51 protein-coding genes (2 of these 51 only partly in view) are annotated in these 57121 nt (G+C 70.3%); 42 read left to right on the top strand and 9 right to left on the bottom strand.

All coding sequences use genetic code 11. The features are described 5' to 3' along the window. On the top strand, positions 1–523 hold the 3' portion of the coding sequence (locus tag ACFY9N_RS14030; protein WP_391479372.1) for a M81 family metallopeptidase. It extends 968 nt beyond the left edge of the window; 523 of the gene's 1491 nt are visible here — the last part of the coding sequence; the start codon falls outside the window, past its left edge; the stop codon is at positions 521–523. Beyond that, complete coding sequence (locus ACFY9N_RS14025) at positions 520–1440, top strand: ROK family protein (protein WP_391479371.1); 921 nt, start codon at positions 520–522, stop codon at positions 1438–1440. Before ACFY9N_RS14030 ends, ACFY9N_RS14025 begins: the two co-directional genes overlap by 4 nt. A gap of 158 nt (positions 1441–1598) precedes the next feature. Here ACFY9N_RS14025 and ACFY9N_RS14020 read toward each other — a convergent pair whose 3' ends face one another. Then, positions 1599–1898, bottom strand: a complete 300-nt coding sequence (locus ACFY9N_RS14020; protein WP_391479370.1) for a hypothetical protein — start codon at positions 1896–1898, stop codon at positions 1599–1601. Then, positions 1895–2209 carry a hypothetical protein gene (locus tag ACFY9N_RS14015; protein ID WP_391479368.1) on the bottom strand — a complete coding sequence of 105 codons (315 nt, stop codon included), beginning with the start codon at positions 2207–2209 and terminating at the stop codon, positions 1895–1897. The genes ACFY9N_RS14020 and ACFY9N_RS14015 overlap by 4 nt, the downstream gene beginning before the upstream one ends. A gap of 159 nt (positions 2210–2368) precedes the next feature. Here ACFY9N_RS14015 and ACFY9N_RS14010 point away from each other — a divergent pair, with 159 nt between their 5' ends. Continuing rightward, positions 2369–4105 carry a PQQ-binding-like beta-propeller repeat protein gene (locus tag ACFY9N_RS14010; protein WP_391479367.1) on the top strand — a complete coding sequence of 579 codons (1737 nt, stop codon included), beginning with the start codon at positions 2369–2371 and terminating at the stop codon, positions 4103–4105. Between the two features lie 340 nt (positions 4106–4445). Here the strand turns inward: ACFY9N_RS14010 and ACFY9N_RS14005 are convergent, their stop codons facing one another. After that, on the bottom strand, positions 4446–5357 hold the full coding sequence (locus ACFY9N_RS14005) for a LysR substrate-binding domain-containing protein (RefSeq protein ID WP_391479366.1): 912 nt from the start codon (positions 5355–5357) through the stop codon (positions 4446–4448). Positions 5358–5506: 149 nt separating this feature from the next. Between ACFY9N_RS14005 and ACFY9N_RS14000 the strand changes: the two genes are divergently transcribed. The 7 genes from ACFY9N_RS14000 to ACFY9N_RS13970 are packed head-to-tail and all read left to right on the top strand — an operon-like array spanning position 5507 to position 12030. Further along, the gene (locus ACFY9N_RS14000) at positions 5507–6658 is read left to right on the top strand and encodes a tyramine oxidase subunit B (protein ID WP_391479365.1); all 1152 of its coding nucleotides are present in this window, start codon (positions 5507–5509) and stop codon (positions 6656–6658) included. 3 nt (positions 6659–6661) lie between these two features. Beyond that, positions 6662–7840, top strand: coding sequence for an FAD-dependent oxidoreductase (locus ACFY9N_RS13995; RefSeq protein ID WP_391479363.1), 1179 nt, complete (start codon positions 6662–6664; stop codon positions 7838–7840). Next, positions 7837–9090 (top strand): allantoate amidohydrolase, encoded by a 1254-nt coding sequence (locus tag ACFY9N_RS13990; RefSeq protein WP_391479362.1) that lies wholly within the window; start codon positions 7837–7839, stop codon positions 9088–9090. The genes ACFY9N_RS13995 and ACFY9N_RS13990 overlap by 4 nt, the downstream gene beginning before the upstream one ends. 34 nt (positions 9091–9124) lie before the next feature. Continuing rightward, positions 9125–10396 carry an ammonium transporter gene (locus ACFY9N_RS13985; RefSeq protein WP_391479361.1) on the top strand — a complete coding sequence of 424 codons (1272 nt, stop codon included), beginning with the start codon at positions 9125–9127 and terminating at the stop codon, positions 10394–10396. A 24-nt stretch (positions 10397–10420) separates the two neighbouring features. Beyond that, on the top strand, positions 10421–10762 hold the full coding sequence (locus tag ACFY9N_RS13980; RefSeq protein ID WP_391479360.1) for a P-II family nitrogen regulator: 342 nt from the start codon (positions 10421–10423) through the stop codon (positions 10760–10762). A gap of 9 nt (positions 10763–10771) precedes the next feature. Then, positions 10772–11335 carry a HutD family protein gene (locus ACFY9N_RS13975; protein ID WP_391479359.1) on the top strand — a complete coding sequence of 188 codons (564 nt, stop codon included), beginning with the start codon at positions 10772–10774 and terminating at the stop codon, positions 11333–11335. After that, a complete protein-coding gene (locus ACFY9N_RS13970; protein WP_391479358.1) occupies positions 11332–12030 on the top strand; it encodes a gamma-glutamyl-gamma-aminobutyrate hydrolase family protein in 699 nt (232 codons plus the stop codon). Before ACFY9N_RS13975 ends, ACFY9N_RS13970 begins: the two co-directional genes overlap by 4 nt. Positions 12031–12183: 153 nt before the next feature. Here ACFY9N_RS13970 and ACFY9N_RS13965 read toward each other — a convergent pair whose 3' ends face one another. The 3 genes from ACFY9N_RS13965 to otnK are packed head-to-tail and all read right to left on the bottom strand — an operon-like array spanning position 12184 to position 14884. Further along, positions 12184–12984: a DeoR/GlpR family DNA-binding transcription regulator gene (locus tag ACFY9N_RS13965; protein ID WP_391479357.1), complete on the bottom strand. Its 801-nt coding sequence runs from the start codon at positions 12982–12984 to the stop codon at positions 12184–12186. 12 nt (positions 12985–12996) lie between these two features. Beyond that, positions 12997–13653, bottom strand: a complete 657-nt coding sequence (locus tag ACFY9N_RS13960) for a class II aldolase/adducin family protein (RefSeq protein ID WP_391479355.1) — start codon at positions 13651–13653, stop codon at positions 12997–12999. Then, entirely contained in the window at positions 13637–14884 is a 1248-nt protein-coding gene (otnK, locus tag ACFY9N_RS13955; protein ID WP_391479354.1) for a 3-oxo-tetronate kinase, read from the bottom strand. Before otnK ends, ACFY9N_RS13960 begins: the two co-directional genes overlap by 17 nt. 170 nt (positions 14885–15054) lie before the next feature. On the opposite strand from otnK, the gene ACFY9N_RS13950 reads away from it, so the two are divergent. The 13 genes from ACFY9N_RS13950 to ACFY9N_RS13890 all read left to right on the top strand — a co-directional run bounded on the left by ACFY9N_RS13950 (position 15055) and on the right by ACFY9N_RS13890 (position 28951). Beyond that, positions 15055–16353 (top strand): homoserine dehydrogenase, encoded by a 1299-nt coding sequence (locus ACFY9N_RS13950; protein WP_391479353.1) that lies wholly within the window; start codon positions 15055–15057, stop codon positions 16351–16353. Next, a complete protein-coding gene (locus tag ACFY9N_RS13945; protein ID WP_391479351.1) occupies positions 16350–17321 on the top strand; it encodes an amidohydrolase family protein in 972 nt (323 codons plus the stop codon). Before ACFY9N_RS13950 ends, ACFY9N_RS13945 begins: the two co-directional genes overlap by 4 nt. Positions 17322–17356: 35 nt before the next feature. Continuing rightward, the gene (locus ACFY9N_RS13940) at positions 17357–18652 is read left to right on the top strand and encodes an MFS transporter (RefSeq protein WP_391479350.1); all 1296 of its coding nucleotides are present in this window, start codon (positions 17357–17359) and stop codon (positions 18650–18652) included. Further along, positions 18645–19568: an amidohydrolase family protein gene (locus tag ACFY9N_RS13935; RefSeq protein ID WP_391479349.1), complete on the top strand. Its 924-nt coding sequence runs from the start codon at positions 18645–18647 to the stop codon at positions 19566–19568. Before ACFY9N_RS13940 ends, ACFY9N_RS13935 begins: the two co-directional genes overlap by 8 nt. 62 nt (positions 19569–19630) lie before the next feature. Next, on the top strand, positions 19631–20941 hold the full coding sequence (locus ACFY9N_RS13930) for an MFS transporter (RefSeq protein WP_391479348.1): 1311 nt from the start codon (positions 19631–19633) through the stop codon (positions 20939–20941). A gap of 324 nt (positions 20942–21265) precedes the next feature. Then, a complete protein-coding gene (locus ACFY9N_RS13925; protein ID WP_391479346.1) occupies positions 21266–21583 on the top strand; it encodes a GIY-YIG nuclease family protein in 318 nt (105 codons plus the stop codon). A gap of 329 nt (positions 21584–21912) precedes the next feature. Then, positions 21913–23040 (top strand): N-methyl-L-tryptophan oxidase, encoded by a 1128-nt coding sequence (gene solA / locus ACFY9N_RS13920; protein ID WP_391479345.1) that lies wholly within the window; start codon positions 21913–21915, stop codon positions 23038–23040. Between the two features lie 230 nt (positions 23041–23270). Beyond that, positions 23271–24221 carry an ABC transporter permease gene (locus ACFY9N_RS13915; RefSeq protein ID WP_391479344.1) on the top strand — a complete coding sequence of 317 codons (951 nt, stop codon included), beginning with the start codon at positions 23271–23273 and terminating at the stop codon, positions 24219–24221. Continuing rightward, positions 24218–25168, top strand: a complete 951-nt coding sequence (locus tag ACFY9N_RS13910) for an ABC transporter permease (RefSeq protein ID WP_391479342.1) — start codon at positions 24218–24220, stop codon at positions 25166–25168. Before ACFY9N_RS13915 ends, ACFY9N_RS13910 begins: the two co-directional genes overlap by 4 nt. A gap of 4 nt (positions 25169–25172) precedes the next feature. After that, positions 25173–26747 (top strand): ABC transporter substrate-binding protein, encoded by a 1575-nt coding sequence (locus tag ACFY9N_RS13905; protein WP_391479341.1) that lies wholly within the window; start codon positions 25173–25175, stop codon positions 26745–26747. Between the two features lie 82 nt (positions 26748–26829). Continuing rightward, complete coding sequence (locus tag ACFY9N_RS13900; protein WP_391479340.1) at positions 26830–27699, top strand: ABC transporter ATP-binding protein; 870 nt, start codon at positions 26830–26832, stop codon at positions 27697–27699. Next, a complete protein-coding gene (locus ACFY9N_RS13895) occupies positions 27696–28499 on the top strand; it encodes an ATP-binding cassette domain-containing protein (protein ID WP_391479338.1) in 804 nt (267 codons plus the stop codon). Before ACFY9N_RS13900 ends, ACFY9N_RS13895 begins: the two co-directional genes overlap by 4 nt. Before the next feature lie 26 nt (positions 28500–28525). After that, positions 28526–28951, top strand: coding sequence for a cupin domain-containing protein (locus tag ACFY9N_RS13890; RefSeq protein ID WP_391479336.1), 426 nt, complete (start codon positions 28526–28528; stop codon positions 28949–28951). 154 nt (positions 28952–29105) lie between these two features. Here the strand turns inward: ACFY9N_RS13890 and ACFY9N_RS13885 are convergent, their stop codons facing one another. Both ACFY9N_RS13885 and ACFY9N_RS13880 read right to left on the bottom strand, forming a co-directional pair. Then, positions 29106–31073, bottom strand: a complete 1968-nt coding sequence (locus ACFY9N_RS13885; RefSeq protein ID WP_391479335.1) for a helix-turn-helix domain-containing protein — start codon at positions 31071–31073, stop codon at positions 29106–29108. A 35-nt stretch (positions 31074–31108) separates the two neighbouring features. Further along, the gene (locus ACFY9N_RS13880; protein ID WP_391479333.1) at positions 31109–31966 is read right to left on the bottom strand and encodes an alpha/beta fold hydrolase; all 858 of its coding nucleotides are present in this window, start codon (positions 31964–31966) and stop codon (positions 31109–31111) included. A gap of 212 nt (positions 31967–32178) precedes the next feature. Here ACFY9N_RS13880 and ACFY9N_RS13875 point away from each other — a divergent pair, with 212 nt between their 5' ends. The 9 genes from ACFY9N_RS13875 (at position 32179) to ACFY9N_RS13835 (ending at position 42705) form a co-directional block, all read left to right on the top strand. Further along, entirely contained in the window at positions 32179–33459 is a 1281-nt protein-coding gene (locus ACFY9N_RS13875; RefSeq protein ID WP_391479332.1) for a hydroxymethylglutaryl-CoA reductase, degradative, read from the top strand. Next, positions 33456–34439 (top strand): hydroxymethylglutaryl-CoA lyase, encoded by a 984-nt coding sequence (locus tag ACFY9N_RS13870; protein ID WP_391479331.1) that lies wholly within the window; start codon positions 33456–33458, stop codon positions 34437–34439. Before ACFY9N_RS13875 ends, ACFY9N_RS13870 begins: the two co-directional genes overlap by 4 nt. Further along, on the top strand, positions 34436–35665 hold the full coding sequence (locus tag ACFY9N_RS13865) for a CaiB/BaiF CoA transferase family protein (protein WP_391479329.1): 1230 nt from the start codon (positions 34436–34438) through the stop codon (positions 35663–35665). The genes ACFY9N_RS13870 and ACFY9N_RS13865 overlap by 4 nt, the downstream gene beginning before the upstream one ends. Continuing rightward, positions 35662–36570: a MaoC family dehydratase N-terminal domain-containing protein gene (locus ACFY9N_RS13860; RefSeq protein ID WP_391479328.1), complete on the top strand. Its 909-nt coding sequence runs from the start codon at positions 35662–35664 to the stop codon at positions 36568–36570. Before ACFY9N_RS13865 ends, ACFY9N_RS13860 begins: the two co-directional genes overlap by 4 nt. A gap of 45 nt (positions 36571–36615) precedes the next feature. Next, positions 36616–37269: an FMN-binding negative transcriptional regulator gene (locus tag ACFY9N_RS13855; RefSeq protein WP_391479327.1), complete on the top strand. Its 654-nt coding sequence runs from the start codon at positions 36616–36618 to the stop codon at positions 37267–37269. After that, on the top strand, positions 37266–38294 hold the full coding sequence (locus ACFY9N_RS13850; RefSeq protein ID WP_391479325.1) for an ornithine cyclodeaminase: 1029 nt from the start codon (positions 37266–37268) through the stop codon (positions 38292–38294). The genes ACFY9N_RS13855 and ACFY9N_RS13850 overlap by 4 nt, the downstream gene beginning before the upstream one ends. A gap of 50 nt (positions 38295–38344) precedes the next feature. Then, positions 38345–39814 (top strand): amidohydrolase, encoded by a 1470-nt coding sequence (locus ACFY9N_RS13845; protein ID WP_391479324.1) that lies wholly within the window; start codon positions 38345–38347, stop codon positions 39812–39814. Next, positions 39814–41391: an amidohydrolase gene (locus ACFY9N_RS13840; RefSeq protein ID WP_391479323.1), complete on the top strand. Its 1578-nt coding sequence runs from the start codon at positions 39814–39816 to the stop codon at positions 41389–41391. Before ACFY9N_RS13845 ends, ACFY9N_RS13840 begins: the two co-directional genes overlap by 1 nt. Before the next feature lie 177 nt (positions 41392–41568). Next, positions 41569–42705: a CaiB/BaiF CoA transferase family protein gene (locus ACFY9N_RS13835; protein ID WP_391479322.1), complete on the top strand. Its 1137-nt coding sequence runs from the start codon at positions 41569–41571 to the stop codon at positions 42703–42705. Between the two features lie 157 nt (positions 42706–42862). Here ACFY9N_RS13835 and ACFY9N_RS13830 read toward each other — a convergent pair whose 3' ends face one another. Continuing rightward, the gene (locus ACFY9N_RS13830) at positions 42863–44341 is read right to left on the bottom strand and encodes a PucR family transcriptional regulator (protein ID WP_391479321.1); all 1479 of its coding nucleotides are present in this window, start codon (positions 44339–44341) and stop codon (positions 42863–42865) included. A gap of 73 nt (positions 44342–44414) precedes the next feature. On the opposite strand from ACFY9N_RS13830, the gene ACFY9N_RS13825 reads away from it, so the two are divergent. The 10 genes from ACFY9N_RS13825 to ACFY9N_RS13780 form a co-directional block, all read left to right on the top strand. Then, entirely contained in the window at positions 44415–45521 is a 1107-nt protein-coding gene (locus ACFY9N_RS13825; RefSeq protein WP_391479320.1) for a DUF917 domain-containing protein, read from the top strand. Further along, complete coding sequence (locus ACFY9N_RS13820) at positions 45518–47092, top strand: hydantoinase/oxoprolinase N-terminal domain-containing protein (RefSeq protein WP_391479318.1); 1575 nt, start codon at positions 45518–45520, stop codon at positions 47090–47092. The genes ACFY9N_RS13825 and ACFY9N_RS13820 overlap by 4 nt, the downstream gene beginning before the upstream one ends. Before the next feature lie 55 nt (positions 47093–47147). Further along, positions 47148–48737: an ABC transporter substrate-binding protein gene (locus tag ACFY9N_RS13815; protein WP_391479317.1), complete on the top strand. Its 1590-nt coding sequence runs from the start codon at positions 47148–47150 to the stop codon at positions 48735–48737. A gap of 1 nt (position 48738) precedes the next feature. Then, positions 48739–49782 carry an ABC transporter permease gene (locus ACFY9N_RS13810; RefSeq protein WP_391479315.1) on the top strand — a complete coding sequence of 348 codons (1044 nt, stop codon included), beginning with the start codon at positions 48739–48741 and terminating at the stop codon, positions 49780–49782. A 3-nt stretch (positions 49783–49785) separates the two neighbouring features. Continuing rightward, entirely contained in the window at positions 49786–51606 is a 1821-nt protein-coding gene (locus ACFY9N_RS13805; RefSeq protein ID WP_391479314.1) for a dipeptide/oligopeptide/nickel ABC transporter permease/ATP-binding protein, read from the top strand. Further along, positions 51603–52370, top strand: coding sequence for an ABC transporter ATP-binding protein (locus tag ACFY9N_RS13800; RefSeq protein ID WP_391479312.1), 768 nt, complete (start codon positions 51603–51605; stop codon positions 52368–52370). The genes ACFY9N_RS13805 and ACFY9N_RS13800 overlap by 4 nt, the downstream gene beginning before the upstream one ends. Next, positions 52370–53566 (top strand): M20 family metallopeptidase, encoded by a 1197-nt coding sequence (locus tag ACFY9N_RS13795; protein WP_391479311.1) that lies wholly within the window; start codon positions 52370–52372, stop codon positions 53564–53566. Before ACFY9N_RS13800 ends, ACFY9N_RS13795 begins: the two co-directional genes overlap by 1 nt. A gap of 277 nt (positions 53567–53843) precedes the next feature. After that, a complete protein-coding gene (locus ACFY9N_RS13790; RefSeq protein WP_391479310.1) occupies positions 53844–54425 on the top strand; it encodes a hypothetical protein in 582 nt (193 codons plus the stop codon). A gap of 216 nt (positions 54426–54641) precedes the next feature. Further along, positions 54642–55985 (top strand): MFS transporter, encoded by a 1344-nt coding sequence (locus ACFY9N_RS13785; protein ID WP_391479308.1) that lies wholly within the window; start codon positions 54642–54644, stop codon positions 55983–55985. Further along, positions 55982–57121, top strand: the 5' portion of a protein-coding gene (locus tag ACFY9N_RS13780) for a CaiB/BaiF CoA transferase family protein (RefSeq protein ID WP_391479306.1). The gene runs 126 nt beyond the window's last position; the window shows 1140 of its 1266 coding nt (coding positions 1–1140); the start codon lies at positions 55982–55984; its stop codon lies off the right edge, out of view. Before ACFY9N_RS13785 ends, ACFY9N_RS13780 begins: the two co-directional genes overlap by 4 nt.

The raw sequence follows: 57121 nt of genomic DNA, 5'->3' as shown, positions 1-57121 counted from the left end.
CACCCAGCTGCTGGGGATGCCGGCGCTCACGGCCGAGGACGCACCGCTCACCTATGTGGGGTCGATCTTCGACGCCGGGGCGATCGAGGAGCTGTTCGCGCTGTCGATCGGCGATGCGGTCGACGTGACCGCCGGCGCGCGCGTGGATTCCCGCGTCAGCGGTCCCGTGCGCATCCGCGGCGTGCTGCACAGCCTGCACACCGGCGATAAGGATGCCGGACGCATCGCCGTCGTGCGCGTCGGGGGCCTGCGGGTCATCGTCACCGAGTTCCGCAAGGCGTACCACGCGACCGGTGACTACGCCGCGGTCGGGCTCGACCCGCTGCTCGCCGACATCATCGTCACGAAGATCGGATACCTCGAACCGACCCTCTACGACGTCGCCCAGGGGTGGACGCTCGCGCTCACCCCCGGCCCCGTCGATCAGGACCTGCTGCGTCTCGGCCACGAGCGGATCGAGCGGCCCATGTTCCCGTTCGACTCCTTCGCCGAGCGGCCCGACCTCACGGCGCGAGTGCTGTGAGCGCGGTTCTCGGGATCGACTACGGCGGCACCCGCACGAAACTGCTGCTCGCCCGCCGCATCGGCGACGAGTGGGAACTCGTCGCGCAGCGCAGCATCGCGACGGCATCCGGATCGGTGACGGCGATCGTCGACGAGGTGCGCGCGTTCGTCGAGGGGGAGCACGTCTCGTCCTTCGGCATCACGGTGCCGGGGGTGCTCGACGAGGCATCCGGAACCGTGCTGCGCAGTACCAACCTGCCCTGGCTGGACGCCACCCGTCCGGCCGACGACGTGCGCGCCGCCGTGCCGACGCTCGGTCCCGGTGTCGCGGTGCAGGACGGGTCGGCGGCGGCGCTCGCCGAAGCGACACTCGGCGCCGGACGGGGGCATAGCGACGTGTTCGTCGTGACCCTCGGAACGGGTGTCGCGGGGGCGCACCTGATCGACGGAGAGATCCACGCGGGCGCGCACGGTGCGGCGGGGGAGATCGGGCACGTCGCGGTCGGCGGCGACCTGCGCTGCAGCTGCGGCGGCATCGGATGTCTCGAGACTTTCATCGGCGGGCGGAACCTCGGGGCGCGGTGGGACGCGCTGGGTTCTTCTGCGAACGTCGGCCCGTCGGGTGCGCGGGAGGTGGTCGACGCGGCGGATGCCGGAGACGTGCGTGCCGTCGATCTGCTGGACGAGGCGACCGGGAAGCTCGCCCAGGGATTGCTCGGTCTGATCGCGACCGTCGATCCCGGTGTGATCGTGCTCGGTGGTGGGGTCGCCCAGGCGCACGATCGGGTGGTCGCCCCGACGGTCGCGAAGGTCTCCGAGGGGGCGACCTTCCACACCGTTCCGCCGATCGCTTCAGCGCAGCTCGGGCCGTGGGCCGGGGCGTGGGGTGCCGTTCTGCGCGCCGACGCCGTGGTTCGTGCATCCGTCGTCGCCTAGGGGCGCTGGCTCGCTGAGCCTCCGCCGCTGGGTCGCTGAGCCTCTGCAACGGGTCGCGGAGCCTCCGCCGTTGGGTCGCTGAGCCTGTCGAAGCGTCCCCGCAAGTAGCTGTGTCTCGGGGTGGGACCCTTCGACAAGCTCAGGGACCCAGCGTGTCGTCACTCGCCGTGTCGTCGCAACAGGGCGCGGATGCCGTAACCGATCAGCGCCGGGACGATGCACAACGCGAGAATCTGCAGAACTGGGTCGAACAGCGGACGACTCCAGAGGAAGACGATGCCGCCGGGCATCGCGGCGCAGAAGAACATCAGGAGCCAGAACTCGCGCGGTCGGCCAAGTCCTTGGTTCTGACGTTTCCTCGCGCGGAGCCGACCGAAGTTCAGCCCGTACGCCAGCGAGACGCTCACGAGCGCGGTCGCGACGGCGATGCTGATGTGGGTGGCGGCCTGTTCGGTCATCGGACGCCCTCCTCGGTCGTCGGATGCTCTGTCGGCCGGTCGCTTCGGCGATAGCGGCAGTGCTGCGCGAGCAGAGCGGCGCCGAAACCCGCCAGCGCGGGAAGCAGCGCGAGCAGCAGGTACTGCAGCCACAGCGGCTCGATCACCGGCTCCTCCCACAGGCGTACCGCCGTGAAGACCAGCCAGATAGAGACGAGGATCGTGGCGATCCGGCGCCTGCGCGCGTTGCTTCGGGTGGAGGCGAGCGTCATTCCGAGGAAGAGTGCCCAGAGCGCCAGTGGCGCGGCGTGGAGAAATGTGCCGACGGTCATGTCGTGTCTTTCGCTCGTCGACCCTCCCCAGGATGGACAGCGAGTCGGCGACGATACGGGCCGATTCTGGACGGCGCCTGAGCGGAGTGATCCGATCTCGAGTCGGCGACAGATTCGGGCGGCGTGCACGTCTTCTCCGTGGAGACGGAGAGGGACACGATGACAGGCGCGGCCGAGCAGGAATCAGGGAACGAACCGGAGCACGATCACGCGCTCGCACCGGAGGAACAACGACGCCCCGGGCTGATCTCGGCGGCCGGGGTGTCGCTCCTCGTCGCCGGATGGGTGACGACGCTCGTCGCGACGTGGTGGGTGCCTCAGGGAAGAGTCGAGACCGATCAAGGTCCGGCCACGATCGCCGTGCATACCTGCGCGATCATCGCGGCCGTCTTTCTCGTGGTGACGATCGTGCTCTGGCTTCGAGGACGCTTCCCGAGGTGGACCGCGTTCCTCGCGGCCGTACCGCTGTGCGTGCTGATCCCGAGTGCACAGCGTGGCCTGAGCGACGAACTCGCCAACGGGTGGGTCTCACCGGACACTGTCGTCACCCTCATCGGTGCGATCGCTTCCGGCACCGGCGCCGTGCTGATGCTCACGGCATCCTTCCTTCCGGCTCGGCGCGCCGCTCGTCGTACTGCAGTTGCCGCGGTGATGAGCCTCTGCGCGCTTCTCGTGGCGGCGGCATGCGTGGTCTGCGCAGCGTGGTGGGCCCCGACGGCGAAGCTGACGGCGACGACAGCGCCCGAGGCCGCGGGGCCGGCGCCGGCCCTTCCCGATGACCTGTCCGCGGTCGTCTGGACGGCCGAGTTGCCCCGTCCGGCGAACGATGTGCAGCTCGCCGGAGACGGGATCGTCGCGCTCGTGGAAGACGGCGTCGTCGCGCTCGACAGCGAGACAGGTGAGCAGCGGTGGGAGTACCGACGCGACGGCGTGGTCACCCCATTGCTGCGGGTCAGCGGTGACGGGCGCACCGTGGCGTTCGTGTGGGAGCCGGCGTCGAGAGGGGTCCGCGAGTACGTCTTCCTCGATGCCGATACGGGGCGCGAACTGCACCGCGGGGCGAGCGATGATCCCGAATCACCGGCGCTCTCCGAGCGCATGCCGATCGTGGGAGCCGATGCGTACGTCGCCATCGACGACGAGCGGCGTGCGTTCATCGCGTTCTCGTTCCGTACGGGCGAGGAGCTGTGGCGGTATCCCGTGCCCGACGAGTGCGAGCCCTTCTCGACCTGGCGTGCCCTGCGGACGGCGGGGGCGGTGGTGCTTCCCCTCGACTGCGGGGCGTCGTCGGCGGCCGGCAGGGAGCTGCGCCTGCTCACGATGGCGACGGATGCCACGGTCGCCCGGGAGGACACCTTCGCGTTCGAGAGATACGGCGAGTTGTGGACCGCCGACGACGGATCCGCCCTGTATGTCGCGCTCGACAGCGGAGACGAGCCGACCGTGCGCGTGGACCTCGCGACGGGGGAGCAGCGCACCGTCGCCGAGGAGGAGCTCGGCTGGACGATCGAGGGGAACGACGACGTGATGCTGGCGGAAGAATCACGCGGACACCGCGCTCGGATGGTGTGGATCGGCGACGCGCGCAGGCTCCAGGTCGACTCGACCGACGGTCGTCTCCTCGGCATCGTGAAGTTCCCGTGCGCTTTCTTGTACGAGATCGTGGTGACCGATCTGCTCGCCGCGTGCATACAGTTCGACGAGAGCGGATTCACCGCGGGGGTCAGCCCGTTCGATGGCGACACGAGATCGATCGGGATCGATCTGCATATCGACGTCGACGAGTTCCACGGGGAGCGGGGCTACGGTCTGCTGCGCGCACCGGGTGCTTGGGTGGCATGGGCCGCCGATGATCCGGAGGGGGAGCAGACGCCGGTGCTCGTGGGGCTCCGCTGACCACGGCGTCCCTGAGCTCGTTGTGCGGTACCCAGTTTCGGGGTGGGGGCCTTCGACGAGCTCAGGGACCGAGGGGCGATGGGAAGAAATGGGAAGAAGAAGAGGGAGGGCGTGGGGCGCCCTCCCTCGGGATCCGGCCGTGGGGACCTGGATCTGATGCCGGCGGGGAGGCCGGCGAAGGCGAGAAGCCCTTCACCGGTTAAGACGTCGTAAGTTGGCTTTCGTGACGCGGCCACCGGGGTGAGTTTTCGGCGGTCCAAGGGAGAGAAGGCGATTCGAATTGCTCACTTCGTTGCCCCGGGTGCCGAGAAGCGACGAAGTGAGCGACTCGAAAGCCGGGCTACACCGAGACCGGGAGCGACCGGGCGGCGTCGTGCAGGCAGTCGATGAAGGCGCTGAGCACCGGACTCTCGGCGCGGGCCTGCCGCGCGGCGAGCAGCTTGGTCGTGGGGGATCCGGCGAGCGGCACGATGGCGATCGACGGCGGCACGAGCTGGCGCACCGACTCGGGGAGGATGCTCGTGCCCACTCCCGCGGCGACGAAGCCGAGCGCGGTCTCCTGGTGCACGACCTCTTCGATCACGTGCGGAGTGCCGCTGGCCGTGCCGAGCACCTCGGTGACGCGGTCGACGAACCCCGGCATGAGCGAACGAGGGTAGGTGATCATCGGAACACCGGTGATCTGCTCGGCCGTGACCTCGGTGAGTCCGGCGAGCGGGTGGTCGACCGGAAGGCAGGCGACGAGGCGCTCCTCGAAGACCACCTCGCAGGTGAGGGAAACGGATGCCGAACCCTGCGGCGGCACCTCGTCGCGCACGATGCCGACGTCGAGTGTGCCCTCCCGCAGCCGGGCGAACTGCTCGCCCGAGGTGAGGGGAACGAGGCTGAGCGTGACCTTCTCGCGGCGCGCGCGGAAGAGCTGCACGACCCCGGGGAGCACGGTGTAGTTCGCCGAGCTGACGAACCCGGCGGTGAGGTGCCCGGCGAGGCCGTCGACGTAGTCGCGCATATCGGAGCGCACGGCTTCGACCTCATCGAGGATGCGACGGGCGCGCTCCTGCAGATGCCGTCCGGCCGGGGTGAGAGAGACGCGCCGCGTGCTGCGCTCGAAGAGCGGGGTGCCGACCTCTTGCTCGAGGCGGCCGACCTGCACGCTCAGCGGGGGCTGCGACATGTGCAGACGCTGGGCCGCGCGGCCGAAGTGGAGCTCGTCGGCGACGGCCATGAAATAGCGCAGTTGACGGAGCTCCATGAGGGCACGATACGTGTCTCGTATTACCGCTCCGTTACGGGCGGATTGCGAGCAAAACGCTATTAATCAGCGCGAAAAATGGTATTTGACCTGGGGTTGTATGAACGGGTTCTCTGGTCGGGAAGCACCACGATCCGAAAGGCCCGGCCATGACCGCAGAGACTCCCAGCACCCGCATCGACATGCTCTACCTGAGCGAGCCCGAGGTCATCGCCGCCGGCGTGAAAGACATGGATCGCTGCATGGAGGTCATGGAGGAGGTTCTCGTACTGGTCGCGAAGGGCGACTACCGGATGGCCGGCAACTCCGCCAACTCCCACGGCGCGCAGATCAGCTTCCCGCAGTCCTCGCCCTTCCCGGGCATGCCGCTGGATGCGGCCGACCGACGCTTCATGGCGATGGCCGCGTACCTCGGCGGACGCTTCGACACCGCCGGAGTCAAGTGGTACGGCTCGAACATCGACAACCGAGAGCAGGGGCTGCCCCGCTCGATCCACCTCATCGTGCTGAACGACAAGCAGACCGGCGCCCCGTTCGCGATCATGTCGGGCAACCTCGAGAGCGCCTACCGCACGGCCGCCGTGCCGGGCGCCGCCGCCAGGAAGCTCGCCCCCGTGAACGCGAAGTCGCTCGGCATCATCGGCCCCGGTGCCATGAACAAGAGTGCGCTGCACGCCATGACCGCCGCGCGTCCGACGCTCGACACGATCCGTATCAACGGGCGACGCCGTTCGACATCGGATGCCTTCGCCGACTACGTGCGCGAGCACTACCCGCAGTTCACCACCATCGAGATCGCCGACACGGTCGAGGCCGCCGTCGTCGACTCGGACATCGTGTCGGAGGCGGTCACCGGCCTCGTCGGCTCGGAGAACTACCCCTACATCGACGGCGACTGGATCAAGCCCGGTGCCTTCCTCAGCCTCCCGGCGAACCTGCGCATGGACAAGGAGTACACGCTCTCGGGCAAGGCGCGGCTCATCGCCGATGCGAAGAAGATCTACGAGGCGTGGGCCGAGGAGTACCCCGGGCCGTCGCACGAGACCGCGTTCGGCATGATCGGCCTCTATTGGCAGGACCTGATCGACGCGGGCGAGCTCGACGAGTCCCGCGTCGTGAACATCGGCGACGTGTTCGACGGCAGCGCCGTGGGTCGCGAGTTCGACGAGCAGCCCGTGCTGTTCAGCGTCGGCGGCATGGGCGTCGAAGACGTCGCGTGGGCGAAGACCGTCTACGAGAACGCGGTGGAGCTGGGCATCGGCACGAAGCTCAACCTCTGGAACACCCCCGACCTGGCCTGACCGATGACGACCACCGAATCCGCGACATACGCGATCATCGGCGCGGGCCTCGCCGGAGCATCCGCCGCCTGGCGCCTCGCCCAGACCGGCGCCGACGTCATCGTGCTCGAACGCGACGTGCCGGCATCCGCCCTGGGCAGTTCCCACGGTTCGGCGCGCATCTTCCGTTACGCCTACCCCGACCCGTTCTACGTCGACCTCGTCGTGCAGGCGAAGCGGGGCTGGGACGAGCTCGAGGCGGCGAGCGGCGAGCGCCTGATCACGTCGAGCGGCTCGCTCGACTTCGGGGTCGTGCGCGACCCGCACGGCCTCGCCCGCGCGCTGGAATCCGAGGGTGTCGCGCACGAGCTGCTCACCGCCGCGGAGGCTCGGAGCCGCTGGCCGCAGCTCGACTTCGACAGCGACGTGCTGTGGCACCCCGGCGCGGGAGTGCTCGACGCCGAGGGCACCGTCGAGGCGATGCTGCACCTCGCTGAAGCCGCCGGTGCCCGGGTGCGCACGGGGTGGGCCGCGGCATCCGTCCGTCACGCCTCGACCGGCTACCTCGTCACCTCGGAGACCGGCGAGACCGTGCACGTCGCGCAGGTGATCGTCGCGGCGGGCGGATGGCTGCCCGCCCTGCTCTCGGGCCTCGACCTGCCGAGCGGATTCGTCGACGCGCTCCCGCAGTTCGAGGTGCGGCAGGAGAACGCCTTCCACTTCCCGTACCGGGATGCCGCCGACGCCGGAGAGGCCGCTGCGGATGCCGCGACCTCGTGGCCGACCTTCATCTACAAGGGCGAGGAGATCCAGACCTACAGCCTTCCGGGCGGCCGCGACGCCGGGTTCCGAGGCCAGAAGATCGCCGAGTACAACGGTGGGCGGGTGATCCCCTCGGCCTTCGCGCAGGACGGGCTCATCGACCCCGCCAACCGCACACGCGTCACGGGGTTCGTCGAGCGCTTCGCCCCGGGCATGGTGCCCGAGTCGTACGCGGAGACGACCTGCCTGTTCACGAACGTGCCCCGAGACGACATGATCATCGATCGCGGCGAGGGCATCACGATCGTCTCGCCGTGCTCGGGGCAGGGCGCGAAGTTCGCGCCGCTCCTCGGTGAACTCGTGCTCGATCTCGTCGCCGGATCGGAGCGGGCCACCGACCGGTTCCGCGCCGCCGGCCAGCGCTTCGCGGGGGTGTCGTGAACGCCCGCGGCCCTGTCGTGAGCGCCCGCGGCGACGCGAACGCGCTGCTCGCCGAGATCGCGGGCATCGGCACCGATCCCGTGCGCGGCGGCTACACGCGCCCCGTGTTCTCGGCACCCGAGCGCGACCTGCGCGTCTGGTTCATCGAGCGCGCGGTCGAGCGCGGACTGGAGGTCGAGACCGACGGCAACGGCATCCTCTGGGCCTGGTGGGATCCGGAGGGAACGGATGCCCCCGCCCGCCGCGACGCGATCGTCACCGGCTCGCACCTCGACTCGGTGCCGGGCGGCGGCAATTACGACGGCCCGCTCGGCGTTGCGAGCGCGCTCGCCGCGGTCGACGTGCTGCGTGAGCGCGGCATCCGTCCCGTGCGTCCGCTCGCGGTCGCGGTGTTCCCCGAGGAGGAGGGGTCGCGGTTCGGTGTCGCCTGCCTCGGCTCGCGCCTGCTCGCCGGGGTCGTCGCACCCGACCGGGTCCGGGCGCTCACCGACGACACCGGGCGCACGTATGCCGAGGTGTCGGCGGATGCCGGATTCGACCCGGCCCTGATCGGCGCCGACCCCGACCGCCTCGCCGCGATCTCGGCCTTCGTCGAGTTGCACGTCGAGCAGGGGCGCGGCCTCGTCGACCTCGACCGACCGGTCGCGCTCGCCGGCGCCATCATCGCCCACGGCCGCTGGCACGTGCGCATCGAGGGGCGCGGCGACCACGCCGGCGCCACCCGCATGGCCGACCGCCAGGACCCGGTGGTGATCGCCGCCGAGACCATCCGCAGCCTCCGCGCGCAGACCCTCGCGGTCGACGACGCCCGTGGCACCGTCGGACGGATCGTCGTGACCCCCGGCGGCACGAACGTCATCGCCTCGGCCGTCGACCTCTGGATGGACGTACGCCACCGATCGGAGGACGCGGTGCACACGATCGTCGCGGCCGTCACCGCCGAGACGCAGCGCGCCGCGGCATCCGAGGGGTGCACCGTCACCGTCTCCGAGCAGTCGTTCTCGCCGACCGTCGAGTTCGCCCCCGAAATGCGCGATGCGCTGCAGTCCGTGCTGCTCGACGCGCCCGTGCTCGACACCGGCGCCGGTCACGACGCCGGTGTGCTCGCCGACGTCATCCCCACCGCGATGCTCTTCGTGCGCAACCCCACCGGCGCATCGCACACTCCCGCCGAAACCGCTGGCGCCGACGACATCGCCGCCGGTGTCGACGCCCTCTCCGACGTGCTCGCCCACCTGCTCACCCGCTGACCCGCACGACCCCTACCCGAAAGGAGATCGACACATGGACATCACCTCCCAGGTCAACACGGGATGGATGCTGACCGCCACCGTCGCCGTCACACTCATGCTTCCCGGACTCGCGCTGTACTACGGCGGCCTGTCACGCACGAAGAACATCCTCAACACGATGATGATCGTGCTCGGCGGTTTCGCGGTCACCGCGATCCTCTGGGTGCTCTTCGGCTACGGCCTCACGCTCGGGAACTCCGTCGGGGGAGCGGGCCTGATCGGCGACCCCACCGGTCTCTTCGGCATCCAGTCGCTGCTCGGCGCCGAGACGCCCGAGGGGGCGGTGCCCGCGATCCTCATCGCGGTCTTCCAGCTGATCTTCGCCGGACTCACCGTCGGCATCATCGGCGGCGCGGTCGAAGGGCGCATGAAGTTCTCCAGCTGGCTGATCTTCTCGGGCCTCTGGGCCACGCTCGTGTACTTCCCGGTGGCGCACTGGGTGTTCGCGTTCGACTCCGCCGACGGTTCGACCGTGGGCGGGTGGATCGCCAACAACCTGCACGCCATCGACTTCGCCGGTGGCACCGCGGTGCACATGAACGCCGGTGTCGCGGCCCTCGTGCTCGCGTTCTTCCTCGGCAAGCGCCGCGACTTCCCGCACGTCGGACGCCCGGGCAACCTGCCCATCGCGATCGTCGGAGGCGGACTCCTGCTCGTCGGCTGGTACGGCTTCAACGGCGGCTCGTCGGGCGGCATCAACGACAGCGCCGGCGTCGCGGTGACCAACACGCTCATCGCCGCGTGCGCCGGTCTGCTGGGCTGGCTCGTGGTGGAGCGCATCCTCCGCAAGGCGGCGACCTCGCTCGGCGCGATCTCGGGTGTGCTCGGCGGACTCGTCGGCATCACCCCCGCCGCGAACTCCGTCTCGCCCATCGGCGCGATCATCATCGGCTTCCTCGCCGGCATCGTCGCCTTCGCCGCGCTCGGCCTCAAGGAGAAGCTCGGCTACGACGACGCCCTCGACGCGGTCGCGATCCACATGTTCCCGGGCATCTTCGGCACCCTCGCGATCGGCTTCCTCGCCGACCCGTCGTCGCCCGCCGGCGCCACCGGCATCCTGTTCGGCGGCGACTGGGGCCTGCTGGGAACGCAGGCCCTCGCGATCGCCTCGGTCTTCGTCTACACGTTCCTCGTGACCGCGCTCATCGCCTGGTTGCTGAAGATCACCGTCGGCCTGCGCGTCACCGACGGCGTCGAGGTCACCGGCCTCGACACCACCCTCCACGCCGAGACCGCCTACGACCTCGACGACGTGCGCTCCTGAGCGCCCCGCCAGAAAGGACACATCATGAAGCTCATCACCGCCGTCGTCCAGCCCAGTGCTCTCGAACCCGTCAAGACCGCGCTCGCCGAGGTCGGCGTCGCGGGCATGACGATCCTCGACGCCAAGGGGCACGGCACCCAGACCGGCAAGGTCGAGGTCTACCGTTCGCAGCGCGTGAAGGTCGACTTCCTCCCCAAGATCTACATCGAGGCCGTCGTGACCGACGAGGTGCTCGACGCCGCCCTCGACGCCATCCAGGAAGCGGCCCGCACCGGTGCCATCGGCGACGGCAAGATCTGGGTCACCGACGTGCTGCAGGTCATCCGCGTGCGCACGGGTGAGACCGGCCCGACCGCGATCAAGTAGAGGCATCCGATGTACTCCCGCATCCGCGTGGCCCCCGGGATCGTGCGCCCGTCCGAGGTCGTGCCCGAGCCGTGGGCGAACGGTCTCGGGGTCACGCGGGTGCTGGTGTCGCAGCCCCGGGTGCGCATCAGCATCGCGGAGATGGAAGGACGGATGCCGTTCTCGCCGCTGCCCGCCGTGGACCGCACCCTCATCCCGCTGAACGCGTGGGGGGTCGCCCTCGAGATCGGCGGGGCGCGGCACCGCGTGCGCGCCCACGAACCGGTGAGGTTCCGCGGCGAGGACGAGGTGTTCGCCGAGACGGGCCTGCGGCGCACGACCGTCGTCAACGTCATGACCCCGCGGGAGTCATCGGTCGCCGACTGCGAGATCCGACGAGGGACGGATGCTCCGATCGACGGGGTCGACGCGATCATCGTGCTCGGAGGGCAGGTCTCCCTGCCCACCGGCGACGGGTGGTTGTCGCCCGGCACGGTGGTTCTGCCCGACGGGCGCGAAGGCGTCGTGTCGTCGGAGGCCGGGATCGTGGCGCTCGTGCGTCTGCGGAACGCCGGGGCGGAGGCATCCGCATGACCGCCCCGCACGTCGCCCTCTTCCATGTGCGCACCCAACGACCGCGCGCCGCCGCCGGGTACCAGGCTTTGCTCGACACCCTCAACGACGCGGCCGTCGCCGCCGTTGAAGGGCTCGGCTGGACCGCCTCGCTGCACGCCGCCGCCGAAGACCCCGAACCCGAGCTGCGCCAGGCGTCGCACGACGCCGACGTGGTCGTGATCCTCGGCGGCGACGACATCGAGCCGGGGTTGTACGGCCAGAGCGACCGGCGGCCGCGGAGATCGCCGTACGAGCGCCGGGCGGATCGGCTGCAGATCGCCGTGATCATGGATGCCGTCGGCGCCGGGCGACCGCTACTCGGACTGTGCCGCGGGCATCAGTTGCTCAATGTCGCGCTCGGCGGGAGCCTGCTGCAGCACGTGCCCGGGCATCGGGGGCCGGGAGCGGAGCCGTTCATCGCGACGCCTCTCGACATGTCCCCGGTGGCGCCGGGTCTGCGCGGCTCGGCCCTGTGCACGCACCACCAGGCGATCGACGAACTCGGTGAGGGGCTGGTGGCGCTCACCCGCTCGCCCGACGGGGTCATCGAGGCGATCGCCCACGAGAGCCTTCCCCTGTTGGGGGTGCAGTGGCATCCCGAGCATCCGCTCACCGCGTCGTCGCAGTTGGGGGCGCTGCTGCGGGCCGTGCATGCGGGGGAGTTGGTGGCGTAGGCGCTGCTTCTCGTGGGGACGCTTCGACAGGCTCAGCGACCCAGTAGGGGCTCAGCGACCCGGTCTTGGAGACCGGGGCCCTGAGCCTGTCGAAGGGCCCGCTACAGCGCAAGAGGCTGGGGCCCTGAGCCTGTCGAAGGGCCCCGCCGCGCGTTAGGCGCCGGTGCGGACGACCGTGACGCCGCGCTCCTCGATGCCGGCGGCGGTGGCGTCGCTCAGGCCCGTATCGGTGACGATCACGTCGAGATCCTCGAGATCGAACACGCGGTAGCGGCCGAACGAGCCGTATTTCGAGCTGCCCGCGACGAGCACCGTCTCACTGGCGCTCTCGATCGCGGCGGTCTTCGGCGCGATCTTCGACTCGGTCGGGGTGGTGACGCCGCGGCGCAGATCCCACGACGACGACGAGAGGAAGGCGATGTCGATCGACAGCTCGTGCAGCGTGAGGGCGGCGAGGCGGCCGGTGGTCGACTGGTTCGCCTTCTCGACGCGTCCGCCGATCGCGATGATGTCGGCGGTCGGGTGGTCGAGGAACGCCGCGATGATCGCGAGGTCGTTCGTGACGACCGTGAGGTCCTGCACCGTCTCGAGGTGCGGGCGCATGGCCTGGATGGTGGTGCCGGCGTCGAGGTAGATCGTCATCGACTCGGTGACGAGGGATGCCGCGTGGCGGGCCATCGCGTCCTTCTCGGCGACGTCCTGACGGGCCTTCTCGAAACGCGTGGGCTCGGCGACCAGGCGCGAGGCGATCTTCGCCCCGCCGGGAGTCGCGAGTACGCGACCGGCTTCTTCGAGCACGGCGATGTCGCGCCGAATGGTCATGTGGCTGACGCCGAGGATGCCGGTGAGCTGGCGGTAGCTGAGCACGCCCTCGCGGCGCAGGTGCTTGACGATCAGCTCGCGCCGCTGCTCGGGGATGAGCGGCGTGGCGGTGGTGTCGTCGGCGGGGGTCATGTCGTCGTCAGCCTAGCGAACGAGCGCGGTTTCCTCGGTCCAGGGAGTGCCCCAGCGGTCGGCGAGGGCGCGCACGTCCTCCGGGGGCAGGAGGCGGCGCGGCTTGCCGTCGGTGAGCAGGGCGATGCGGCACGCCTCTTCGAGTTCGATCGCCGCTTCGACCCCGGCGTCGAGACCCGGTGCCGACACGATCTGGCCGTGGTTCGCGAGCAGCGCGCCGCGGAACTCCCCGGGCAGCGCGAGCAGCTGCACGGCCAGGTCGGGGTCGCCGGGCACGCGGAACGGCACGAGCGGCGTCTGGCCGACCCGCATCACGAAGTACGGCGTGAGTGGTGGGATCGCGCTGTGCTCGGACCATGGCTCGAGACAGCTCGCGGCGACCGCGAAGGGGGAGTGCAGGTGCACGACCGCGGTGTGCTCGGGGTTCTTCGCGTAGAACGCGAGATGCAGGCTGAGCTCCTTCGACGGCTTGGCGCCGCGCAGCACCTCGCCCTCCCACGTCACGACCGCGATGTCGGCCTCGGTGAGACGGCTGAGATCCGTGCCGGTGCCCGTCATGTACACGACGTCGTCGACGCGGATGCTCACGTTGCCGCTGCTGCCCGGGCTGATGCCCGCGGCGGCGACGCGCGCTCCGGCGGCGATGAGAGCGTCAGTGGGAGTGGTCATCGAGCGCCCTCCAGGCGGTGGTGAACATGTCGTCGGCGCCGAAGTTGCCCGACTTGAGAGCGATGGTGACGGGGCCGTGCGTGGTCTCGGCGGCGCTCCAGCACACGCCGGGCGCGATGCGCGGTCCGATGCGCAGGCGCTGGATGCCGAGGCGCTGCACGACTGCGCCCGAGGTCTCTCCGCCCGCGACGATCACCTGGGTGACGCCGAGGGCGGACGCGGCGCGGTCGACGATCTCGGAGAGCACCTCTTCGATGCGCCCGGAGACGGTGTTGCCCTCGGGGCCGCGGCGGATGTCGTCGAGCGACCCGACCGTGTAGACGAGAGGCATGCTGTCGGCGTCGAGCGTCTCGAGCCACGAGATCGTGTCGGCCACGACCTGCGCGGGGTCGGCGGCGATCGCCTCGATGTCGAGCTTGCGGCTCGGGAGCGTCTGGGCTGCGTGGGCGATCTGCGCGCGGGTCTTGGCTGAGGCGCTGCCGCACACGATCAGTCGGCGGCCGGGGGCGACGTCGATCTCGGAGAGCGTGCCGGGGCGCGGTCCGGTCATGCCGAGCGCGAGGCCCGCGCCGCCGGTGACGACGCGCCAGTCGGAGACGGCGGTGGCGATGGTCTCGAGGTCGGCGTCGGTCATCGCGTCGACGACGGTGTAACCGTCGGGCTCGGCGGCGAGGGTGCTGCGCAGGGCCGCGGGGCCCGCCCACACGGCATCCGCTCCCACCTCGTGGATCGCCCGCGTGGTCTGTGGGGCGAGGATGTCGCGCAGGCGCGACTGGGTCATCGGGGTGAGCGGATGCTGTCGCATGGGGGAGTGCTCGAGGAGCTCGTCGTGCACGAACAGGTGCCCGCGGTAGACGGTGCGGCCGTTGTCGGGGAACGAGGGGACGACGATCGTGCGGGTCTCGCCGAGCTCGTCGAGCACGGCGTCGAGGATCGGCCCGATGTTGCCGTCGGGTGTGGAGTCGAAGGTCGAGCAGTACTTGACGTAGTAGCGGCGGGAACCGAGGGCCTCGAGGGCGCGGACGGCGCGGAGAGACTGGTCGACCGCATCGGTGACGGGGGCGGTGCGGGTCTTGAGGGCGACGACCACGGCATCCGCATCGCCGAGCTCGGCGGGGTCGAGCGGGGCATCCTCGATCGAGACGACCGCGCGGAAGCCGCGCTGGCGCAGCGCGATGGCGAGGTCGGTCGCGCCGGTGAAGTCGTCTGCGACGGCGCCGATGTCGATCACGGTTCCTCCTCGGGAGTGGGTGCCCCCATTTCACCACGTGTGAACTGTTGTGAACAAATTTGAGAAATGTTTACGACTGTGACACAGTGATCGAGGCCTGCCGCGAGACCCGCTCCGGTCGGCACACGTACGAACGCACGGAACGCCCCGTGCAGAGGGGACCACCGACGATGACCCGCGCTCCTATCCGCATCGCACTCACCGGCGCACGCGGAGGTTTCGGCCGCACGTTCCTCTCGCAGCTGCGCTCGATCGACCGCATGACGGCCACGCAGCTCATCGACCCCGACGTCGACGGCGTGCGCACGCTCATCGCCGACCTCGGCGGCCTCCCCGACGCCGAGCCGATCCCCGGCCACGACGACGTCCGCTGGGACGAGATCGACGTGCTCGTCGAAGCATCCGGCCGTGTCGAAGCGGGCTACCGCTACGCCGCCGAGGCGATCGACCGCGGCATCCACGTCGTCATGGTCAGCAAGGAGATCGAGAGCGTCGCCGGTGTCTCGCTCTCCCGCGCCGCCCGTGCGAAGGGCGTCGGCTACCTGCCCGGCGACGGCGACCAGCCCGCCAACCTGCTGCGCCTGCTCGACTGGGTCGAGCGCGTCGGCCTCGAGGTCGTCGCCCTCGGCAAGTCCGGCGAGTACGACCTCGTCTTCGACCCCGCCACCGGCGAGCTCGAGCAGCAGGGCGAGCGGATCGAGGCATCCGCCCTCACCGACCACCTCTTCCTCGGTGACGACATCGCGGCGACGCTCGCCGCCCGGGCATCCGTCGTCGCACCCCTCAAGCGCGCCGCCGCCGCCGACTCGTGCGAGATGGCCGTCGTCTCGCTCTACGCCGGCGCCACCGCCGACACCGAGCGCATGCACTACCCCGTCGCCCGCCCCAGCGAGCTCGCCGACATCTACGCCCGACGCGCCGACGGCGGCATCATCGGCACCGACCGCACCGTCGACGTGTTCTCGGCGCTGCGCCTGCCCGGTGAGACCAGCTTCGCCGGCGGCGTCTTCGCGATCGTCACCACCGGCGACCCCGAGACCTGGGACCTGCTGGCCGGCAAGGGCCACGTCGTCTCGCGCTCGGGCCGCTACGCGTGCATCTACTGGCCGTACCACTTCATGGGCGTCGAGACCCCGCTCACGATCGACGCACTCGTCGACGGCACCTCGACGTTCGCCGAACCGCGCCACCACACGGTGCTCGCCGCGCGTGCCGCCGGCGCGCTCGCCGCGGGCACGACCTTCGAGGTGCGCGGTCACCACCACGAGATCGACGGCGTCGCCCCCGTCATCATCGATCGAGCGGATGCCGTCACCGACGCCGACGACACCCTCGCGGCCGCCTACTACCTGCTCTCGGGTGCGCGCCTCGCGCGCGATGTCGCCGAGGGCGAACTCATCCGCCTCGCCGACCTCGACGGCGTCTCCGACGACGTGCGCGCCGCCTTCGTGGAGGGCGTGCGGCTGTGACCGTCGAGACCGCCCGCCGCATCCAGGACGCACGCCTGCCCGAGGGGTACGACCTGCGCATCGTCGACGCGCACCACCATTTCTGGGACCTCGACGGCGACGGCCACTGGCCCTGGATCCAGGACGAGTACAACGAGCAGTTCTTCCTCGGCGACTACAACGCCATGCGCCGCACCTTCCTGCCGCGCGAGTACCTCGTCGAGACCGCGGGCTGGAACATCCTCGGCACCGTCCACTGCGAGGCCGAGCGGAGCCGATCCGAGCAGGTCGCGGAGGACGACTTCCTGCAGGGACTCAGTGACGCCACCGGCGGACGGTTCCCGATCGCCGCCGTTGCTCACGTCGGGTTCCTGCAGTCCGACCGCGACGAGGTGCTCGCAGGTCACGCGCAGCGCTCGATCGTGCGCGGCATCCGCTCGAAGCCCGTGATCGCCCCGCGCGCCGGCGAGACCGCCACTGGACCCGGCACCCTCCACGACCCCGCATGGGTCGAGGGGATCGCCGCCCTGCAGCGCCACGGGTTCTCGTGGGATCTGCGCGTGCCGTACTACCACCTCGCTGAAGCCGCCGACGTGCTGGCCGACTTCCCCGAGCTGACCGTCGTGATCAACCACTGCGGCCTTCCGCTCGACCGCGACGCCGACAGCCTGCGCGTCTGGCGCGAGGGCATGGAGCGCCTCGCCGAGTTGCCGGGAACCGCTGTGAAGGTGTCGGAGCTCGGTCTGTACCGCAACCGCTGGGACCGGCCCTCGAACGAAGAGGTCGTGCGCGACACCCTCGCGATCTTCGGCGCCGAGCGCGCGCTGTTCGCCTCCAACATGCCGGTCGCGACCCTGACCGCTCCCGACTTCGACGAGGTGATGGACACGATCCTCACCGGCGCCGCCGGCCTCGACTCCGCGGGCCTCGACTCCCTCTTCCACGGCACCGCCGAGCGAGTCTACCGACTCGACGTGCCCACCGCCTGACCCGAACCGCTCACCCGACACTCCGAGGATCATCGATGACCACCGCCGAACAGGGCACCGCCGCCCGTACCGCTCGCCCGACGAGGATCCGCTGGTGGGTCATCGTCGTGCTGTTCGTCTTCTACACGATCAACTGCATCGACCGCGCGTCGCTCTCGGTCGCCCTCCCTACGATCAGCGCCGAGTTCCTGCTCGAGCCCGCCGTGCAGGGCGTCATCCTCTCGGCGTTCTTCTGGACGTACTGCCTGTTCCAGATCCCGGGCGGCGCGGCCGCCGATCGCTTCGGCCCGCGCCGCGTGATCGGCGTCGCCGCCGTGATCTGGGGCTCCTTCACCGCGCTCGCCGGTCTCGCCGTCAACGCCGTGATGCTCGTGCTCAGCCGCCTCGGGCTCGGCGCGTTCGAGGCGCCGTACATGCCCTCCGCCAACAAGCTCGTCACCCGGTGGCTCCCGGCGAAGAACCGCTCGACCGGTGTGACCCTCATCGACTCCGGTGCGCCGCTCGGATCCGCCCTCGGCGCGCTCGTCGTGACCGGCCTCATCACCGCCACCGGCTCGTGGCGCTGGTCGTTCATCATCATCGGCCTCGCGACCGTCGTCATCGGAATCGGTGTCGCGCTGTTCATCCGCAACCACCCGTCCGAGCACCCCCTCGTCAACCGCGCCGAGGAGAAGCTCATCGACGCCGGCGAGGTCGAGGAGCGCCCGAAGGCCGAAGCGCCGGGCATGAGTCGCGCGACCGTGTTCTGGATGGTCGTCGGCCGCATCGGCTGGGCCATGGTGTTCTGGGGACTCGTCACCTGGGGCCCGACGTACCTCTCACAGGCCCGTGGCCTCGACCTCTCGGCCATGGGCTTCGCGACCTTCCTCATCTTCCTGTGCGGTGCGGCGGGTGAGATCCTCAGCGGCATCCTCGCCGACGCGCTGCAGAAGCGCATGAACCCGAACCGCGCGTTCAAGCTGCTGTTCGGCGGATCGGGTGCGCTCAGCCTCCTCGCGCTCGCGGCACTGCCGTTCGTCAGCGACGCCGGCACCGCCGTGGCTCTGCTCTGCGTCGGAGTGTTCTTCAACCTCTTCGGCGGTCTGTACTGGACGATCCCCGGTCGTCTCGCCAAGCCCGAGCGCGTGGGCGTCGTCGGCGGTGTGATGAACTTCGCCGGCACCTCGGCCGGCATCGTCGTGCCGATCGTCGCCGGACTCCTCGTGCAGTTCACCGGCGGCTACACCGCCGTGCTGATCTACCTCGCGGTGTGCGCCGCGATCTATCTGATCGGTTCGCTGTCGATCGACTTCGAGGGTCGGGGAGTGCGCAAGGCGGCGGTTCATGCCTGACGACCTCTACGACGGCCCTATCGTCGACGCCCACCATCACGTGTGGGACCTCTCGCTCGGGCAGCACCCCTGGCTCGCCCCCGAGGGACGCGTCGCCCACCGCTACGGCGACTACGAAGCGATCAAGCACGATTACCTGCCCGCCGACTACCTCCGGGACATCGCCGGCACCGGCATCGTCGCCTCGGTCTACATGGAGGCGGAGTGGACGCCCGGCGGCGGCCTCGCCGAGGTCGCGCTCGTCGAGCGCTACCGCGAGACCTCGGGCGTGCCCGGATCGATGGTGGCCCAGGCCCGGCTCGACGATGCGGATGCCGCGGCCGAGCTCGCCGCGCTCGGCTCCGTCGCCGCGGTCAAGAGCGTGCGGCACAAGCCGGGCGGTGCGGCATCGACGGCAGAGGCCGCAGCCGGCGTGCGCTCGTTGCTCAGCGACGACGTCTGGCGTGAGGGATACGCGCGGTTGAGCGAGCACGGCCTGCACTTCGATCTGCAGACTCCGTGGTGGAATCTCGCGGAAGCGCGTCGTCTCGTCGACGACTTCCCCGACACGACGCTCGTCATCGACCACGCCGGTGTGCTCGCCGACCGCGACGACGAGACGCTCGCGGCGTGGCGTTCGGCCCTCGAGCACATCGCCGAGGCTCCGAACGTCGTGATCAAGGCATCCGGCCTCTGCGTCGGCGGCGCTCCATGGACCGTCGAGTCCAACCGTGGACCGATCCTCGACCTCGTGCGCATCTTCGGCGCCGACAGAGTGATGTTCGGGAGCAACTTCCCGGTCGACGGCATGTTCACGACCCTCCCCGCGCTCATCGACGGGTACCGCACAATCCTCGCCGAGCTCGACCCGGCCGCACAGCGTGCGGTCTTCCACGACACGGCGCAGCGCGTCTACGCACCGCTCCCGATCGGCTGACCTCGCCGACCCTCCCCCCTCACCCGACACCCGAACCCCCTCTGAACCGACGAAGGACCCTCATGACGACCGTCAACGACGACAAGCTCTTCCGGAAGGTGATGCTGCGCGTGCTTCCGCTCGCGATGCTCGGCTTCTTCCTCTCGTACCTCGACCGCGTGAACATCGGTTACGCCCAGGCCACCATGAGCGCCGATCTCGGCTTCTCGAATGTGGTCTACGGCCTCGGCGCCGGCCTGTTCTTCATCGGATACTTCATCTTCGAGATCCCCTCGAACCTCATCCTCGCCAAGGTCGGCGCGCGCAAGTGGATCGCGCGCATCATGATCACGTGGGGCCTCATCTCGGGCCTCATGTTCATCGTCGACAGCGAGTGGATGTTCTACCTGCTGCGCTTCCTGCTCGGTGTCGCCGAGGCCGGCTTCATCCCCGGCATCCTCTTCTACATGGCGCACTGGTTCCCGGCCAGCCGCCGCGGCCGCGCCTGGGGCATCTTCTACATCGCCCTCGCCTCGTCGGGCCTCATCGGCGGCCCGGTCTCGGGCTTCATCCTCAGCGGCATGGACGGCGTCTGGGGCCACACCGGTTGGCAGTGGCTCTTCGTGATCGAGGCCATCCCGACCGTGCTGCTCGGTATCGTCATCCTCTTCTTCCTGCAGGAGGACTACCGCAAGGTGACCTGGCTCACCGAGCCCGAGCGCGACCGTCTCGGATCGCTCCTCTCCGCCGAACGCGTCGATGAAGCCGAGACGCCGCTGCGCAAGGTCTTCACCAGCAAGCTCATCTGGCTGCTCACCGCCGTGTACTTCTCTTACAACTTCGCCCTCTACGGCATCAGCTTCTGGCTGCCGACCCTCATCGGCGACCTCGGCATCACCGACACCGTGCAGATCGGCTTCCTCAGCGCCCTGCCGAGCCTCGCAGCGATCATCTCGATGGTCACGTTCGGGTACCTGTCGGACCGCGCCGGAGAGCGCCGCAAGTTCATCGCCGCCGCGTTCCTGCTCAGCGCCACCGGCTTCGTGATCTGCATCATCGCCGGCACCGACCCGGTCTGGGGCATCATCGGCCTCTGCCTCGCCAACGCAGGCGCCCTGTCGATCCCCGCGATCTTCTGGAGCTTCCAGACCTCGATGCTCGCCGGTACCGCCCTCGCCGGTGGCATCGCGCTGATCAACTCGACCGGAAACCTCGCGGGCTTCGCCGCGCCGTACCTGATCGGCTTCGTGAAGGACACGACCGGTGTCGCCACCGTCGCCCTCTACATCACGGGCGGCATCATGATCCTCGGCGCGATCCTCACCATGACCGTGCGGCAGCACCGTGCCGTCGCCGCGGCGAAGGACCTCCCGTCGGAGCTCGTCTCGAAGTAGACCCCCCGCTACCGAGACCGGCGAAGCCCCCGCAGACAGTGTCTGCGGGGGCTTCGTCGTGCGTGGCTCTGAAACTGGGTCCCTGAGCCTGTCGAAGGGCCCCGCCGCGCGATGCGGTGTCGACCCAGTTTCTGAAGTGGGTCCCTGAGCTTGTCGAAGGGTCCCGCCCCGCGGTGGTGTTTCTCGTGGGGGGACGCTTCGACAGGCTCAGCGACCCAGTTTTTGCGGCCCTGAAACTGGGTCCCTGAGCCTGTCGAAGGGTCCCGCCCCGTGAGTTATCCCCAGGTGCGAACCGCACGACGCCGAAGCATCCGACAATGGCCCATGGCCTGGACGTACATCCTCCGCTGCAACGACGGATGCTTCTACACCGGCAGCACGAACGGCGATCTCGACTCTCGGGTGTGGGAGCACAACAACGACGACGATCGCTCGGCGCACTTCACCCGCGCGCGACGGCCGGTCTCTCTCGTATACGCCGAGGAGTTCGACACCGTCGATGCCGCGTTCTTCCGTGAGAAGCAGATCCAGGGGTGGAGTCGGGCGAAGAAGATCGCGCTCATGGAGGAGCGGGGTGCGGACCTGCCGAGGCTCTCGCGTTCTGCGGGGCGGGACGCTTCGACAGGCTCAGCGACCCAGTGAGTGCGGGGCGGGACGCTTCGGCAGGCTCAGCGACCCAGTGAGTGCGGGGCGGGACGCTTCGACAGGCTCAGCGACCCAGTAGTGGCTCAGCGGCTCATTCTTGAGAACTGGGTCCCTGAGCTTGTCGAAGGGCCCGCCGCGCGCCGCGGAAACGTGCTGGAAACGTCGGATGCCGCCGACCGTCACATGCGGGGTCCGATGCGTACTGTCCGCACATTGCTGTGCGGACAACATGGGACATCGCCCCATAGCAGTGGCCCCGCGGCGGCATCCACACTGAACGACAACAGCCCGCGTGGAGTGCCCGGGCGCACAAGAGACGGAGCATCATGGAGTCGTTCGAGGTCGCAGTCGTCGGGATGGGAGCGCTCGGCAGCGCCGCCACCTACCACCTGGCCCGTCGTGGAGCGAAGGTGGTCGCGCTCGAGCAGTACGAGCTCGGTCACGTGCGGGGCGCCTCGCACGACACCTCGCGCATCGTGCGGACCTCGTACGGATCCAGCGCCTACGTGCGTCTCGCCCAGTCCGCGTACAAGGATTGGGCCGACCTCGAGGCCGAGTCGGGCGAGCGTCTGCTCACCATCACCGGCGGCGTGATCCTCATCCCCTCCGACGGCCCTTACTCGGCATCCGATTTCACCACCGCGCTCACCGAGTGCGACGTCCCGCACGAGCTGCTCTCGCCCGCCGAGGTGCAGGCCCGCTGGCCGCAGTTCCGCGTTCCCGAGAACGTCGAGACCGTCTACACGGCCGACACGGGCATCGCGCACGCCGCCCGCACGGTCGCGACTCTGCAGATGCGCGCCCGCGTGCACGGCGCCGACATCCGCGACCGCACCGCGGTCGAGAGCCTCACGCCCGACGGTGACGGCGTGATCGTGCACACGTCGAACGGCGACATCCGCGCCGGCAAGGTGATCCTCGCGACGGATGCCTGGACGAACACGCTCCTCGACCCGCTCGGCGCGACGATCCCGCTCGACATCATGCAGGAGCAGGTCAGCTACTTCCGCCCCGCCGAGCCCGAGAACTACGACCGTTCGGTCTTCCCCGTCTGGATCTGGGAGGACGACCAGTGCTATTACGGGTTCCCGACTTACGGCGAGCCGACCATCAAGGCCGCCCGTGACGTGTCGGAGAATCGGATGACGCCCGAGAACCGGTCGTTCGTCCCCTCACCCGAGCTCATCGAGCAGCTCACCGGCTTCATGCACGACGTGATCCCGGGATCGGGTCCCGAGCTGCGCACGGTCACCTGCCAGTACGCGCTCACCAAGGACCGCCGGTTCGTGCTCAGCGCGCTGCCGCAGCACCCGGACATCATCGTGGGGCTCGCCGCCGGTCACGGATTCAAGTTCACGCCCGCCCTCGGACGTGTGCTCGCCGAGCTCGCGCTCGACGGCGAATCCACCGACGACCTGAGCGAGTTCGCCGCCGCGGATTCGATGGCCGTCTGACCCCGGATGCCGGCGGTACCCCCTCCCGCCGTGTCCTTCTCCCGTCCCTGCTATGGAGGTTTCGCCCATCATGCGACCGTTCCCCTGGGCTGCCGCACCGTACAGTCGCCGTCTCGCGCTGAGTAGCGTGACCGCCATGTCATCGACGACACCCTCCGTTCTCGGACCCCGCACGTACGCGACAGCGGGCGGACGCCGCCACGCGACGAGCACGGGGGAGTGACACGACGGTGACCCGCTACATCATCCAGCGCATCCTCTCGTCGCTGTTCGTTCTCTTCATCCTCTCGATCATCGTGTTCTCGATGGTGAGGATCATCCCGGGCGACCCGCTCGCCGCGTTCGTCGACCCGGCGAACCCCGACCCCGAGAAGCTCGAGGCGCTGCGTGCCGAGCTCGGCCTCGACCAGCCCTGGATCACGCAGTACTTCTCCTGGCTCCTCGGGGTCGTGCAGGGCGACTTCGGCCGGGCGATCACCGTTCCGGGCGAGGTGTCGACACTCATCGCGACGCGCCTTCCGCTCAGCCTCACCCTCGCGGTGATGGCGACCGTGTTCGGTACGGTGCTCGGCATCCCGGCCGGCGTGCTGGCCGCGACCCGCTGGCGCCGGCTCCCCGACCACGTCGTGCGCGGCCTGTCGTTCGTGCTGCTGGCCACCCCGCCGTTCGTGCTCGGCACGGTGCTCATCCTGATCAACTCGCTCACCCTCCGGCTTCCGCTGGTGGGCTACGCGGGGGCGGCGAACGACCCGCTGCGGGCGATCGGGGTGCTGATCCTCCCCGCCCTGCTGATCGGCATCGTGCTCGCCGCGATCGTCGCCCGGTACACGCGCGGCACCCTGCTCGACACCCTCGGTCAGGACTTCGTGCGCACCGCACGGGCGAAGGGCGCCTCGCCCTCGCGGCTCGTCGGCCGGCACGCGCTGCGCAACGCGCTCATCCCCGTGACGACCGTCATCGGCATCGAGCTCGCGGCCCTCGTCGGCGGCACCGTCGTCATCGAGGCGGTGTTCTCGCTGCCGGGCATGGGCTCGCTGCTGCTCACCGGCATCCGCTCGTCCGACTATCCGATCATCCAGGCCACGGTGCTGCTGATCGGTGTCGTCTACGTCGTGATCAACTTCGTGGTCGACCTGCTGTATCCGTTGATCGATCCCCGAGTGAGGGTGCACACGCGATGACCGTCACAAGAGAACTCGCCCTCGCCAAGGTCGCGGGCAAGCGTCCGAGCCGCCGCAAGTTCGGCCCCGCGTTCTGGAGCGGCGCCGGCATCCTCGGCGTCATCCTGATCCTCGCCGGTTGGATGACGCTGTGGCCGCTGCACGATCCGTTCGTCGCCTCTGGCCCGGCGCTCGCCGCCCCGAGCCTCGATCACCCGCTCGGCACCGACAACCTCGGCCGCGACACGTTCACCCGTCTCGCGCTCGCCGCCCGAACGAGCCTCATCATCTCGGGAGCGGCCGCGCTGCTCGGCGCGGTGATCGGCACCTTCTTCGGCCTCGTGGCCGGGTACGTCGGCGGATGGGTGGATGCCGTCATCATGCGCGTCGTCGACGCGGTGCTCGCCCTTCCGGCGATCCTCGTCGCCCTCGTCGTCGGCGTCGTGATCGGCAACGGGCCGTGGCCGCTGATCCTCGCGCTCGGCCTCGTGTTCGCCCCCGGTTTCGCGCGGGTGATGCGGGCGCCGGTGATCGCCCTCCGCGAGCGGGACTTCGTGCTCGCGGCGACCCTCAGCGGTGTGCGCCCGGCGCGCGTGATCGTCGAGCACCTGCTGCCCAACGTGCTCACTCCGCTGTTCGTGCAGTTCGCCTCGGTGGCCTCGCAGGTCGTTCTGATCGAGGCGGCGCTGAGCTACCTCGGACAGGGCGTGCAGGCGCCCGAGCCCTCGGCCGGCCGCATGATCAGCGAGTTCACCCGCTTCATGCAGCTGCAGCCGCTGCTGATCATCCTGCCCTCGCTGGTGATCATCCTGCTCTCCGCCGCGTGGAACCTCCTCGCCGACGGCATGCAGGACTACCTCGCCCCGCGGCGCGAACCCGCCTTCTCGCTGGGAGGGCGCACGAAGCGCCGCGGCCCGGCGGCCCCCGACCGCACCACCACATCCACGCAGCACACCCGAACGGAGTAGAGGTATGAACAGACGACACTGGGCAGGGGCGGCGGCACTCGCCGTCGCGACCCTGGCGATCGCCGGATGCACGTCCGGCGGCGGTACCGGAACAGGCGAGCAGGATGCCGGTGACCCCGTCGCCGGCGGCACCCTCACCTGGGGTGTCCCCGCCGAGCCCTCCGCCGGCGGCATCGACCCGATGGTCGCCTCGGCCATCGCCGCCGAGGTGATCGACTCGATCGCCTACGACACGCTCCTCACCCGCGACGACGACGGCACCATCGAGCCCGCGCTCGCCACCGAGTGGGAGCAGACCGACGACACGACCTGGGTCTTCCAGTTGCGCGACGACGTCACCTTCTCGGACGGCAGCCCGTTCGACGCGGGCGACGTCGTCTACTCCTTCGAGACCCGCAAGGACGGCGGCTCGAACGCGACGTATCTCTCGAGCATGGAGAGCGTCGAGGCGACGGGCGACTACGAGGTCACCTTCCACTTCAGCCAGCCCGACGGCACGTTCCTCGACGCGGTCTCGGCGCGCCAGACCTTCTTCATCGTCAGCGAAGAGGGCTACGGCAACGCCACCGAGGAGGAGCGCCAGACCACCACCGCCGGCACCGGTGCCTACCAGGTGACCGAGTGGAACCAGGGCGTCTCGATCACGATGGAGAAGAACGAGAACTACTGGGGCGAGGAGCCCTATCTCGACAAGATCGTCTTCGAGCTCTACCCCGACGAGAACACCCTGCTCGCCGCCGTGCAGCAGGGCAGCGTGCAGGCCGCGTCGTTCATCGACGGCAGCCTCGCCCAGCAGGCGGCATCCTCCGGCTTCACGCTCGGTGACGCGGCGTTCCGTCAGAACCTCGCGATCTACATCAACCCGGAGCAGGGACCGCTCGCCGACGTCAACGTGCGTCGCGCGTTCTCGCTGGCCCTCGACCGCGAGGCCCTCGTCGAGACCGCGATGCTCGGCAACGCCGGCGTCTCGTTCGTGCCGCCGGCCGGTGACCCGGGTGCGCCCGACACCGCCGACCTGCCGTACTACTCGCGCGACCTCGACGAGGCGAAGCGTCTGCTCGAAGAAGCCGGAGAGCCCAACCCCGAGATCACCCTCAGCTACATGGGTGACGTCGCGGCGGCGCACCACCCGGTCTACGAGATGATGCAGCAGCAGCTCGCCGAGGCGGGCATCACGCTGAACCTCAAGGCGACCCCGCTGGCCGAGATCGCCCCGATCTTCACCACGGGCGAGTCCTGGACCGACCTCGTCGCCATCCCCGGCAGCCCGCGCGCGTCGGCCGTGTTCTACCTGGAGCCGGTGCTGCTCGAGGGCGGCGTCTACAACCACTGGGACGGCAACCCCGACGCCGAGAAGGCGCGCGAGCTGCTCCAGCAGGCGAAGGCAGCCACCTCGCCCGAGGAATACGCCGACCTCGTCGACCAGCTCGCCACCGAGACGGCCGAGCAGGCGCTCGAGTTCGTGCCGGCCGCTGTCCCGGTCTACTTCGAGGTCTGGGACGCGAACAAGCTGCACGGCTACGAGAACGACGCGTTCTACTCGCGTTCGGGCCTCGACCAGGCCTGGCTGACGCAGTGACACCTCGCCCCGGCGCCTCCCTCTCCGGAGGCGCCGGGGCATCCCCTCCTTCCTCCGCCCCGACCACAGAAGCGAGTCGCGAATGACCGACGCCACCGACGCCCTCCGCGTCGAAGACCTCAGCATCGCCTACGGAGCCGCCCCGCCGTCGGTCTCCGGCGTCTCGCTGCGCGTGCGCAAGGGCGAGATCGTCGGTGTGATCGGCGAGTCCGGCAGCGGCAAGTCGAGCATCGCGCTCGCAATGATGGGGCTGCTCCCCGACTCCGCCCGCGTCACCGCCGCGAGCATGGACGTCGCGGGCTCCGACATGAACGACGCCACCGAGCGCGACTGGGCCCAGGTGCGCGGAGTGAAGGCATCCATGGTCTTCCAGGAGCCGATGTCGGCCCTCAATCCCTGCATGCGCATCGGCGCCCAGATCGCCGAGGTGCTGCAGATCCACGGCAAGGCCGACAAGAAGCAGGCCCGCGCCCGTGCCCTCGAGATCCTCCAGCTCGTGCAGATGCCGGATGCCGAGAAGCGCCTGAACTACTACCCCCACCAGCTCTCCGGTGGTCAGCGCCAGCGCGTCGTCATCGCGATCGCCGTCGCCGCCGGTCCCGACCTGCTGGTCGCCGACGAGCCCACCACCGCGCTCGACGTGACGGTGCAGGCGCAGATCCTCGACCTCATCAAGAGCCTCCGCGACGAGACCGGCATGGGCGTGCTGTTCATCAGCCACGATCTCGGCGTCATCGGGCAGCTCTGCGAGCGCATCGCGGTGATGTACCGCGGCAAGGTCGTCGAGACCGGCTCCGCCCGCCGCGTGCTCGAGAACCCGCAGCATCCGTACACCCGAGCGCTGCTCGAGAGCATCCCGCGCCCTTCGGTGCCCGTGCGCTCGCCGCTCGCCGTCATCCCCGCCGTCAACGACTTCGACAGCGTTCCCGCCGTGCTCGAGGAGGCCTCATGACCGACACCGCGTTTTCCGACACGGGTCTTCCCGACGACGTGCTGCAGGTGAAGAACGTCACCCAGCGCTTCGGCCACGGCGACAACCAGATGACCGCGCTCGACGATGTCAGCCTCAACGTGCCCCGTGGCGAGACTCTCGGTCTCGTCGGAGAGTCCGGGTCGGGCAAGAGCACGCTCGCCCGCGCGATCCTGCTCATGCGCAAGCCCACGCTCGGCACGATCGAGTTCGACGGCACCGATGTCACCGGCATCCGCGGTCGCGCCCTGCGCCAGCACCGTCGCCGCATCCAGATGGTCTTCCAGGACCCCAACGACTCCCTCGACCCGCGCTTCACGGTCGCCCGGTCGATTGCCGAGCCTCTCGTGGCCGCCGGTGTCGGGCAGAAGGAGCGCCGCCGTCGCATCGCCGACTCGCTCGACCGCGTGGGTCTGCCGATGGATTCCGCAGGCCGCTACCCGCACGAGTTCTCGGGTGGCCAGCGCCAGCGCATCGCGATCGCGCGGGCCATGGCCGCCGAGCCCGAGTTCGTGGTGCTCGACGAGCCCACCTCCGCGCTCGACGTGTCGGTGCAGGCGCAGGTGCTCAACCTGCTCGTGCAGCTGCAGAAGGACACCGGCGTCACGTACCTCTTCATCACCCACAACCTCTCGGTCGTGCACCACATCGCCCATCGGGTGGCCGTGATGCACCAGGGCCGGGTCGTCGAGGAGGGCACCGGCGAGCAGGTCATGAACGCTCCGCAGCATCCGTACACCCAGAAGCTCCTCGAATCGATGCCGGTGCTGTACCGGAGCTGAGGGTCCCACTTCGAAAGGGTTCGATCATGCGCGTGCAGAAACGCGGCGACAACGAGCACGACTGGGAGCTGTACCACGGCGAGGGCCGCATCGGCATCGAGTGGTACTTCCAGCAGACGACGTCGCTGCCGACTTCGGTCATGATGTACCGCCTCGAACCCGGCGCGGAGGAGGGGCAGCACCACCACCTCGACGACGACCCGACGAGCTGCTCGCCGAACAGTTCCGATGAGATGTACATCGTCACGCGCGGCGAGGTCGTGATCACGTCGGGGTCGGATCGGCGGACGCTCGGGGTGGGGGATGCCTTCTACGCACCCGAGGGCATGCAGCACGGCGTGCGCAACGAATCGGATGCCGTCGCCGAACTCGTTCTCGTCTTCGGTCCGCGCGGCCCGCACCCCTTCCCCCAGACCGGGGCCGAGGCCTTCGACGCGGAGGCCGACCGGTAGGTCGCGGGGGCCTTTCGGGAGGAGTTCTCCTCCGCTGTTGCGCGTGGGGGCGCTTCGACAGGCTCAGCGACCCAGTGGGTGGGCTCAGCGACCCAGTGCGCGGCGCCAAGGAACTGGGTCCCTGAGCTTGTCGAAGGGCCCCGCCCCGCGGAACCTAGGCGACCGGGCCCTGCAGCTTCTCGCGCAGTTCGTCGAGGCGTACCGCGATGCCGATGCGGAACATCCGCTCGTCGTCGCGCCATCCGCTCCCGAGCACGTGGTCGAGGCGGTCGAGGCGCTGCAGGATCGTGTTCGTGTGGAAGTTCAGGGCGCGGGCCGTGCGGGTCGGGCTGGCGTTGTTGCGCACGAACGCCCGCAGGGTGCCGAGCAGGTCGGCGTTGCGCTCGGCGTCGTACTGCCGCACCGCGCCGATCGTGTCGCGCAGGAACGCTGAGAGCCCCTGGGCGTCGGTGTCGAGCACGGCCGAGTAGGGGAGGAAGTCCTCGACCCGCGCGGTCATGTCGGCGAGTTCGAGGGCAGCGAGCAGGCGCGCGGTGCGCCGGGCCGCGAGGAACGCCGAGGGCAACGGCCCCTTCGCCGGCGGCGGCACGACGACAGTCACGGTCTCCTGGATCGCCGAGGCGACCTCTCGTCGCAGCCGTTCCGGGTCGACGGGCCCCCGGTCGCCCGACAGCGCCGCGACCACGAACCCGCGGTACTCGCCGACGAGCGCGCGGTCGTCGAGCGAGCGAACCACGGCGCGCGCCGCCGCGGTCTGCTGGTCACCCGGCACCGCCAGCAGCAGCAGTGAGTCGAGGGTCGCGAGGTCGACGCCGAGGCGCCGCGCCCGCCGCTCGACGTCGGAGCGCCGCTCGGGAACGTCGTCGAGCAGGTCGGCGATCAGTTCGCTGCGCACGCGGTGGTCCGCCCCGGATGCCGCTTCCTGCTGCAGCTCGAGCAGCGCACCGACCTGGGCTGCACGCTCGATGGTGCGAAGGTCCACGGCGCCGAGTTCGAAGGCTCCGTCGCCGAGGAGCAGCGCACCGAAGTGCCGGTTGCCGGCGGTGAGGGCCGAGACGGCGCGCACCCCCGCTCCGGCGACCGGAACGCAGTGCCCGTGGCGTCGGCTCTCGGCGAGGGCAGCACGCACGGGCTCGTCGAGCGACAGCATCCCGGGTGCCAGTGGCAGGCCCGCCGCGGCGATCACGTTCTCCTGCGCGTCGATGATCGCGACCGCGCGGCCGAGGGCCGAGGCGAGTGTCTCGGCGACCGGGCCGAATCCGCCGCCGGCGAGCACGGCCTGCACGAGTTCCTGGTGCACGGTGTTCGCGCGGTCGCGTTCGACGAGGTGCGCGGTGAGGCTCTCGAGGGTGCGGCGGCTGGCATCCTCCGATTCCTGCAGCTCGCGCAGCGTCTGCGTCGTCTGCAGGATCACCGAGGCGTGGTCGGCGAGCGCCGAGAGCAGGGCGACCTCGTCGGGGGAGAACTCCTTGGTCTCACGGTTGCCGACGAACAGCACGCCGAGCACGTCGTCGCTGCTGAGCATCGGCACGCCGAGCATCGACACGAGACCCTCGGCCGAGACGGCGTCGTCGATGCCCGTGTCATGGCGGTCCTCGGTGTACGCGGTGTAGTCGGCGACCCATTGCGCGGTGCGCGACTCGACCACGACGCTCGCGAGGCCCCGTCCGGGCGGCACCCGCAACTGCTGGAACGACGCGCTCACCGACCCGCTGGTCTCGCGCACCCGTAGCTCGGAGGTGTCGGGGTCGAACTCCGACAGGTAGGCCAGGTCGACGCCCATCATCTCGCGGGCGCGCTGCACGAGGCGGGCGAGCACGGCGTCGCTGTCGCGCAGTTCGGCGAGCTCTCGGGCGCTGGAGAAGAGCGCGGTGAGCTCGTGCTCGCGGCGTCGAAGCCGCGACAGTTCGCGCTGGATGCGGGCGACGCGCTCGGCGAGGAGCGCGGCATCCGCTTCGCTCGCCCCGAGGGCGCGGATGGCGTCGCTGACACCGGTGGGACCGACGAGTTCGGGGTCGTGGGCCGCATCGAGGAGCGAGGCGATGGCGGCATCGTGCTCGGGCATCTTCGTCCCTTCGGGGGAGGACGGCGCCGACAGGCGCGTGACTTCAGTGTCGAGCATGAGCGCCGCGGTCCTCAAATCAGGCGGTCCTCGAATCAGACCGGTCGGCGTCGCTCCTCTGCGCGGGCGGCGGTGCGCAGCAGACCCGCGGCCAACTCGGGCCACAGTTCGTGGGCGATGAGGTGCCCCATGCCGGAGTGCACCTGCAGTTCGGCGTCGGGGATCGCCTCGGCGATGTCGACGGCGGATGCCCAGTGCAGCACGTCGTCGTCGCGACCGTGGAAGACGAACGTGGGCGCGGTCACGGCCTTCAGATCCTCGAGCCGCTCGGGCGCACGCTTCAGCGCCGCCCACTGCCGGGAGAACCCCTCCGGGTAGTAGCCGCGGTCGTAGGCTTCGCCCGTCGCGCGCACGTGCCACTCGATCTGGGGGTCGAAGCGCCCGGCCGGCGCGGCCTCGAGCGCGGCCCGGGTGAACGCCACCGCCTGCTCGCGGGTGATGCGCACGGGCGGTTCCGCGAGCTCGGGGCGCTCGCCGTGCGCGACCCAGCGGCGCGACTGCCCGGGGATGGTCGACAGCAGCCCGAGGCTCAGGATGCGCTCCGGATGCCGGATCGCGAGCATCTGCGCCATCATCCCGCCCATCGAGTGCCCGGCCACGTGGGCCTGCGCGACCCCGAGCTCATCGAGCACGCGCAGCACGTCTTCGGCCAGATCGATGAGGTCGTAACCGCCGTCGACGTCGTCGGCCCCGCCGAAGAGCTGCGACAGGCCGGTGTCGCGGTTGTCGAAGCGCACGACCCGCAGGCCGCCGGCGGTGAGGAGCCCGATGAACTCCTCGTCCCAACTGAGAAGTTGCGCGCCGCCGCCCGAGATCAATACGAGCACGGGGGCGTCGGCCTCGCCGAAGACCTCGTAGTACAGGCGCACATCGGCGGAATCGGTGTAGGGCATCGGTACTCCTCGCGCTCGGGGGACCGGTGGTCCGCGCTCCGGGTGATGTTGCGAGTCTAGGTTCCGGGGTGAAGCGGGGTGATGTGTCGACCGCATACAGCGGGGCTTCGAGGATGAGTGTTCCACCCATCGTCGCCCCTGCCGCCCGCTCCTAGTGTCTTCCTTGACCACAGCGCCGATGACCCGGTCGCTGTCCCGAAGGAAGGTGGCCGATGTCGATCAACAGCCGAATCTCCGGACTCCGCGATCACACCCCCGAGGAGCGCCTCGCGCTCGTCGCCGAGGGTGCGGAGCTGGATGCGGATGCTCTGGGGGCGTTGCGCCCCGACAGCGGTCTCTCTCTCGCCCAAGCCGACCACATGGTCGAGAACGTCGTGGGCCTCATCGCGGTGCCGGTCGGTGTCGCCACCAACTTCACGATCGACGGACGCGACCGCCTGGTGCCGATGGCCACCGAGGAGCCGAGCGTCGTCGCCGCCGCCTCGAACGCCGCCCGCATGGCCCGCGGCCACGGCGGGTTCACGACCTCGTACACGGGCGATGTGATGATCGCCCAGATCCAGGTGCTCGACGCGGTCGACCCGCACGGCGCCCGCTTCGCCCTGCTCGAGGCGAAGGATGAACTGCTCGCCCTCGCGAACGAGCAGGACCCGATGCTGGTCTCGCTCGGCGGCGGCGCGTTCGACATCTCGGTGCGAGTGCTCCCCACCCGCGCCGGAGTGCAGGTCATCGTGCACCTGCACGTCGACGTGCGCGACGCGATGGGGGCGAACGCGGTGAACACGATGGCCGAGGCGATCGCCCCGCGCATCGCCGAACTCGCCGGCACCCGCACGCTGCTGCGCATCCTCACCAACAAGGCCGAGCTGCGCCTCACCCGCGCCCGCGCGGTGTTCGACGCCGAACTGCTCGGCGGCCCGCAGGTCGTCGACGACATCGTCGCCGCGAGCGCCTTCGCCGAAGCGGACGCCTACCGTGCGGCCACGCACAACAAGGGCATCATGAACGGCATCACCGCGGTCGTGCTCGCCACGGGCAACGACACCCGCGCGGTCGAGTCGGGCTGCCACTCGCACGCGGCCCGCTCGGGCGGGTACACGGCGCTGTCGCAGTTCGAGAAGGATGCCGACGGCAACCTCGTCGGCACGCTGGAGGTGCCCCTCGCGGTCGGCCTCGTCGGCGGGGCAACCCGCGCGCACCCCACCGCTCAGGCATCCGTGAAGCTGCTGGGCGTCGAGACCGCCCGCGAACTCGCGAGCGTCATCGCCGCCGTCGGACTCGCCCAGAACCTCGCGGCCTGCCGGGCGCTCGCCGCCGAAGGCATCCAGCGCGGACACATGACCCTGCACGCCCGCACCGTCGCGGCATCCGCCGGTGCCGAGGTCGACGAGATCGGCGCGGTCGCCGCCCGGATCGTCGCCGACCGCCGCATCCGCGTGGAGTACGCCCGCGAAGTGCTCGCCGAACTGCGCGGGGGCGGGGCCGGCGCATGACCGGCGCGGTCCCGGCGCCCCGGGTGATCCGCGAGGAGGGGCTCCCCTCCCGCGTCACCGTGTTCGAGGTGGGCCCGCGCGACGGCCTCCAGGCCGAGACCGACATCATCCCCGCCGCGGTCAAGATCCAGCTCTGCCGTCGACTGTATGCGGCGGGCAGTCGTGACCTCGAGGTCACGAGCTTCGTGCCGCCGACCTGGATTCCCCAGCTCGCCGACGCCGAGCAGGTCGTCGCCGGACTCGACGTGCCCGCGGGCGCCCGCGCCGTCGGCCTCGTGCCGAACCTCCGCGGTCTGCAGCGCGCGATCGACGCCGGCATCCGCGAGGTGTCGGTCGTCGTCAGCGCCACCGAGTCGTTCGCGAAGGCGAACCTCAACACGACCCGCGCCGGCGCCCTCGACCGGGCGGTCGAGGTGATCGCCGAGGCGACCGCGCAGGGAATCCCCGTGCGCGGGTACGTCTCGATGGCCTTCGGCGATCCCTGGGAGGGGAGCGTCGACACGGACGCCGTCACCGAAGCCGCGCGCACCCTGCACCAAGCCGGAGCCCGCAAGGTCGCGATCAGCGACACGATCGGCGTCGCCACCCCCGGCCACATGATCGCCGTCATCGAGGAGGCGCTCGCCGCCGGCATCCCCGTCGATGCCATCGCCCTGCACCTGCACGACACCTACGGACAGTCCCTCGCCAACGTCCACGCGGCCCTGCGACTCGGGGTCGCGGAGTTCGACGCCGCGGTCGGCGGACTCGGCCGGTGCCCCTACGCGAAGGGCGCGACCGGTAACCTCGCGACGGAGGACCTCGTGTGGATGCTGCACGGCCTCGGCATCGAGACCGGACTCGATCTCGAAGCCCTGGCCGCCACCACGCTCTGGCTCTCCCGCATCCGCACCGTGCGTCCTGCGTCGAACGTGGCCCGCGCGTTCGCGGCCGCCGGACTCGACACCCCCGAACCCGCCCAGGAGGTCACCCCCGCATGATCGACACCACCCTCCCCGCCCCCGGCGCGCTCGCCGGAGTCACTGTGATCGACCTGTCGCGCGTGCTCGCCGGCCCCTACGCCTCGCAGACCCTCGCCGACCTCGGCGCCACCGTCATCAAGGTCGAGAACCCCCGCGATCCCGACGTGTCGCGCGGCTTCCCGCCGTACCTCACCGACGGCGACGAGGAGTTCAGCGCCTACTACGCCCAGTACAACCGCGGAAAGCTCGGCGTCGGTCTCGACCTCGCCACCCCGGAGGGCAAGGAGGTGCTGAAGGACCTCGTGCGCGGCGCCGACGTGCTCGTCGAGAACTTCCGCCCCGGCACGATGGAGAAGCTCGGCGTCGGCTACGAGGTGCTGCGCGAGATCAACCCGCGCCTGGTCTACACCGCCATCTCCGGCTACGGCCGCACCGGGTCGCGCAGCAAGCGCCCCGCTTTCGACAACACGGCCCAGGCCGCGGGTGGCATCTGGTCGATGAACGGCTACGCCGAGCATCCGCCCGTGCGCGTCGGCGTCACGATCGGCGACCTCTCGGCGACCCTGTTCGCGGTGATCGGCACCCTGGCCGCCCTGCGTCACGCCGAGGCGACGGGCATCGGCCAGGTCGTCGACGTCGCGCAGGTCGACAGCATCGTCGCGCTCACCGAGACCGCGGTCGTCGACTACACCGTCACCGGCAACGTGGCCTCGCCGCAGGGCAACGCGCACGCCTGGGTGCGGCCCTACGAGCTTTTCGACTGCGCCGACGGCCAGGTGTTCTTCGGCGCGTACACCGACAAGCTCTGGAACGCGAGCTGCGACCTGTTCGGCACGCCCGAGCACAAGGACGACCCCGAGATCGACACCATGCGCAAGCGGTTCGAGACCGACGTCTACGAGCGCCGCGTCAAGCCGATCGTGGCCGGTTGGCTCGCCACTCGCACCAAGCAGGAGCTCGAGGACCTCGCGGGCGACGTCGTGCCCCTCACGGCGGTGAAGACGATCGGCGAGGTGGTCGAGGACCCGGGTACCGCCGAGCGCGACATGATCGTCGAAGCCGACTACGGCGACCTGGGCGTGCTGCGCATGTTCGGTCAGCCGATCAAGCTGTCGGAGACCCCCGCCACGCCCGCCCGCACCGCCAATCGCTTCGCCGAGCACGCCGACGAGGTGCTCGAACGGTTCGCCGGATACGACGCCGCGCGCATCGCCGAGCTGCGCGCCGCCGGGGCGCTGCCGTGAGCTCGCCCGCGCCCGTCGTGCGCACCTCGCCGATCACCCCCGATACGGTCGAGGCGTATCGCGGCACGTTCGCGGCATCCGACCCGGCGCTCGCCGACGGCGACGTGCTGCCCGCCGCCTGGGAGGGCGTGTTCTTCCCGTTCGCCGTGCCGCTCGCCGATCTGCGGCCCGATGGCACCCCGGCGCGCGACGGCGTCGTGCCCGAGATCGATCTGCCCCGCCGCATGTACGCGGGCGAGACGACCGAGTTCCTGCGACCGATCCGCCTCGGCGACGAGGTCGTGCAGACCACCTCGCTCGGATCGGTGGTCGACAAGACCGGGTCGCGCGGGCGCCTCACCTTCGTCGACATCGAGCGCGAGTACGCGGTGGGCGGCGAGGTCGCGGTGCGCAGCGTCTGGCACGACGTGTTCCTCGAGGCGGCGGATCCGGATGCTCCCGCTCGTGCCCCGCGGCCCGAGCCGTCGGTCGTGGCCGAGGCCGACTGGGTCGAGGAGCTCACGCCCGACGCCCGCCAGCTGTTCCGCTTCTCGGCCCTCACGTTCAACACGCACCTCATCCACTACGACCGCGCCTGGGCGCGCGACGTGGAGGGGCTGCCCGACCTGCTCGTGCACGGACCGCTGACGCGCATCCTGCTCATGGACGCCGCCCGACGGCACGCCCCCGAGCGCGTTCCCGCCCGTCTCGACGTGCGGGCGATCGCCCCCGTGCTCGTCGACCGGCCACTGCGCCTCGTCGGTCGGAGCACGGTCGTCGATGCTCCCGCCGACGGCGTCCCCGACGCCCCCGACGGCATCGCCCCCGACGGCATCCGCGTGACCGCCGTCGACCCCGACGACGTCGTGCTCGCCACCGCCGACATCACCTTTCGAATCGCTCACTTTGCCGATTCGGACCGGTGATTTCTGCAAAGTGAGCTATTCGAACGCCATCACTCAGGAGCAGCAGTGAGACACAACCCGGACTACGCGCTCGACGACGTCGAGACCGTGCGCGCGCTCGTGCGCGAGAACCCGTGGGCGACCATCGTGAGCCACGTGCCCGGTGAGGGCCTCGTCGCCTCGCACTACCCGGTGCTGCTCGAGGAGGATGCCGAGGGCATCTCTATCGTCAGCCACGTCGGGCGCCCCGACGAGCGGCTGCACCAGCTCGGCCAGCACGAGGCGATGGTCATCATCTACGGTCCGCAGGGCTACGTCTCGCCCAGCTGGTACGGCACCTCTCCGGCTGTCCCCACGTGGGACTTCGCCGTCGCGCACCTGTTCGGCACTCCCGAGATCCTCTCCGACGACGAGAACCTCGCGGTGCTCGACCGCCTGGTGTCGTGGTTCGAGAGCCCGCTACCCGACCCCTTCCTCATGCGTCGCACGCTCGAGAACACCGCGTACGCCGAGCGCATCGTGCACGGCACCGTCGGGTTCCGCCTGCGGGCCACCCGGTTCGAGGCCAAGGAGAAGATGCACCAGGACAAGTCCCCCGAGGTGATCGCCCGCGTGATCGACGCGCTGCGCCACCCCGGCCCCTATGAGAACCCGAAGCTCGCCGATCGCATCGCGGATGTGAACCGCGACGTGCTCGATGGAAAGGAAGTGACCGCATGACCGCGTTCGTGGGTGTGCAGGACATGGTGGAGTGGATCTCGCGCCGCGGCGCCGAGACGATCATGACCGAGATGGCCGACACGATCGAGGCGGACTTCCGCCGCTGGGAGTCGTTCGACAAGAGCGAGCGCGTCGCCAACCACACGCCGTTCGGCGTGATCGAGCTCATGCCGATCAGCGACCCGGACGTCTACGCGTTCAAGTACGTCAACGGCCACCCCTTCAACCCGGGCCGCGGCTACCAGACGGTGACGGCGTTCGGCGTGCTCGCCGACGTGCACAACGGCTACCCCGTGTTCCTCGCCGAGATGACGATGCTCACCGCCCTGCGCACGGCCGCGACCTCGGCGATGGTCGCGCGGCGTCTCGCGCGCCCCGACTCCACGACCATGGCGATGATCGGCGCGGGCAGCCAGGCCGAGTTCCAGGCCCTCGCGTTCCGCGGGGTGCTCGGCATCTCGCGGCTGCGGATCTACGACGTCGACCCCGCGGCATCCGCCAAGTTCGTGCGCAATCTCGCCCCGCGTGGCTTCGACATCACCGTGTGCTCCTCGGCATCCGAGGCCGCCGCCGGAGCCGACATCGTCACGACCTGCACGGCCGACAAGGCCGTCGCACAGGTGCTGACGGATGCCGACGTCGCCCCGGGCATGCACATCAACACGATCGGCGGCGACTGCCCCGGCAAGACCGAGCTCGACCCGCGCATCCTCGATCGCGGCCCGGTGTTCGTGGAGTACACGCCGCAGACCCGCGTCGAGGGCGAGATCCAGAACGTCGCTGCCGACTTCCCGGTCACGGAGTTCTGGCAGGTGCTGAACGGCACCGCCGCGGGGCGCACCTCGCCCGAGCAGGTGACGATCTTCGACTCGGTCGGTTTCGCGATCGAGGACTTCTCGGCCCTGCGCCACCTGCGCGCCGACCTCGCGGGCACCGGCATCGACACCCAGATCGATCTGGTCGCCGCCCCCGAGGACCCGAAGGACCTCTTCGGATTCGCGACCTCGCCCGTTCCGGTCGTCTGACCGCCCGCATCCCCGACCACCCGCGCGCGGTGCGCGCCGAGAGGAGCAGCATGACCGAGTCCCTCACCCTTCGGGACGTGCGCCCGTACGACGGCGGCGAGCCGGTCGACGTCGTCGTACGCGACGGTGTGATCGACGAGATCGCGCCGGCGGGGGCAATCGCCGCGGTCGGCGAGGTCGTCGAGGCGGGCGGGCGCTGGATCGGCCCGGGTTTCTGGGACGCGCACGTGCACTTCACGCAGCACGTGATCCGCCGTCGACGCCTCGATCTCACCGAGACCCGCACCGCCGACGACGTGCTCGACATCGTGCGACGGGCGCGCGCCGAGGGCGCCCCGCTGAGCGACGGGATGCTGATGGGCTACGGGTTCCGCGACGGGCTGTGGCCGGTCCCGGCATCGCTCGCGGCCCTCGAGGCCACGGTCAGCGACATCCCGGTCGTGCTCGTGAGCGGCGACCTGCACTGCGGCTGGATGAACCGCGCCGCCGCTGCGAAGCTGGGTGTCGAGCTCGACGAGACGGGCCTGCTGCGCGAGGGGCCGTGGATCGGCATCCTGCACGACTTCGACGAGGCGGCCCAGCTGCCGGCGGATGCCTACGCGGATGCCGCGGCGGCCGCCGCCGCCCGCGGAGTCGTCGGCGTCGTCGAGTACGAGAAGACCGACAACATCGCCGAGTGGTCGGCGCGCACGGCGGGCGGGCTCACGAGCCTGCGCACCGACATCGCGGTCTGGCCGGATCTGCTCGAGCAGGTGATCGCCGCGGGCGTGCGCACCGGCGACATCGTCGACGAGGCGGGGCTGGTCACCTTCGGCCGGCTCAAGGTCGTCGTCGACGGCTCGCTGAACACCCGCACCGCCTGGTGCTGGGACCCGTACCCCGGCATGGACCCCGGCCATCCGCACGCATGCGGCATGGAGAGCGTGCCGATCCCCGAACTGCGCCGCCTGCTCGAGCGCGCCCGCGGCGCCGGCATCGAGGCCGCCGTGCACGCGATCGGCGACCGGGCGAACACCGAGGTGCTCGACACGTTCGAGGCCCTCGACATGAAGGGCGTCATCGAGCACGCCCAGCTCGTGCGCGACGACGACTTCGCCCGGTTCGCCGCGCTCGGGCTGATCGCCAGCGTGCAGCCCGAGCACGCCATGGACGACCGCGACGTCGCCGACCACCACTGGGCCGGCCGCACCGGGCGAGCCTTCGCGTTCGGCTCGCTGCACCGCTCCGGCGCGACCCTGCGGCTGGGGTCGGATGCTCCGGTCGCTCCGCTCGACCCGTGGATCTCGCTCAGTGCCGCCACCGCGCGCAGCCGCGGCGAGCGCGACGCGTGGCACCCCGAACAGCGTCTTCCGCTCGGCGTGGCGCTCGCGGCATCCGTTCGTACGTCGTTCGCCGTCGGACAGCCCGCCGACCTCGTGATCAGCGATCGCGACCCCTACGCCAGCGATCGCGACGAACTGCGATCCATGCCCGTCGCCGCCACCCTGCTCGGCGGCCGCTTCACCCACCGGGAGATCTGATGACGACCTTCACCAACGGCCGCGTGTTCACGGGCGAGAGCGAGACGACGTTCGCCTCGGCGTTCCGCATCGTCGACGGGCTCGTCGACTGGGTCGGCGATGCGTCGGAGGTGACCGATGCGGATGCCGTTGACCTCGGCGGTCGCACGGTGCTGCCCGGTCTGCTCGACAGCCACACGCACCCCGCGCTGCTCGCCGGAACGGCGGCCGCGGTCGAGTGCTTCCCGCCGGCGGTGCTGAGCGCCGACGACCTCGTGCGCGTGCTCGACGCGCACGCCGCGACCGTCACCGGGGCGGATGCCTGGGTGCTGGGGCGCGGATTCGACGACACCAAGTTCCCCGAGGGGCGGATGCCGACGGCCGCCGACCTCGACCGCATCGCCACCGATCGCCCTGTGCTGGTCTGGCGCTGCGACGCGCACTCGGCCGTGTGCAACACGCGGGCGCTCGAGATCGCCGGTATCACGGCGTCGACGGTCGACCCCGAGGGGTCGCGATTCGAGCGGGATGCCGACGGGAACCCGAACGGCGTGTTGACGGAGATCGCGGCGGTCAACGCGGTGGCCGCGTTCATCCCCGCGCCGAGCCGTGACGAGCAGATCGACGCGATCGTGGCGATCGGCGACGAGCTCGCCTCGCGCGGCATCGTGGCGGTGTGCGACCTGCTGTCGTCGCGCATCGACCGGCCACTCGAGACGTTCCGCGCCGCGGCCGAGCGCGGTCTGCGCACGCGGGTCGCACTGTACCCGGGATGGGACCCGGCGGCGCCCCTCGGCGAGCTGACCGCCGGAGATCGCATCGGTCCGATCCGGGTGGCCGGCGTGAAGGTCGTGCTCGACGGCGCGTACTCCAACCGCACCGCCTGGGTGCACGAGGCGTACCCCGATTCCTGCGACCACGGCCTGCGCCTGGTCGACGATGCCGACGTTCTCGCGGCCGGCGACTGGGCGCGCCGCAACGGCGTGCAGCTCGCCGTGCACGCGATGGGCGACCGGGCGCTCGACCGGGTCGTGGAACTGTTCGAGGATCAGGAGCCGTGGCTCGACGGCATCCCGTCGGTGCGCATCGAGCACGCGACGATCGTGAGCGACGCGTACCTCGCGCGGCTCGCCTCGGCGCGCATGTCGTTCGGCATCGCCACGCACACGGTGTTCTTCTTCGCCGAGTACGACGGGTACGAGAAGGCGCTTCGTGTGGAGCAGGTGCCGGATGCCTATCCGATCGCGCGCCTGTACGCGGGGCTCGAGCCGCTCGCGCTCTCGTCGGACCGTCCGGCGACCGCGTGGAGCGGCGCCGACGACGTGATGCTCTCGGTCGAGGCCGCCGTGCGGCGCCGCACCTACAACGGGATCGAGTTCGGCGCCGAGGCGGCGATCACGGTACCTCAGGCGCTGCTGCTGTACACCTCGCGGGCGGCATCGCTCTCACCGCTGGAGGGCGTCGGGCGTCTGGCGCCGGGACTCGACGGAAGCTTCGCCGTGCTCGACCGCGACGTGTTCACGGTCCCCGACGATGAGATCGCGGGCGTGCGCGTCGCGGAGACCTGGATCCGCGGGGAACGCGTCTTCGCGCGCTGACGCCGCTGTCATTGGGTCCCTGAGCCTGTCGAAGGGTCCCACCCCGTAGCGCTTCCGGTGTGCGAAGCATCCATCGCCGACGGCATCCGACCACCGATACCTTGGCTCGCGGCGCACTTTCTGTCGGTCTGACCCACTCATCCCGACAGAAACTGCGACGGGAGCGAAGGGGCGACGATGACCGACGGAGAATTCCGACCGCTGGAGGGCGTGCGCGTGATCGACTTCACGCGGCTGCTCGCCGGTCCATATGCGACGATGACGCTCGCCGAACTCGGTGCCGACGTGATCAAGGTCGAGCAACCCGGCATCGGCGATGAGACCCGGCACTGGGGACCGCCGTTCGTCCACGGGGCGAGCGCGTACTTCCACGCGATCAACCGCGGCAAGCGCAGCATCGCCCTCGACCTCGCTGACCCCGCCGATCGCGAGACCGCACACGCGCTGATCGGCACGGCGGATGTCGTGGTCGAGAGCTTCCGTCCGGGTGTCGCCGACCGGCTGGGGATCGGTGCGGCCGCGATGCGCGAGCGGTTCCCGCGGTTGGTCTACGCCTCGATCAGCGGCTTCTCGCAGGAGGGTCCGCTCGCGGCCGAACCGGGCACCGCGGTGACAGTCGAGGCCGAGTCCGGGCTCATGCACGTGACCGGGTACGAGGGCGCCGACCCCGTGCGCTCGGGGGTGGCGATGGTCGACATCGCGACCGGGATGTCGATGATCAACGGCGTGCTCGCGGCGCTGCTCGAGCGCGGGCGCACGGGCGTCGGCCGACGGTTGGAGTTCTCTCTGTTCGCGACCGCGCTCAGTTCGCTCGGCACGGTGATCGCCGCGACCTCGGCGGGCGGACCGCCGTCGAAACCCTGGGGGAGCTCGCACCCGTCGATCGTGCCGTACCGTGCGTTCGCGGCATCCGATGGTCATGTCGTGCTCGGCGCGACCAACGACGCGATGTTCGCCCGGCTGGTGGCGGCGCTCGATCTCGGCGCCGCGTTGGGCGGGCCGGAGTGGGCGGGCAATCAGGCCCGTGTCGAGGGTCGCGAGGTGCTGGAGGCCGTGCTGGCCGACAGGGTCGGCGGCATGCCGCTCGAGACGGTGGTCGGATGCCTGCAGGCGGCCCGTGTGCTCGTGGCGCGCGTGCGCACTCCCGAGGAGGCGGCGCGAGGCCCGCAGGCGGATGCTCTCGGCCTGATCGAGCACGACGACGGAGTGTCGATCGCCCGCTCGGCACTCGGCACGAACGGCACGGTGAGGCTGGCCCGCGCGCCCGGATTGGATGCCGACGGGGCGGCGCTCCGCGCGGAGGTCTCGAAGTAGGGACCCAGTTCGGATACGCGGAACCGATTCCTGGGTCGCTGAGCCTGTCGAAGCGTCGCAGGGATCCACACGAGGTGTGCGGGGTGGGGCCCTTCGACAGGCTCAGGGACCCAGCTTCGGCTCAAGGGCTCAGTGGAGGCCACGGACCCGGCCAGCTCTACCCCGCCCCGAGGAGCCGGACGCGGCAGGCGAGTTCGACGGCGAAGCGGGCGTCGGGGTCGGCGAGGTCGATGCCGAGCAGCTCGCGGATCCGCCGCATCCGATACCCCACGCCGTTCGGATGCAGCATCAACTCCCGACCGGCGTGCACGAGCGACCCCTCGTGCGCGAGATACACGAGCAGCGTCCGCACCGACTGCAGTGCCCGCTCCGGCCCGAGCTCGTCGAGCGGGCGCAGGATGTCGTGCAGCAACTCACGGCTGATCGGCGAGGCGTAGACGTCGAGCAGCACTCGCCGAAGGCCCGTGACGTCGGTGAGTTCGACGCCGCCGAGGCGACCGGCGGCGATCGCCGACTCGGCCGCGATCCGCGCCTCGGCCGCCGACTGCCGCAGCCCCAGCGCGCCGACCTGCGGGGTGCCGAGGCCAAGCGTGTAGGCCCAGTCGGAGCCGGCGATCTCCTGCGCCCGTTCCTGGATGAGCGTCGCGACCTCGCGCACGCGCCGCTGGTGATCGCCGGCCCCGTGCTCCTCGGTGCACACGAGCAGCAGGTCGTCCTGCAGGAAGGCGACGTGCCACATCTCCTCGCGCGCCTCAACGAGCTGCAGCGCGAACAACTCGAGGGCCGGTTGCACGCTGCGCGGCGCGCGGGCGTCGGGGTCGGCGGTGCCGGTCGGGGCGAGCCAGGCGACTGCGTGCGACTGGGGGAGGGGGAGACCGAGCCGCGCGGCCTGCGCGACGAACCCCTCGGCGCGCGACGGCTCGGCGAGCACGAGCTCGACGAGCAGGTCGGCGCGCGACTGGGTGGGGGCGTAACGGTCGCGGTTCTGCCGCTGCGCGACCCGCGAGAGCAGCGACGCGATCACCGGGAGCGACACCTCGGTCGCTCCGTCGGTGCGATCGGCCACGAGGCGTCCGATGAGCACCTCGCCGATGAACACGGCATCCGCGTCGGTCCATGCCGTGGCGGGGTCGGTTGCGATCGACAGCTCGACGCCGAGGGCGCCGCCGGCGATCGAGAGGATGCTGTCGGTCGTGCTCTCCTCGGATGCCGCGGCCGCCGTCGCGAGCGCGATCGCCTGGGCGCCGCGCATCATCGCTTCGGATGCCCCGCCCGAGATCGCCCGGTCGATGGTCTTCGCGAGCTCGGCGGCGCCGACGCCGACCGCCGAGAACACGGGCACCCCGGCGCGTTCTGCGAGCACCCGAGCGGTCTCGGCGAGCGTCAGCGGACAGGTGAAGACGAGCCCCGCGAGGCCACGGGCGCTGGCCTGCCGCAGGGCGACGTCGATGCGGAAGGGCGGTGGTTGCTCCTCGCCGTCGATGATCGCGAGCGTGCCGGTGGCGAGGGCATCGAGACGGTCGACGGCGGCGAGATCGACGCGCACGATCTGCCGATCGTCGGTGGGGCCGGCGTGCGCGCGCAGCCCGAGTCGGTCGGCATCGTCGCGGAGATCCCGCAATGTGTACTGTGCCATGCGCACAGTATGCCCGGAAACACTGGATGCCGGAAACATTGCCGGGTGGTGAACGGCTCCGTACCGTGAACACATGGCCCAGACTTCCTCCGTCGCACGCACCGCGGCACCGATCACCGAGATCACGGCAGACGACATCGCCGCCCTCGGCGTCGGCACCGCGATCTTCGGAACCGGTGGCGGCGGCGCCGTGTACACCTCGCAGATCATGGTCGAGACGGCCCTGCGCGAGCACGGACCCGTGCGTCTCGTGCAGGTCGACGACCTCACCGCCGACGATGCCGTGATCCTGATGTCGGGCATCGGCGCCCCCACGGTCGGCATTGAGATGCTCGCCGCGAAGGGCCAGATCCACGCGCTCCTCGACGAGGCCGAGCGACTTCTCGGACGCAAGGTCACGACGCTGATGGCCGCCGAGATCGGCGGTAGCAACGGCGTGCAGCCGATCGGCTGGGCCGCCCGCCTCGGCCTCCAGATCCTCGACGCCGACGGCATGGGCCGTGCGTTCCCGGATGCCGCGATGGTGGCGATGAACGTCGCCGGCATCCCGTGCGCGTGGGCCGTGCAGAGCGACGTCGTCGGCAACATCTCGGTCATGAAGACGGTCGACCTGCACTGGCTCGAGCGGCACGCCCGCGCCCTCACCGTCGCGAGCGGATCGATCTGCATCGGCGCCCACTACCCGATGACCGCCGACCAGGTGAAGGGCGCCGTCATCGAGGGCACGGTGAGCGCCGCCATCCGCGTGGGCCACGCCCTGATGTCGTCGTCCGACCCGGTCGCCGCGGTCGCCGCCGAGCTCGACGCCCGCGTGCTGATGACCGGCAAGATCTCCGACCTCGACCGTCGCACGGTCGGCGGGTTCGTGCGCGGCTCGGTGACGATCACCGGCACCGGCGCCGATCGCGGACGCCTGCAGCGCCTCGAGCTGCAGAACGAGAACCTGCTCGTGCTCGAAGACGGCGAGGTGCTGGTGAGCGTACCCGACCTCATCACCATCATCGACGCCGAGACCGGCCACGCGATCACCACCGAGATGCTGCGCTTCGGCCAGCGCGTCTCGGTGCTCGCCTGGGCCTGCGACCCGATCTGGCGCACGCCCCGCGGGCTCGAACTCGCCGGTCCCGCCGCCTTCGGCTACGACCTGCCCTACGTCCCCTTCGAAGGAGCGACCCGATGACCGCCCGCGATCTCTCCATCGGCGTCGACGTCGGCGGCACCAACACCGACGCCGTCGTGCTCGACGGCGACGGCCGGGTGCTCGCGTGGACCAAGCGCGCCACGACCGACGACATCACGGGCGGCATCCGCGCCGGCATCCGCGACGTGCTCGCCGCGATCGGCGACGACCGCTCCCGCGTCTCTCGCGTCATGCTCGGCACCACCCACGCAACCAACGCGATCGTGCAGCGCCGCCAGCTCGACCGCGTCGCGATGATCCGCCTCGGCGCCCCCGCGGCGACCGAGTACCCGCCGCTCACCGGCTGGCCCGACGACCTCGTGCGGATGGTGCTCGCGGGAGCCACCATGCTCGGCGGCGGGCACATGGTCGACGGCACCCCGATCGCGCCGCTCGACCGCGACGGCATCCTGCGCTTCGTCGACGGTCTCGACGACGTCGACGCGATCGCCGTGGCCGGCATCTTCAGCCCCTCCTCGCCCGAGCAGGAGCTCGAGGTCGCCGACCTGCTGCGCGGCCACCTCGGTCAGGACACCCGGGTCTTCCTCAGCCAGGACATCGGCCCGACGGGTCTGCTCGAGCGCGAGAACGCCACGCTCCTCAACGCCGCGCTCTACAGCGTCGCGCGGTCGGTCACCGAGGCGCTCGTGACGGTCGTCGCCGAGGAGGGCCTCGACGCGACCACCTTCTTCGCCCAGAACGACGGCACCCTGATGTCGCTCGACTACGCCGCGCAGTACCCCGTGCTGACGATCGGCTCCGGCCCCGCGAACTCGATCCGCGGCGCCGCGTACCTCTCGGGTCACGACGACGCGATCGTGATCGACGTCGGCGGCACGACTTCCGACCTCGGCGTGGTCGTCGGCGGGTTCCCCCGCGAGTCGACGCTGCCGCGCGAGATCGGCGGGGTGCGCACGAACTTCCGGATGCCCGACATCCTCAGCGTCGGCATCGGCGGCGGCACGATCGTCGACGTCGCCTCGGGCCGTGTGGGCCCGGACTCAGTCGGCTACCGCATCGACCGGGAGGGCCTGCTGTTCGGCGGCTCCACCCCGACGCTGACGGATGCCGCGGCCCTCGCCGGCAGCCCGGTCACCGGCCGCACGCTCCCCGCGCTGTCGTCGCAGGTGACCGAAGCGCTCGAGCAGGCGCTCACGAAGGTCGCCGATCGGCTCGACGAGGCCGTCGAGCGCCTCTCCCTCGGCCGCATGGACATCCCCCTTGTCGTCGTCGGCGGCGGCGGATTCCTCGTGCCCGACAGCCTCGCGAGTGCGGGCAGCATCCTGCGCCCCGACCACGGCGGCGTCGCCAACGCGGTCGGCGCGGCGATCTCGCTCGCCGGCGGCCGGGCCGACCAGATGGCGCCGATGGGTGACCGCGAACAGGCCATCGAGCAGGCATCCGAAGCCGCGATCGCGAAGGCGATCCAGGCCGGCGCCGACCCGCTGCAGGTGTCGGTCGTCGAGGTTCTCGAGACGCACGTCCCCTATACCGCCCAGCCCACCGTCAACGTGACGGTGAAGGCGGCCGGACCCCTCGCCCGACTCTCGGCCGAAGTGCCCGTCCGCTGACCCGAAGAAAGAACCACAGCACGCACCGCTCCACCCCCCGAATCAGGAGAACGCTATGAAACGCAGTACCGCAGTACCCGTGGCCGCCGCTCTCTCCGTCCTCGCACTGACACTGGCGTCGTGTGCGGGCTCGAACGACGCCGATGCCCCGGCCGAGGGCGACTTCGTCTCGGGCGGCACGTTCGTCACTGCCGTCGGCGACGACCCGGGCGACCTCAACCCGCTCGTCGCGGTGTCGCCCGACACCTTCGCCGTCGTCAGCCTCGCCTACGAGACGCTCATCGCCGTCACCGACGAGGGCGAACTCGTGCCGTGGCTCGCCGAGAGCTGGGAGGAGACGGGCACCGAGGTCGTCTTCACCCTGAAGGACGGCATCACCTGCGCCGACGGCTCGGAGTTCACCGGGCAGACCGTCGCCGACAACCTCAACTACAACGCCGACCCCGCGAACGCGACGTTCTCGTACGGCTCGGTCATCGACGAGAAGGTCTCGGCCACCGCCGACGGCAACACCGTCACCGTGACCAGCACCGAGAACAACCCGTTCCTCGCGGTCAACACCGGCACGATCATGCTCGTCTGCGACGCCGGCCTCGCCGACCCGACCACGCTGTCGGACGCCACCGACGGCACCGGGCTGTACGCGCTGACCGACATCAAGCCGGGGGACACCTACACGTTCACCAAGCGCGACGACTACACGTGGGGCCCCGACGACGTCACGAGCGACACCGTCGGCCTCCCCGACGCGATCGAGTCGCGGGTCATCAGCGACGAGAGCACCGCGGCGAACCTGCTGGTCTCGGGCGAGATCAACGCCGCGACCATCTCGGGCGCCGACCGGGCCCGTCTCGACGGGGCGGGACTCACCCACACCGGTGTACGCAACCCCGTCGGCATGATCCTTTTCAACGAGAAGGAGGGGCGTCCGTTCTCCGACCCGCTCGTGCGCGAGGCGCTGTCGATCGCGATCGACCGCGATGAGGTCGGCACCGTCATCGCCGACGGTGAGGGGCTCCCGTCGGAGTCGCTCGTCACCAAGAACCCGCTGCTCTGCGTGGCCGGCGGCCCGAAGTGGGAGCTTCCCGAGACCGACACCGAGCGTGCCGGTGAGTTGCTCGACGAGGCCGGCTGGACGCTCGGCTCCGACGGCAAGCGCTCCAAGGACGGCGAGCCGCTAGTCATCAAGTTCATCTACAATGCCCCGACCTCGACGCACGCCCCCTCGGCGGAGCTCGTGAAGGAGACGTGGGATGCTCTGGGAGTGACCACCGAACTGTTCGCGAACGACGCCGCCGCATGGTCGGAGCAGCTCTACTCGACGTTCGACTGGGACACCGGCTGGGTGCAGATCGCGCCGGGCGGACCCGTCGTGCTCTCGACCTTCTTCGACGGAGCGACCCCCGACCAGGGCGGCCTGAACTTCATGTTCGTCGACAACCCGGAGTACTCGGCGCTGGCGGCTGAAGCATCGAGCGCCGAGCCCGACGCCGCGTGCGACATCTGGCAGGACGCAGAGGCCGAGCTGATCAACCGCTTCGACGTGTTCCCGGTGGTCGACAACATCCTGCCGACCTACCAGTCGGGTGCGGTGTTCGAGCAGCCGAACTTCATCCAGCCCACCTCGATCCGGATGCTCGGCTGACATGACGATCACTCCTCCTCCCGCGACCGCCGAGGTGGTCGACACGTCCACGGCCGCCCTGGCGGCGCGGGTGGAGGAGCGCCGTCTGCGTCGCGGCCTCTCGCCGCGCACCGCGTTCCTGCTCCGCCGTCTCGGGCGGCTCGTGATCTCGCTCGCCGTGGTCATCGTCGCCTCGTTCCTGCTCATGTACCTCGTGCCCGGTGATCCGGTTCGCGCGGCACTGGGTAACAGCGCCACCCCGCAGCTCGTCGAGGCGACCCGCGCCCAGCTCGGCCTCGACCGGCCGATGTGGGAGCAGTTCTTCCGCTTCATCGGCGGGCTGTTCACGGGCGACCTCGGCACCTCGGTGCGGCTCCAGCGGCCGGTGGCGGATGTCATCGCCCAGCGCTTCCCGACGACACTGCTGCTCGCCGTGCTCGCCTTCGTCATCGCCGTGGTCGGGGCGCTCCCGGCCGGTATCGGTGCCGCGGTGCTCGCCCGCTCGGGCCGCCGCCGCGGCCTGTCGATGTCGCTCTCGGCCGTGCTCGGCATCCTGATCGCCGTCCCCAGCTTCCTCGTGGCGGTCGGTCTCATCTCGCTCTTCGCGGTGCAGCTCGGCTGGCTGCCCGCGGCGGGGTGGGGCAAGCCGGCGGATGCCGTGCTGCCGGTCATCGCACTGGCGATCGGCCCCATGGCCTACCTCGTGCGCATCGTGCAGGTCGAGATGCTGGCGGTGCTCGACACCACCTACATGACCACCGCCCGGGCCAAGCGCCTGCCGCGACGGCTCGTGTACCTGCGGCACTCGCTGCCGAACATCGTCACGGCGTCGCTCACCGTCGGCGGGCTCATCCTCGCCGGACTCACCGCCGCGACCGTGCTCATCGAGACGGTGTTCGCGATCCCCGGCCTCGGCACGATCATGGTGTCGTCGGTCGGCGCCAAGGACTACCCGATGGTGCAGGGTGTCGTCATCGTCTACGCCCTCATCGTGCTGGGCGTGAACCTCGTCGTCGACGTCATCCTCGCCACCATCGATCCCCGCTCGTCGATCACGGAGGGCTGAGACATGTCCGTGCGCAAGAAGCTCCTCACCGGCACCGCGATCTCGGCGATCGTCGGCAGTGCTCTGCTCGTCTTCCTGGCCGTCGCCGGTCCCACGATCTGGGGTCCCGCGGCCGACACGACCGACGTCTCCTCGCGCCTGCTCGGCGCGAGCGCGGCGCACCCGCTCGGCACCGACGAGCTCGGCCGTGACATCCTCGCCCGCGTGCTGTCGGCCACCCGGCTCACGCTGCTGCTCACGCTCGGGGCCACGGCGATCTCGCTCGTCGGCGGCATCGTGTTCGGCCTCGTCGCCAGCATCCTGCCGAAGTATCCGCGACGCTGGTTCACCGGTCTGCTCGACATCCTGCTCGCCTTCCCCTGGCTGCTGATGGTGCTGTTCTTCACCGTCATCTGGGGCGCGACGGCGACCGGCGCGATGCTCGCGATCGGCTTCGCCGGCATCCCCTCGTTCGCCCGTCTCGTGTACAACCTCGCGTCATCCGTGTCGGGTCGCGACTACGTGCGGGCCGCCCGCGTCGTGGGCGTCGGACCGGTCGGCATCCTGGTCAGGCACGTGCTGCCGAACATCGCGAACCCGTTCTTCGTGAACGCCGCCGCGACCGCCAGCGTCACGCTGCTGTCGTTCGCCGGCCTGTCCTTCCTCGGTCTGGGCGTGCAGGCGCCCGCGTACGACTGGGGGCGGATGCTGCAGGAGGGCATCCTGCGCATATACGTCAACCCGCTCGCCGCGGTCGGTCCCGGCATCGCGATCGTGCTCGCCGGGCTCGTCTTCACCCTGCTCAGCGAGGCCGTCGCCGGAACGCGCGGCGCCGGCTTCCGCGCCGTCGCCGCCCGGGCGGCCGGGGGAGTGACGATCACCTCGCGCCGTCGCTCGGCCGAGCCGTCGGTCACGAAGGCGCCCGAAGGCGAGATCGTGGCCGAGATCACCGACCTGCACATCGCCTTCCCGACCGCCGACGGCGGAACGGTCGAGCGGGTGCGCGGCGTCGACCTGCGGGTCGCCCGCGGCGAGGTCGTCGGCATCGTCGGCGAATCTGGGTCGGGCAAGTCGCTCACGGCGATGGCGCTCGCCGGCCTCCTCGGCGACGACGCGATCATCACGACCTCGGGTCATCGATTCGACGATCTCGACATGACGCGGCAGCTCACGGCATCCGATCGTTCCCGCCTGGGCGTCGAACTCGGCATGATCTTCCAGGACCCGCTCACCTCGCTCAACCCCGCGCTCACGATCGGACGCCAGCTCACCGAGGTGCCCGAGGTGCACATGGGCATGAAGCCCGCCCAGGCGCGGGCGCGGGCGGCCGACGCGCTGACCGCCGTCGGGATCCCGGATGCCGCGAACCGGCTGAAGCAGTATCCGCACGAGTTCTCCGGCGGCATGCGCCAGCGCGCCATGATCGGCATGGCGCTCACCGGCAAGCCGCGGCTGATCATCGCCGACGAACCCACCACGGCGCTCGACGTGACCGTGCAGCGCCAGGTGATGGGCGTGCTGCACCGGGCGCAGGAGGAGACCGGGGCAGCGATCGTGTTCATCTCGCACGACATCGCGCTCGTCTCGGCGTTCTGCGACCAGGTGATCGTGATGAAGGACGGACGTGTCGTGGAGGCCCTGCCGGCCGAGCGCATCCGGCAGGATGCGCAGCATCCGTACACCAAGGCGCTCATCGCCTGCCTGCCCGACATGACCAGCGACCGCACGCAGCCGCTGCCGGTGATCCCGCCCGAGCTGCTGCCCGAGGCGCTCGACGACGCCGCGCCGGCGGAGGAGCCGCACGGCGTCCCGGCGGATGCTCACGAGAAGGAGGTGCCGGTATGAACGCGCTCGAGATCACGGACCTGAGTGTCCGCTACGGCCGCACCCGCGTGGTGGAGAAGGTGAGTCTGTCGGTGCCGAAGGGGCGAACCGTCGGACTCGTCGGCGAATCGGGGTCGGGCAAGAGCACGATCGCCGCCGCCGCCGTCGGGCTCGTGCGCCCGGAGTCGGGCTCGATCCGCGTCGACGGCGTCGAGACGGCGACCGGTGGGGCGGCCGCCCGCCGCGCGCGTCGCCGCATGCAGCTCGTCTTCCAGGACCCGTTTTCGGCGCTCGACCCGCTCATGCCGATCGGCGACTCGATCGCCGAAGCACTGCGCGCCACCGGTCGGCGCTGGACCCGCGCCGAGCGCATCGCTCGCGTGCGCGAACTGCTCGCCCAGGTGCACCTCGACCCCGACCGTGCGGGCGAACGCCCCGGAGCCTTCTCGGGTGGACAGCGCCAGCGAATCACGATCGCGCGCGCCCTCGCCGGCGAGCCCTCGGTGCTCATCGCCGACGAAGTCACCAGTGCGCTCGACGTCTCGGTTCAGGGCGCGATCCTCAACCTGCTGCGCGAGGTGCAGCAGGAACTTGGGCTGTCGATGCTGTTCATCTCGCACAACCTCGCGGTCGTGCGGTACATCAGCGACGAAGTCTGCGTCATGCGGCATGGCAAGCTGGTCGAGGCCGGGCCGACCGAGGCACTGCTCGCGAACCCCGCCGACCCCTACACGGAGGACCTGCTCGACGCGGTCCCCGTTCTCGGAGAGAGGATGCAGTTCTGATGGGTTCTGGTTTCGACGGCGGGTTCGGTTCCGAGGCGGAGGAGCTGCGCGCGCACCTCACCGCGGTGCGGCGAGAGCTGCACGGGGCGGTCGAGATCGGACTCGACCTGCCGAACACGCAGGCGATCCTGCTGCGCGAACTCGACGGACTCGGCCTCGAGATCTCCGTCGGCGAGTCGCTCTCGTCGATCACCGCCGTGCTGCGCGGCGGACGCCCCGGACCCGTCGTGCTGCTGCGCGGCGATATGGACGGGCTGCCCATCACCGAGGCATCCGGTCTGCCGTTCGCGTCGACCTCGGGGGCGATGCATGCCTGCGGTCACGACCTGCACATGGCCGGCGTGCTCGGCGCCGTGCGACTGCTGGCGGCCCGTCGCGACGAACTGCCCGGCACCGTCGTGTTCATGTTCCAGCCCGGTGAGGAGGGGCAGGCCGGCGGTCGCATCATGATCGAGGAGGGCGTGCTCGACGCCGCCGGTGACCGTCCGGTCGCGGCCTACGCGATCCACGTCGACAGCGCCACCCCGCGCGGCCAGCTCGTGACCCGCGAGGGCGCGATGATGGCCAGCGCCAGCGCGCTGCGCATGACCCTGCACGGCACGGGCGGGCACGCCGCGTTCCCGCAGCTCGGCATCGACCCGGTGCCGGTCGCCGCGCAGCTCATCCTCGCGGTGCAGACCTTCGCCGCCCGCCGCCTGCCGGCCACCGACCAGGCCGTGATCTCGATCACGCGGCTCAGCAGCGACTCCGAGGCGAGCAACGTGCTCGCCGCGACCGTCTCGCTCGAGGCCAACATCCGCACCCTGTCGATGCAGACGCTCGACACGGTGCGCGAGCAGCTGCCGGTTCTGCTGGCGGGCATCGCCGAGGCCAACGGATGCCGGTTGGAGTCCGAGTTCATCGCCTCGTACCCCGTGACCTACAACGACCCCGCCGAGACGCGGGAGGTGTTCGCGGTGCTCGACGAGCTCGTCGGCGAAGAGCGGGTGACCCGGCTCGCGGCGCCGTCGATGGCATCCGAGGACTTCTCCTACGTGCTGCAGGAAGTGCCCGGCGCACTGGTCTTCGTCGGCGCCGCCCCCGACTCGGGCCCGATGCCGCTGCACTCCGAGCACGCGATCTTCGACGACGAGGTGTTGCCACTGCAGGCATCCGTCCTCGCCGAGCTCGCCTGGCGCCGGTTGTCGCGCGGCTGACGCTCACTGGGTCCCTGAGCCTGTCGAAGGGCCCTGCACCTTCCCGCTGGGTCCCTGAGCCTGTCGAAGGGCCCTGCACCTTCCCACTGGGTCCCTGAGCCTGTCGAAGGGCCCCGCCCCGGGATGCTGTTTCTCGTGGGCGACGCTTCGACAGGATCAGCGACCCAGTTCCGTGGCTCAGCGACCCAGTCTCTTCACTGGGTCCCTGAGCTTGTCGAAGGGCCCTGCCTACGGCGCGGCGCCCGACAGGAAACGACTGCGCGCTCGTCTTGTGAAGGTGACCTTCCGCGTGCGCACCCGGCCGTACGCGCCCCGCTCAGCAGGGGCTATCGCGCTCGCGGCCGTGATGCTCGGGGGATGCACCGGACCTGCGCCCGTTGAGGAGGAGTTCGCACTCGGGGCGTGCGACCTCCTCGAAACCGCGACCGTCGAGGCCATCGTCGGTGCCAGGGTGGACAGCGAGGAGCATTCGGTCGACCACGGGGCGCCGGCGGACAACTGGATCGTCTGCTCGTACAGCCCGGCGGACGGCGGTGCGCGGCGCGGGCTCTACCTCCGTGTCGATCACAGCGGACGCGATGATGCGGCCTTCTATGACGATGTCTCTCCGGCATGCGAAGACGGCATCCTCTTGGATGTGGAGGGCGCGATCGGCTACATCTGCGCGGACCCGCGAGCGGATGGGTCACGCGGACCGCACGTCGTCGCTCTCTGGGGTGATGATCTGAGTTATCTCGCGAGCATCCAGGTCGTCGCGTTCGAGAACGCTCCGACGGTGGCCGAGATGGCGGAGCCGCTCCGTGCCGCGGTGCGAGACCTGATCGCCAGTGTCGACGAGTCCGACTTCACCGACGGCTGACTCCTCCCCTCGTACGTGGGGACGCTTCGACAGGCTCAGCGACCCAGTTTCGTGGCTCAGCGACCCAGTTCCGTGACCCCGCCCCACGGAACCCTGGCGCGAAGCGCCATACTGAGACGGCAGGTATGTCCCTTGGGCACATAGGCCCGCGCTTCCCGCCCTGACAGGCTGGGTCGCAGCCGGCGTCAGCGGAGATGCCGGTGGAAGGGAACCCCCATGACCTCGGCATCCACTGCCACGCGCGAAGCGCCCACCCCCCAGAGCTCGCAGATCCGCACGATCGTCGCCTCGAGCGTCGTCGGCACGACCGTCGAGTGGTTCGACTTCTTCGCCTATTCGACTGCGGCGGCACTGATCCTCAACAGCCTGTTCTTCCCGGATTACGACCCGCTCGTCGGCACGATCCTGGCTTTCGGCGGCATCGCGGTGGGCTACTTCGGACGCCCGCTCGGATCGATCGTGTTCGGGCACTTCGGCGATCGCATCGGACGCAAGCGGATGCTCGTCATCTCGCTCGTGCTCATGGGTCTCGCCACCTTCGTCATCGGTCTCCTGCCGACGTACGCCGCGATCGGGGTCGCCGCTCCGATCCTGCTGATGGTGTTGCGTTTCGTGCAGGGCTTCGCCCTCGGCGGCGAGTGGGGCGGTGCGGTCCTACTCGTCGTCGAGCATGCCGAGCCGCGCAAGCGCGCGTTCCTCGGCAGCTTCCCGCAGGTGGGTCTCGCTCTCGGCCTCACCCTGTCGACTCTCGTGTTCCTGCCGCTCGTCGCCCTTCCGGGTGACGCGTTCCAGACCTGGGGCTGGCGTGTGCCGTTCCTCATCAGCGCGGTGCTGGTGCTGGTGGGCCTGTTCATCCGCCTGAAGATCAGCGAGACCCCCGAGTTCGAGAAGATGCGCGACGCGGGCAAGGCCGCCCGGGTGCCGCTGTGGGAGACCCTCAAGACCCACCCCGGTCAGGTGATCTTCGCGGCCCTCAGCTTCGCCGTGATCGGCGCGGTGTTCTACATGCTCTTCACGTTCAGCCTCACCTACGGCACCCAGTTCGTCGGGCATACGCAGCCCGAGATGCTCACGATCGCCACGATCTGCTCGGTGCTGGCGCTGGGCGGTCTGCCGCTGGCCGGCCGGCTCGCCGACCGCTTCGGCGTTGCGAAGGTCTTCGCGACCGGCACGATCATCTCGATCGTGCTCGCCTTCCCCGCGTTCTGGCTGATCGACACCGGCAGCCTCGTCGCCGCCTACGTCGCCTACATCGCGACGACGATCGGATTCTGCGCGACGTACGGCACTCTCGGCGTGCTCTACGCGCAGGCGTTCGACGTGCGCATCCGCTACACGGGCATGTCGCTCGCGCTCGGCATCGGGACGATCGCGGGGTCGGCGTTCGTGCCGATCATCTACCTCGAGCTGCTCGACGTCTTCGGCGGCTCATGGGCGATCGCGCTCTACATGGTCGTCGCCGGCCTCGTCACGCTCGTCTCCGTCTCGCTGCTCCACCGCCTCACCCGTCGCGCCGCCCAGCGCGCCGCCGCACCCACCCCGGAAGGATCCCCTCGATGATCGATGACGCCACCCGCGCTCTGCTCGCCGGCCTCGGAGGGGTGGATGCCTCTCCCGGATCACTCGCGGGGGTGGTGGTCGTCGACATCACGCGTGTCGTCGCCGGTCCCTACTGCTCGATGATCCTGGCCGACCTGGGCGCGACCGTCATCAAGGTCGAGAACCCCGGCGACCCCGACTACACGCGCACCTTCCCGCCGATGCTGCCGCGCGAGGATGCCGAGCCCCTCAGCGGATTCTTCGCGCAGTACAACCGCAACAAGCTGGGCGTGACCCTCAACCTCAAGAGCCCGGGCGTCACCGAGGTGCTCGACCGGCTCGTGGAGCGCGCCGACGTGCTGGTCGAGAACTTCCGCCCCGGCACGATGGACCGCCTCGGCCACGGCTACGAGCGCCTGCGCCAGGTCAACCCGAAGCTCGTCTACGCGGCGCTCAGCGGCTACGGCCAGTCGGGTCCCTACCGGCTGCGCCCCGCCTACGACAACAGCGCCCAGGCCACCGGCGGACTGTGGTCGATGAACGGCGAAGCCGGCGGCCCGCCCACCCGCGTCGGCACGATCATCGGCGACCTCGCGGCGAGCCTCTACGGAGTGATCGGGGTGCTCGCGGCGCTCCGCCACGCCGAGCAGACCGGCGAGGGCCAGCTCGTCGACATCTCGCAGCAGGACTCCGTTCTCACCCTCACCGAGAACGCGGTCGTGTCGTACACGGTCGACGGGGTCGTGCCGAAGCCCCTCGGCAACCAGCATCCGTTCGTGCGTCCCTACGAGCTGTTCCCCTGCGCCGACGGCTTCGTGTTCTTCGGCGGCTACACCGACAAGTTCTGGCGGATCTCGTGCGAGACGTTCGGCAGCCCGGCTGACTGGGACGACAATCCCGACCTGCACACGATGGCGACGCGCTTCGACGCCGAGGTGTACCAGGAGCGGGTCAAGCCCATGGTGGTGCGCTGGTTCGCCGACCGCACCAAGGCCGAGCTCGAGGCGCTCGCCGGCGACCTCGTGCCGCTGAGCGCGGTGAAGGACATCGGCGAGGTGGTCGAGGACCCGCAGATCGCCGCGCGCGGCATGATCGTCGAGAACGAGTACCCGGGCCACGGGTCGCTGCGCACCTTCGGGTCGCCGGTGAAGCTCGAC

Origin of the sequence: Microbacterium sp. NPDC008134 (assembly GCF_042957055.1) — a bacterium.
In the GTDB taxonomy this organism is placed as follows: domain Bacteria; phylum Actinomycetota; class Actinomycetes; order Actinomycetales; family Microbacteriaceae; genus Microbacterium.
The sequence above is the reverse complement of the archived record's forward strand: the minus strand, read 5'-3'. Positions and strand labels throughout refer to the sequence as shown.

What these genes read in the sequence shown, in the direction of transcription:
- ACFY9N_RS13805 (WP_391479314.1), top strand. Translation starts at nt 49,786, where the DNA reads ATGTCCGTGCGCAAGAAGCTCCTCACCGGCACCGCGATCTCGGCGATC.
- ACFY9N_RS13815 (WP_391479317.1), top strand. Translation starts at nt 47,148, where the DNA reads ATGAAACGCAGTACCGCAGTACCCGTGGCCGCCGCTCTCTCCGTCCTC.
- ACFY9N_RS13885 (WP_391479335.1), bottom strand. Translation starts at nt 31,073, where the DNA reads ATGCTCGACACTGAAGTCACGCGCCTGTCGGCGCCGTCCTCCCCCGAA.
- ACFY9N_RS13950 (WP_391479353.1), top strand. Translation starts at nt 15,055, where the DNA reads ATGACCCGCGCTCCTATCCGCATCGCACTCACCGGCGCACGCGGAGGT.
- ACFY9N_RS13965 (WP_391479357.1), bottom strand. Translation starts at nt 12,984, where the DNA reads ATGACCCCCGCCGACGACACCACCGCCACGCCGCTCATCCCCGAGCAG.
- ACFY9N_RS14010 (WP_391479367.1), top strand. Translation starts at nt 2,369, where the DNA reads ATGACAGGCGCGGCCGAGCAGGAATCAGGGAACGAACCGGAGCACGAT.
- ACFY9N_RS13985 (WP_391479361.1), top strand. Translation starts at nt 9,125, where the DNA reads ATGGACATCACCTCCCAGGTCAACACGGGATGGATGCTGACCGCCACC.
- ACFY9N_RS13800 (WP_391479312.1), top strand. Translation starts at nt 51,603, where the DNA reads ATGAACGCGCTCGAGATCACGGACCTGAGTGTCCGCTACGGCCGCACC.
- ACFY9N_RS13960 (WP_391479355.1), bottom strand. Translation starts at nt 13,653, where the DNA reads ATGACCACTCCCACTGACGCTCTCATCGCCGCCGGAGCGCGCGTCGCC.
- ACFY9N_RS13870 (WP_391479331.1), top strand. Translation starts at nt 33,456, where the DNA reads ATGACCGGCGCGGTCCCGGCGCCCCGGGTGATCCGCGAGGAGGGGCTC.
- ACFY9N_RS13875 (WP_391479332.1), top strand. Translation starts at nt 32,179, where the DNA reads ATGTCGATCAACAGCCGAATCTCCGGACTCCGCGATCACACCCCCGAG.
- ACFY9N_RS13895 (WP_391479338.1), top strand. Translation starts at nt 27,696, where the DNA reads ATGACCGACACCGCGTTTTCCGACACGGGTCTTCCCGACGACGTGCTG.
- ACFY9N_RS13845 (WP_391479324.1), top strand. Translation starts at nt 38,345, where the DNA reads ATGACCGAGTCCCTCACCCTTCGGGACGTGCGCCCGTACGACGGCGGC.
- ACFY9N_RS13975 (WP_391479359.1), top strand. Translation starts at nt 10,772, where the DNA reads ATGTACTCCCGCATCCGCGTGGCCCCCGGGATCGTGCGCCCGTCCGAG.
- ACFY9N_RS13850 (WP_391479325.1), top strand. Translation starts at nt 37,266, where the DNA reads ATGACCGCGTTCGTGGGTGTGCAGGACATGGTGGAGTGGATCTCGCGC.
- solA (WP_391479345.1), top strand. Translation starts at nt 21,913, where the DNA reads ATGGAGTCGTTCGAGGTCGCAGTCGTCGGGATGGGAGCGCTCGGCAGC.
- ACFY9N_RS13785 (WP_391479308.1), top strand. Translation starts at nt 54,642, where the DNA reads ATGACCTCGGCATCCACTGCCACGCGCGAAGCGCCCACCCCCCAGAGC.
- ACFY9N_RS13930 (WP_391479348.1), top strand. Translation starts at nt 19,631, where the DNA reads ATGACGACCGTCAACGACGACAAGCTCTTCCGGAAGGTGATGCTGCGC.
- ACFY9N_RS13995 (WP_391479363.1), top strand. Translation starts at nt 6,662, where the DNA reads ATGACGACCACCGAATCCGCGACATACGCGATCATCGGCGCGGGCCTC.
- ACFY9N_RS14020 (WP_391479370.1), bottom strand. Translation starts at nt 1,898, where the DNA reads ATGACCGAACAGGCCGCCACCCACATCAGCATCGCCGTCGCGACCGCG.
- ACFY9N_RS13830 (WP_391479321.1), bottom strand. Translation starts at nt 44,341, where the DNA reads ATGGCACAGTACACATTGCGGGATCTCCGCGACGATGCCGACCGACTC.
- ACFY9N_RS13970 (WP_391479358.1), top strand. Translation starts at nt 11,332, where the DNA reads ATGACCGCCCCGCACGTCGCCCTCTTCCATGTGCGCACCCAACGACCG.
- ACFY9N_RS13840 (WP_391479323.1), top strand. Translation starts at nt 39,814, where the DNA reads ATGACGACCTTCACCAACGGCCGCGTGTTCACGGGCGAGAGCGAGACG.
- ACFY9N_RS13890 (WP_391479336.1), top strand. Translation starts at nt 28,526, where the DNA reads ATGCGCGTGCAGAAACGCGGCGACAACGAGCACGACTGGGAGCTGTAC.
- ACFY9N_RS13905 (WP_391479341.1), top strand. Translation starts at nt 25,173, where the DNA reads ATGAACAGACGACACTGGGCAGGGGCGGCGGCACTCGCCGTCGCGACC.
- ACFY9N_RS13900 (WP_391479340.1), top strand. Translation starts at nt 26,830, where the DNA reads ATGACCGACGCCACCGACGCCCTCCGCGTCGAAGACCTCAGCATCGCC.
- ACFY9N_RS13935 (WP_391479349.1), top strand. Translation starts at nt 18,645, where the DNA reads ATGCCTGACGACCTCTACGACGGCCCTATCGTCGACGCCCACCATCAC.
- ACFY9N_RS14015 (WP_391479368.1), bottom strand. Translation starts at nt 2,209, where the DNA reads ATGACCGTCGGCACATTTCTCCACGCCGCGCCACTGGCGCTCTGGGCA.
- ACFY9N_RS13820 (WP_391479318.1), top strand. Translation starts at nt 45,518, where the DNA reads ATGACCGCCCGCGATCTCTCCATCGGCGTCGACGTCGGCGGCACCAAC.
- ACFY9N_RS13880 (WP_391479333.1), bottom strand. Translation starts at nt 31,966, where the DNA reads ATGCCCTACACCGATTCCGCCGATGTGCGCCTGTACTACGAGGTCTTC.
- ACFY9N_RS13810 (WP_391479315.1), top strand. Translation starts at nt 48,739, where the DNA reads ATGACGATCACTCCTCCTCCCGCGACCGCCGAGGTGGTCGACACGTCC.
- ACFY9N_RS14000 (WP_391479365.1), top strand. Translation starts at nt 5,507, where the DNA reads ATGACCGCAGAGACTCCCAGCACCCGCATCGACATGCTCTACCTGAGC.
- ACFY9N_RS13940 (WP_391479350.1), top strand. Translation starts at nt 17,357, where the DNA reads ATGACCACCGCCGAACAGGGCACCGCCGCCCGTACCGCTCGCCCGACG.
- ACFY9N_RS13835 (WP_391479322.1), top strand. Translation starts at nt 41,569, where the DNA reads ATGACCGACGGAGAATTCCGACCGCTGGAGGGCGTGCGCGTGATCGAC.
- ACFY9N_RS13825 (WP_391479320.1), top strand. Translation starts at nt 44,415, where the DNA reads ATGGCCCAGACTTCCTCCGTCGCACGCACCGCGGCACCGATCACCGAG.
- ACFY9N_RS13795 (WP_391479311.1), top strand. Translation starts at nt 52,370, where the DNA reads ATGGGTTCTGGTTTCGACGGCGGGTTCGGTTCCGAGGCGGAGGAGCTG.
- ACFY9N_RS13910 (WP_391479342.1), top strand. Translation starts at nt 24,218, where the DNA reads ATGACCGTCACAAGAGAACTCGCCCTCGCCAAGGTCGCGGGCAAGCGT.
- ACFY9N_RS13865 (WP_391479329.1), top strand. Translation starts at nt 34,436, where the DNA reads ATGATCGACACCACCCTCCCCGCCCCCGGCGCGCTCGCCGGAGTCACT.
- ACFY9N_RS14005 (WP_391479366.1), bottom strand. Translation starts at nt 5,357, where the DNA reads ATGGAGCTCCGTCAACTGCGCTATTTCATGGCCGTCGCCGACGAGCTC.
- ACFY9N_RS13980 (WP_391479360.1), top strand. Translation starts at nt 10,421, where the DNA reads ATGAAGCTCATCACCGCCGTCGTCCAGCCCAGTGCTCTCGAACCCGTC.
- ACFY9N_RS13925 (WP_391479346.1), top strand. Translation starts at nt 21,266, where the DNA reads ATGGCCTGGACGTACATCCTCCGCTGCAACGACGGATGCTTCTACACC.